This is a genomic window from Candidatus Krumholzibacteriota bacterium (genome assembly GCA_016931295.1).
Taxonomy (GTDB): Bacteria; Krumholzibacteriota; Krumholzibacteriia; order Krumholzibacteriales; family Krumholzibacteriaceae; genus JAFGEZ01.
The window spans coordinates 1-57,547 of sequence record JAFGEZ010000004.1 but is presented as its reverse complement, the minus strand read 5'-3'; the positions used below and the strand labels follow the sequence as shown (position 1 = coordinate 57,547).

The window sequence follows — 57,547 nt, the reverse complement described above, 5'->3', positions numbered from 1 at the left end:
TTCGCGACGGAGATCCGGCCGATCTCGTATGCCGGCAACTCCGTATCCACGTACCAATCGGCCAGAAAATCCTGGGCGTCGATGCGTGCGAGCCTGCCGATCTCATCGAGAAGAGCATCGCCGTCGAGACGCTCGAACGCAGTCGCGGTCAGTGCCGAGTCGAGCAGTCCGGCGAAGACTTCCTCGCCAACACTCGCCTCCAGGCAACGGAACAGCCATGCTCCTTTCACCACAACTCCGGCTCGACTCTGACGATCGACAGCCGCATCGGCGGCCAACGATCGGATGCTTTGCTTCGTCAGCGACATGTTCACCGTCTCGAGGGCGCTGAGATTCCCGGGGGCGGGGGCCCTTCCCTCGCCCCGCATCGCGTCTCCGGCAACGCGGACGAGGCCGCCGAGGGGCCGGGAGGCGATGTAGGCGTCGAAAGCCGCTTCCAGGATCGGCACGTCCGGGTGGACGATATGCCGTACGCCCGAGAGAAAGAGCCGATGGGACAGATGCGGATTCGCGACTTCGCGCAAGGCCTCGGCCTGTGTCCGCTCGGGCGTGGGATCCTCGTCATTCATGCCACGCAATCCAGTCGAGATCGCGCGCAAACCGAAGAACTGGCGCCCGCCGAACCGGCCGACCTTCCTCTCGGGCACGAAAACCATCTCCGGTTGCGTTCCGGCGTCTCCGGTCACGAGGAACGGATCGTCGATCCACGAGAAGGTTGCGGGAACCTCGACGAGAGCGAACCGCCGGAACGGGTAGACGAGACCGTACTTCCGTTCCACATCCTCCCTGATTCCACGGACGACCGGCCCGATCGTATCCCCGAGCGCCGGGAAGATACGATCTCCGATATCGTGACCGCGGCAGGTATGGCAACGGTACGTGACCGAATCGACATTGACGGATCGCGTCCGGAACGGCGCGGCAACGAGCGATATGCCGGCAAGCGGCGTTTCCGGGGCGAATAGCCACCTTCCTCCGCCAGCATCGCGGTTCCCGCCCTGCGACAACGGCACGAGACTCTCCGCGACGGTCACGTCGAGCGAGTACCGCGTAAAGTCGACGTGCCGACGAGAAGGATCCCCCGGATCGAATCCTGCGCCCGCCCGCGGGTACCACCCTGCCGCCGGTACGAGAAGGACCATACCAGGCTCCACGAAGGCGTACCGTCTCGCATGCCGCAGGAACGTATACGCATTTTCGCGCTTCGTGTCCTCTCTGTCTTTTTCCGCGGCGTACTGATACATCGCCTCCTCGTCGATGCGGCCGCGATAAGCGAACTCCAGGGTATCGACGGACCCCGGCAACAGGGGGCGAGGTGGCGTGACGACGAGAACATGCGCTTCCCGTTTTCGCCGACAGCCCCCCCTCGTACTCGAGACGCTTGTTATCTCGAGGCCGGGATTCAGATTGAAAACATAGCTGTCTGCTTCCCTGCTTTCCCCGTTCGCGATGCGCATCCTCGCCGTGCAGTCGATGCTTTGCCCTTCATGTCGAACGATAAGATCGCAGTCGGTCACGGCGATTGCCGAACCGACTCCGTACGTCGTCCCGGTCTTCCTCATCCGTTCTCGGATCCGTATACCCCGTCCTTCCGACGAGACGATCGCGAAACTCAGTACGACCGCCGCTGCCGCACCGAGTGCAGCGATGCCACGGACTGCGACGTATACCGCTCTGGCCTGCCGGGGACGACGCGACAGGTGTGTCGCCGCGCCGCAGAGAGCGATGCCGGCCGAGAAAACGACCGCCCGCCGGGCGATGATTCGGCCGATTCCGCCCGCACCCGCGAGCGGCGACAGAACGAGCGGTGAGGAAACGGCGAAAATATCGAAGATGCCGGCCAGTGAAATCAATGCGAGGAGCCCCAGCGCGGCGACGGGAGCGACGAGAGCCGGGGGCAACACCTGTCGGTGGCGATTCGCCGCATGGAGGAAGTGAACGATTCCCGCAGCGAAAACGAAGGCCGGCAGGAAAACGAGCAGTGGCAGATACAGGTACGCGGCGGCATCCACGGCGATGTCGGGATCGGCAAGATTGTAGATCATCGCGGGCAGTTCGGCGACCGCAACGATCGATGCACAGGCCAGCAGAACGGCGATGGTCTTTCCCGCGACCAGTTCGGGATTCGTCACGCTTCGCGCCGATGCGGCCGCTTCCGTATCGAACAGCCCATCACGCCCAATCGCCGCGTCGACAAGAAAGACGGAGACGATCGACATCGTAATTGTCGAAATGATGACCGTTTCCAACGGAATTCCCGTCGGCAGAAGGGATGCCGCGAGCCAGAGAAAACGGCCGGCCTTCCACGAATAATCGAAATCCTCTCTGACGACCGCCGCAATCCGAATCGACTGCACGACCGCGACGACCGACAGGAGAGTCCCCGCAACGCCGACAAACAGGCGACTCCGAAGAACGAGTTTCGATTCGTAGCGTATCAGAATTTTCAGCACAGAAACCCCGAGGATCCAACGGGCTGCTTCGGATGGTCCCGAAGGGCATGGATGAAACGGCCAGCGCTTGTCATCAGCACATATAACACCTCTTCATCTATAGGAACCTAGCAAAGACGCCACACACCCATCAAGACAAATAAGGTATAATATATATGTGACATAGTATAGGGATATTTACGTCGCTTGCGCCCCGTTAATGCAATAAATATAATAAATTGTGCTTGACGTCATAAAATATATATAATACTCTAACGTGCCAACATACACTTCGCCAAAGGAGCCGCCGATGCGAAAGCGAACGGCAATTGTTTTTCTGGTGTCGATTGCCATAGTCCTGGTCGTCTCCGTCGTTGCGCAAGAGGAGACAAAGACTTACAGGCTTGAAAACAGGGATGCTTGTACCGGATGTGGCCGATGCGTTGACGAGGCGCCCGGCCTCATCTGTATCGAGGAGGGGATGCCGTTGTTCGAGAAAACGTGGAGTGTCTATTACAGCACCTCGAATACGGAAGAGATTGAAAAACTCGATAACGCAGCGAATGAATGTCCCTTTGACATTATTCAAAGCGATTGATCATCTTCCTTTCATGGAATAGCAGGGTGTCGTCGAGGCGGGCTTTATCGGTGCGATGAGGATGCGCGCGAGGCTCGTATTCCTTCGAATCCACGCCCGCAACGCGTTTACACCGGATCGCGGAGACCCGTTCCATCCCTGGACGGAACCGGGCGGTTGTCGCCAATATCTTACAAGTGTAACCGTTTGTTTGCACCCCGCGCCGCCGTTGCCGATATTTTGTATTATCAACATGTTCGGGCCGGGAAATTGCGTGCGTTCGACGTCTAACTGATAGTGCAATTGCCTTTTCTCCGACGCAACGAAAGGAGACCGGATGAGAGCTGCCATCCAGCGAGCGACCGTCGTCTTCATCGCTGTCGTCGCCCTCGCCGCACTCTACGCGGCGTTGCCGGCACCGGCGAGATCCTCCGGCGGCGCGTACCTGATCATCCTCCAGGAGGAGTGCATCGATTGCGGCGTCTGCTACTACGCGTGGCCGGACATCTACATGCAGGACGAGTACACCTGCACGGCCCGCTTCAATTCGTCCACGACCTGCGGGTACGTCTCCAATTCGTGCGTTCTCGTCAATCCGTGCGAGGATGCCTACGAGGCCGTGGAGTGCTGCCCGGTCAACGCGATCGTGCCGTGGATCGAATACCCGTGCGAATGAACGACCGGTCCGCGTGACCGGTTTCCGCTGAACCCGCGGAACGGAGTGTGAACAAGACCATGTCGGAGAAAAGGCTCTTTGTCATCGCGGCGCTCGCAGCAGCCGCCGCCGTCGCCGCGCCCGCCGCCGCGCCGGCGACGCGTTCGGAAACGGCGCCGGACCGCGCCGCCTTCGCGGCATGCCACGCGCGGCTCGATCGCTGCGCCCCGGCCGACAGCGCCGCCGCCATCGCCGAGCTGCTCGAGTTGCACCAGCGTGCCCTCTCGGGCGACCTCGCCCTTCTCGAGGGCGCCGCCGCCTCGATGCCCCCGCGCGCCCGCTTCGGTTACGCCAACATCCTCCTGCGCCTCGGGCGCGCGCGAGAGGCGCTCGTCCTCTACGACGGACTCGTCGCCGAGCGACCGGCGTGGGCCTGCCCGTGGCACAAAAAGGGGCTCGCCCACAGGCGCCTCGGACAGCACGATGCGTGCGTCGCCGCATACCGGCGGGCGATCGAGCTGAAGCCGTCGGACGCCGGCACGCGCGTCGCACTCGCGCGCGTCGAGTGCGAGACGGGCGACTTCGCCGGCGCCCTCGAGACGCTGCGCGGCGGGCTCTCGTGCGCCGGCGTCGATCTCGACGATCCCGGTCGCCGGTCCGTGCAGCCCGACATCGAATTCCTCTGCCTGAGGATCCTGCGCGGGTGCGGCCGCCGCGAGGCGGCGGCGGCCCAGCTCGAACGATGCCGCCGGCTCGCCCCCGACGACCCGCGCCTCGCCGGGGCGGAAACCGCCACGCCGGCCAGATGAGACGGCGCGGGCGGCCGACCGGCCGCCCGCGCATCGAATCCGCCGCCGGCGTCTCCGGGGCCGCCGCGGACGACACGCCCGCCCGCGTCCCGCGGAACGTCCGTCAGTTGCAGCAGTCGTCGGTGCTCTCCTTCTCCCTGATGAAGCAGAAAGGACAGGTGGCGACGAGTTCCCTGCGGATCGCGCTATTGTAGACGATGCCGCAATGGTCGGAGTCTGGACACGGCTCGCCGTCCGCTCCCTCGACGAAGTACGCGTGATCCTCCACGGCGATGCAGTCGGCGATCCCCTCGCACGCCCCGCACCCGATGCACTCGTCGATCTCGATCACGAGGACGTCGCCGTCGTCGTAGAAGCCGGCGTTCGCTCCCCGCGAAGCGAGAGCGAAGACGACGAACACCGCCGCCGCGCACACGAGCACGCCCGCGGCAAGGATCATCCGGTTCCGTCTCATCCGCGCCTCCTTTCCGTTGCGATGCGCCCCGCGCCCGGACTCCCTGGCCGTTCGGGGTGTGGCCGGCTCCGGCGTCAGCCAGAAACCGGACGCCGCCAAGACGTAAACAATATTTTACACTATCACATATTGTTTACGCGTTCTTGCGATAATATGACGCCGCCCCTTGCGCGAGAACACAACGATTTACAAGCAGAGATGATATACGACTTCTGCGCTGGCCGCAAGCGATGAAATCGGTCGCGAGAAATATTTGAGCGACATAATACAATAAACAGATTGACTCGCGTGACGAAGCACGTATAGTGGAAGACGGGTTCAGGGGCAACGTCCAGTATCGCACTCCGTTTCAATCCGATCGCGGTGCGGCCGCCGGCCATGCCGACGAGCGCGCGGGAACGTGTCCAGCGCGCACGAGGCGGCCCGATGGGGGTTCGTCGGCCGCACGCGTACGCGCCCGAAAGCGTATTCCGGGCGAAGGGTATCGGCGCGAGTGCGCCGCAACCGTGGAGGTCTGTTCATGAGATCCTTTTCCGCATCCTGTCTTCTCCTCTTTTTGGGCGTCTCGATCCTCGCCGCGGCCGCGGCCGTGGCGAGCGAGATCGAGTGGTCGGTGAACGGCGTCGCCGTCTGCACGTCGACCGGCCGCCAGCTGTGCCGGCACGTCCTGCGCGACGGTCGCGGGGGCGCGTTCATCGGGTGGATGGACGAGCGCGCCGGGTACGACTACCCCGAGTACTACGTCCAGAAGATCGATTCGTCGGGCGCGGTCCAGTGGACCTCGAACGGCGTCGCCGTCAAGAGCGGCAACGCGCCGACGCTCGCCTGGGGCCACCTGCGCCTCGCCGCCGACGGCGAGGGCGGCGTGATCGTCGTCTGGACGATGAACGCGGACACCCAGTCGCCATGCGACGTCTATGCCCAGCGGATCGATGCTGACGGCAACGAGGTATGGACGAGCGGGGGCGAGCTCGTGTACGAGAGCTACGGGAGCCCTCTCTTTCCGCGCATCGTCTCCGACTGGAACGGCGGCGCGATCGTCCTCTTCCAGGACGCGAACCTCCTGGCGCAGCGGATCGGCCCCGACGGCGAACCTCTCTGGGAAAACGCCGTGGTGGTCAGCAACGCGTACGAGGGCGATTACAACTACGAGATGGTCGCCGATGGCGAGGGCGGCGCGTTCATCGCGTACGCCAATCAGAACGGCGACATCATGCTCTACGCGCTCGACCGCGACGGCGGCAGCTCGTGGTTCGGCGGCGCCCGGACGGTCTGCGACGCGGACAGCCTCCAGTTCCAGCCCCGGATCATCGCCGACGGCGCCGGCGGTTGCATCGTCACCTGGTACGATGCGAGAAACCACGACTACGACCCCAATCCCGACGAGGCGGAGATCTACGCCCAGCGCTACGACGCTGACGGCACGCGGCTGTGGGCGAGCAACGGCGTCGAGGCGACGCCGACCCTCGCCATCACCGACCTCGATTACTACAGCGAGTACTCGGTGTCGACCGACGACTCCTGCGGCGTCATCATCGCCGTCCCGGACGGCGGCGAGGTCCTCGCGAGCCGCGTGCGCTGCGACGGCACGCGCGCGTGGGGCGCGAACGGCGTCGTCGTCTGCGCGTACGAATCCGATTGCCCGCATCCCTGCGTCGCGCCCGATGGCCGCGGCGGCGTCGTCGTCGCGTGGTGCGACGGGCGGAGCACCGACGCCATCTATGCACAGCGGCTCGATCGCTGCGGCCAGGCCGCATGGACGGCGAACGGCGTTGCGATCTGCTCCTCGAACGGCGAGCAGCATCATCCGATCCTCACCGATGGGGGCATCGTCGCCTGGTACGACTTCCGGAACGGCAACTATGACGTCTACGCACAGCGCCTCGCCCACCCCTCGCTGCAGTACGTGCCCGCCTGCGACCTGTGGGCGGAATACGAACGCGACGCCGGCACCGTCGCCGCAGACGGCGACACCTTCATGTGCGGGTGCCCCGGCGGCGACTGGGACCGCTTCGTCGTGGGCGTCGATCTCCTCGACGGCGACATGGAGGGCCCCCTGGTCGCCGGTGACCTGACGATGGCGACATGCTCGGCCGGGGGCCGCTACGTCTTCTGGCTCGATCCGGTCCACGCCGATTCGACGGCCACGTCCGGCAACGGCTGGGAGACGACCCTCTCCGATTCCTGCTCCAGCGTCGACACCCCCGGGCCGGGCGACGACTGCGCGGCCGATTCGCTCCTCGTCCGCTTCCGGGAATTCGTGCTCGGGCACGCCGGCGGCATCGTCGTCAAGAGCCCCGACTACAACGCGGACGGCACGGTCAACCTGAGCGACATCTCCTTCTTCGGCGAAACCTACAACAAGCAGCGGGGCGACGCCGGCTACAACGACTACTTCGACTTCAACGGCGACGACAGGACGAACCTGTCCGACTACTCCTTCATGGGAGAGCACTACTACCACGGCCTGCCGATTTACGCTCCCGCGCCGCTCTATCTCGCGACGAACGGCCGCGCCGCCGCCGGGGCCCGTCTCGCGACGCGGCGCATCGGCGACCGGCTCTGCGTCACCGTGCGTCTCGCGCCGCGTACGGCGATCCCGGTAGCGACCCTTGGGTTCGACGGATCAACCGGCGCCGTCCGCTTCGCCGCCTGGGAGCCGAATCCGTCCTGCGCCGTGGCCTCAGTGGCCACGCCGGTCCGTAACCACGGACGGGACCTGATCCTCCTCTCCGCCTTCTCGCTCGACAACGCGGAGGGCGGCGAGATCGAGCTCGGCACGATGGTCTTCGACGTCGTCGGCGCGGCCGATCCCGACGGGGTCGCGTGCCTCTTCGGCGAGGCGCTCGCCGCCGACGGCTCGATCCTGTCCGTCGAGGTCGCCGGCGTCGTCGACGACGTTCCGCCCGCAAGGAACGCGCTCGGCGCCGCCTACCCCAATCCCTTCAACCCGACGACCTGCATCGCCTTCTCGATCGACCGGGACGCGCGCGTCGTCCTCGCCGTCTACGACGTGACCGGCGCACTCGTGCGCACCCTCGTAAACGAGCATCGCCCCGCCGCGCGGTACTCGGTCGTCTGGGACGGCACGGACGATCGCGGCTCGCGCGTCGCGAGCGGTGTCTACTTCTACCGCGTCAAGACGGCATTTTTCGAGCAGTCACGGAAGATGGTTCTCTTGCGCTAGGAGGTTTCTGCGGAAATTCGGGGGCGCCTCAGGGCGCCCCCGCCGCCCGCTCGATCGCGTCGGCGAGGGCTTCGACGCCGGCGCGGACCTCGTCGGAGAGGCCGGCGTCCAGCTCGATCGACTTCGGCTGCACGCCCACGAGGAAGGCGTCGCCGTCCCAGTCGTTCTCGAGAAAGCGGATCGTGAAGTGGAGCGAGAGGCGGTGGGTGCTGCTCGCCGAGACCATCAGCTTCCCGAGGGGGATGATTTGGAAGACGCCCGGCTCGGCTCCCATCTCGACGGCGTCGACGAAGAGGACGCTCTCGAGCCCCTCCTTCGCCGGCCAGCCGCCGTAGTTCTCCGGGACCTCCGTCGCGTCGACGACCGGCGCGGCGATCTTCCGCCCGGCCAGCACGGCGGCGAGGGCCGGACCGGCCCCGTCGTCACCCCGGAAATCGTTTCCCACGCAGACGACGCCGAAGCGCCTGCCGCGGAGCCGTTCGACGATCTTTCCGGCCTCGTCCGTCATCGATCCTCGCCCTTTCGTCCGGCCGGCGTCCCGCGGTCGGGGTTGGCCGGCGTCCCGAAAAAAAAGGCCCCCCGGCGGGGGCCCCGTCGCATGTCCGTCTCTTCCCCTCGTCAGCTCTGTCCCCACTCGTCGGTGAGGATGTAGGAGGCGCGGCAGTTCGGGCAGAGGATACGGATGAAGTCCTGCCGTTCGAGACCGCGTTCGGCCTCGCGGGGCGCCGTCTCCTCGACCAGCTTCAGCTCGCCCATCTTCGCCACCATGAAGGTCTGGTTGGCGAAGGCGAGCTCGCCGAGCCTGCGCGCCATCCACGTCACGTGGTCGACAGCGGTGATCACGCCCCCGCACTTCTCGCAGAAGAGAAGCTCCTTCTCGTGCTCGTTGATGTTGGTCGCCGGGTCGAGCGTCGACTTCTCGAAGTCGGGATCGAGCTCGATCCCCTTCTTCGTGATGCAGTAGACGAAGCACTGGGAGCAGAAGATGCACTTGCCCCAGTCGCGCGTGATCCGGCGGACGAGCCGGCCCTTCTCCTCGCTGAACTCGTCGGCGATCTCGATCGCGCCGGCGGGGCAGACCTGGCCGCACGCGCCGCAGCCGACGCACTCGTCGGGGACGTACGTGGGCGTGCCCCGGAAATGAGCGGGGACCGTCGGCGCCACCTTGGGGAACTTGCTCGTGTACGGGCCCGTGAACAGTGCGTTCAGGGCCTCCTTCAGCTCTCTGAGTTTCGGTTTCCGCATGGCCGGTCTGAACCCCCGGTGTCGTTACGTGATCGTCAATTGTCCTCGGCGCCCTCGCGGTCCTCCGCGTACTTGTCCATGACGCTGCCCTCCCAGAGGCGGATCCCCGAGCGGTGGGCGGCGCGCGCGATGGCGTGCGCCCCCGTCGGCGATGTCAGCAGCACGAACCAGATGCACAGCAGCGCCTTCATGCCCATCGAGTTGAATCCCGTGTAGAAGGGGACGCTCAACAGGATCATGCAGGTGCCGAGCGTGACGCATTTCGTCGCCGCCTGGAGGCGGTTGTAGATGTCGGGGAGCCGCACCAGCCCGATGCACCCGACGACGTCGAAGGAGATGCCCACGATGAGCAGTATCAGTCCGATCGTCTCACTCATCGAAACCCCTCCCTTCGAGATACTTGGCCAGGGCGAGGGTGCCGATGAAGCTGAGCAGCGCCCACGAGATGCCGATGTTCATGTAGAGGTCCTTCCCCGTGATGATGGTGTAGAGGGCGCAGAACCCCACCACCAGCGTGCCGAGAATGTCGATCGCGACCGTCCGGTCCGGCGCGGTCGGGCCCTTCCCGACCCGGTACATGCACAGGAAGATGCACAGAATCAATAGCGCGATAATTGCGTTCACTACTCGAACACCCTTTCTAGCAGCTTCTCGAACCGCCGCACGATGATCTCCGTCTCCTTCTCGGGATCCTCGGATGTGATGTTGATCCAGTGCACGTAGAGATGGTCGTCGATCATGTCGACGCTGAGCGTTCCCGGCGTGAGCGTGATCGAGTTGGCGAGGAAGGTCCTCGCCATGTCGGTCTTGAGCGCCGTCCGCACCTTCACGATGCCCGGCCGGATCGGCATGTAGATGTTCAGCACGCGGTAGGCCACGTCGAAATTCGCCCTGACGACGAAGGCGATGAAGACGACGGTGTAGACGATCATCCAGAAGAGCCGCACGGGGCTGAAGATGTAGACCGCGCCGTGGGGGAAGATGTCACCGAGCAGCAGCTCGGCGAGCAGGCAGACGACAACGCCGACGAGCACTTCCTGCCACTGGAGCGACCAGGTCAGCAGCAGCCAGACGATCATCAGGATGATAAAGTGAATGATGCGTTTCATCTTCTCCCTTTTCCCTTTTCCGGCCCCTTACAAGAGGTTGATGTACGCCACCTGGTCCAGGAGGGCGTCCTTGGCCGCCTGGAGCATATGCGAGTCGACGAACGTGTATCCCACTCCCATCGCGAGGCAGAGAAGCGCGAGGATGACGAGCGGCAGCGTCATGGCGAAGGGCGCTTCCCGCACCGAGGCGAGGGCGGCCGGCAACGAGCCGAAGAGCACGTCGCGCTGCAGCTTGAGGAAGTAGAACAGGGTCACGAACCCCACGGCCACGGCGACGATGCCGTAGATCATGTATCCGCCCTTGAAAAGGGCGATGAAGATCAGGAGTTTCGAGACGAACCCGTTGAAGGGCGGCAGCCCGGCGATCGACATCGAGCCGATGGCCGTCGCGACGCCGGTGACCGGCATCTTCCTGATGAGCCCGCCGAGCTTGTGCAGGTCTCTCGTGCCGGTGCAGTATTCGACGGCGCCGGAAGCGAGGAAGAGGAGCGACTTGAAGACGGCGTGGTTGACGAGGTGGAAGAGCCCGCCGACGAGCCCGAAGGCGGCGACGACCGGCGTCGCCGCGGGGTTGAGCGCCACGCCGACGCCGATCAGCACGTATCCCATCTGGCTGATCGACGAATAGGCGAGCATCCGCTTGAAATCGCTCTGGCCGATCGCGATGAGCCCGGCGACGACCATCGAGAGGGCCCCGAGGAACATCAGTATCGAGGCCACGAGGGCGTTCCGCCCGATGACGTGGAACATGACGCGCATGATCGTGTAGATCCCGAGCGCCTTGATCAGCACCCCGGAGAGCATCGCGGAGATCGGCGCCGGCGCGCTCGGGTGGGCGTCGGGCAGCCAGGCGTGGAAGGGCACCGTGGAGGCCTTCAAACCGAAGCCCATGATGAAGAGGGCGATGACGAAGGCCACGGCCCGGTTCATCCCCACGAGGGCGAGCTGCTGCGCCATGTCCGGCATGTTCAGCGTGCCGGTCATCGAGTACATGAAGGCGATCCCGAAGAGGACGGCCGTCGAGGCGACGCTCCCGAGGATCAGGTACTTGAAGGAGGCCTCGAGCTCCCGCCGCCCCGTGCCGAACCCGACGAGGGCGTAGGAGGCGATCGACGCGATCTCGAGGAAGACGTAGAGGTTGAACAGGTCGCCCGTGATGACGACGCCGTTCATCCCCGCGATCATCAGCATGTAGAGCGTGAAATACTTCGGCTTGGCCGTGTAGGTGGTCATGTACCGGAGCGAGAAGATCATGGCGAGGAAGCCGATGACGTTGATCACCACCAGCATGAGCGTGCTCAGGCCGTCGTTGACGAGGAGGATGCCCCAGGGGGCGTCGTGCCCACCGACGTGGTAGACGAAGGACGGCTCGAAGAGCATGAGGACCGCCATGACGGCCAGCGCCCCGGTCACGACGAAGGCGATGACGTCGGCGAACTTCTGGTTGATCTTCGTCACGAGGAGGTTGAAGAACGCCGCCGCGAGCGGTAACGCCGTGAATAACGGATAATATCCCTGCATGTGCACCCCGGCTTGTCTAGCCCCTGAGCCTGTTGATCTCTGACATGTCGAACGTCTTGTACTTCTCGTAGATGCGCAGGCACATCGACACCATCAGGGCGAGCACGCCGAGCCCGATCACGATGGAGGTCAACACGAGCGCCTGCGGCAACGGGTCGACCGCGTGCTCGACGATCTCGCCGCTCTTCATCCCCTTGAGCAGGATCGGCGCGACGCCCCCCTGCCTGTACCCGAGCAGGACGAGGAAGAGGTTGATGGAGTACTCCGTGATGGTGATCCCGATGATCTTCTTCACGATATTCTTCTTCGCGATGAGGCAGTAGAGCCCCATCACCAGCAACACCAGGGAAAGGAAGTACAGGATCATCCGTCGTCACTCCTCGTTCTGGTCTTCCCCGATTTGTTCGTAGATGAACCGGCCGAAGATCGACAGCGCGATGAACACGGCGAAGACCGACGCGGTCACCTTCAGGCCGATGGCGATATTGCACAGGGGGATCGTCCCCGCGCTGACCAGGTCGAACATCCTGCCCTTCGGGAGGAAGTTCAGGAAGAACACGCCCCCGAGATAGCCGAGAAGCCCGATCGAGACGAAGAGAAGGGCCCCGGAGTTGTCGAGGATCGACGCCCCCGTGTTGCTCAGCTTCCCCAAGGCGAGCTCCTTGCCGAATGCGAGGGTCAGGATGATGTAGCCGCAGGCGAGTATCACCCCGCCGGCGAACCCGCCCCCCGGGGTCAGGTGCCCGTAGAGGACGATGTATGCGCCGAAGATCACGATGATGCCCATGGCGAAACGGACGATCGTCTTCACGATGGGGGTCATGCCCTTGGTCTGGTCGTTGATCAGCTCGTTCTTGTCCATCGCCGGCTCCCCCCTAGAAGCCCTCGAACGTCTTCTTTATGTCGTCGTCCTCGAGGATCCCGAACTTCTCGTGATCCTCCTCGCCGGCCTTCTTGCGCCCGCGCCGCCGCAGGATCACGAAGGCGCCGACGATCGAGGTGAAGAGCACCGTCGCCTCGCCGACCGTGTCGTATCCCCGGAAATCGAGGAGGACGCTCGTCACGATGTTCGTCGCGCCCGTCTTCTCGGCCCCCGTGCGGAGGTAGTGGTCGGAGACCCGCATGAGGGGCTCGCCGAACCGGGGCAGCTCCTGGATGGCGAACCACGCGAAGATCAGAAACAGCCCGAAGAAGATGAGGCTCGAGACGAAGGGGAAGGTGTCCCTGCCGCCCTCGATCGCCGTGTTGTCGGTCGTGATGGTCGCGCGGATCAGGATCACGAGGATCAGGATCTCGACGACCACTTGCGTGATCGCGATGTCGGGGGCCCCGAGCATCAGGAACGCGATGCTGAGACTGAATCCGACGACGCCCACCGAGATGACCGAGGAAAGGAGGTTCTTCGTCTCGATCGCCACGAGCGACCCGATGATCATGAACGCCAGCAATAACAGGAGAAAGATCTCCATCCTTCCGCCTTTCCCTGCCCTAGAAGTGGAACATCAGTATGAACGCAATCACTCCCAGCCCGATGATCGCCCAGGACAGGTACGTGCTGAGAATCCCGTTGTGAAGCCCCCGCAGCACCTGGACGAAGGCGCCCCCGAGCCTGCCGATGACATTGTACGGATCGAGCGCCCCCTTCTCGCCGTCGCGGAATCCCGCGCTGAAGAGGGGGTTGAGCTCGGTTACGGTCTTGTAGAAATGCGTTCCCGGTATCCGCGTCTCCTCCCGGTCCATGATGTTGCCGCCGACCCAGGGATTCTCGTCGACGCGGACGTGGCGCATGTTGCTCAACGCGTAGAGGAGGAGGCCGACGACGACCCCGATCACGATCATCACCGTGGCCGGGCCGGGGCTCCAGAGGCCGCCGGCGACGTCGATCTCCCCGCCGGTGAAGACGATCCCCGTGCTTCCCACGGCCGGCGCGATGAAGCGCTCGATCGGGTACCGGGCGAACACGCCGAAGGCGACGCAGAGGATCGCGAGGAAGATCATCGGCAGCTGCATCGAGAAATCCACCTCGCGCACACCCTCGAGCCGCTCCGGTCGCCGTCCGAGGAAGAGGGAGTGGATGACCTTGACGAAGGAGGCGAGCGTCAGGGCCGAACCGAATATGGCGACGACGAGGAAGACGATCTGCCGTCCCTCGAGCATCCCCTGGTAGACGAGCCATTTCGAGGCGAAGCCGTTGAAGGGCGGCACGCCGGAGATCGACAGGGCCGCGACGAGCGTGGTGACGAAGGTCACCGGCATCAGCCGGGCGAGGCCGCCGAGCTTGTCCAGCTCGGTCGTTCCGGCGCGCTTCTCCACCGCGCCCGCCGAGAGGAAGAGCCCGCTCTTGTAGACGGCGTTGTTCAGCATGTGGAAGAGCCCGCCGACGATCGCGACGGGGATCCCGCTCCCCACGCCGAGCACCATGTAGCCCACCTGGCTCACCGCGTGGAAGGAGAGGAGCTTCTTGAGATCGTGCTGGACGAGGGCCATCAGGACCGCGAAGAGGATCGTGACCGCGCCGACGATCATCATCACCAGCGAGAGCGCCGATCCGCCCTGGATGCGGCAGATGTCGAGCGAGATCCTCGCCAGCAGGTAGATGCCGAGGAGTTTGTCGAGGGCCGCCGGGAGGAAGGCCATCACCGAGGCGTGCGTCGATTTCGCGATCGCGGGCACCCACGAGTGCAGCGGCATCGCCCCGGCCTTGGCGATCGCGCCGGCGAAGAGGAGCAGGAAGATCGCGACGCCGGTCGGGGTGGCCGTGGAGACGACGAGCCGGGACATGTCGAGCGTCCCGTAGTTGAACCAGGCGAGCAGCACGCCGAGCATGAGCGCGGCGTCGCTGATGCCGAGGACGGCGAAGCACTTCAGCCCGGCTTCCTCGTGCCCGGGGCCGCCCATGTTGACGAGCAGGTAGAGGAGCAGCGTGAGCATCTCCCAGAAGATCAGCAGCATCAGCAGGTTCGCCGAGAGGACGGCTCCCGCCGCGGCGGCGAGCGTCCAGAGGATGAAGGAGTAGTAGGCGCTCGACGTGTCGCGCTTCCACAGGTAGCCGATCGAGTAGAGGACGATCAGCACGGCGAAGAGCGAGACGAAGAGCAGGATGACGGCGCTGAAGCTGTAGAGCCGGAGACCGAAATCGAGCGCGAGCCCACCGCCGAAGTCGAAGAGGGTGAAGCCGAACTCGCCCGTCCCGACGCCGAAGAGCCGGATCGAGAGGAGGAACGTCCAGACCGCGGCGGCGAGAGCGACCAGGCCGGCCACCACCTTGCCTTTCCGCGGCACGAAGAGGGGGACGATCCCCGCGAGGGCCGGGATAACCAGGGGATAGAGAAGTGCGTTCATGTATCCTGCTCCATCAGTCGGCCGAGGGTCGACCTGTTCTGTTCCTGGACAGCCGTTTCCTGATCTGTTCGGTCTTCTCCTGCGACAGCCGGATGAGATCGGCCTCGGTCAGGACGCTCCTGTCGCCCGAGGAGGCGTCGACGACGCCGACCCGCTCGGTGCAGGAGTAGCACGGATCGACCGCGGCGGTGATCAGCCCGGCGTCCGCGACGGTGTTCCCCACGACGCTGTACTCGTTCGTGAGGATGTTGTTGAAGCTCGGGGCCCGGATCTTGTGCCGCATCGGCATGTTCCCGCCGTTCGAGCGGACGTAGTGGAGCACCTCGCCCCGCGGGGCCTCGTAGACGCCGATCCCCTCGCCGGGCGGGATCTCGTGCACCTCTGTGCAGATCGGCCCCTCCCCCAGCGCCTTGAGCTTCTCCAGGCTCTGGCGGATGATCTTGATCGCCTCGAAATTCTCGCGCTGCCGGACGACGGCCTTGTCGAAGACGTCCCCGTTCTCGCAGACGATGACGTCGAAATCCAGCTCGCCGTAGACGTCGATCGGGTGGTCGCGCCGGGCATCGATGTCGTAGCCGCCGGCGCGGGCCGTCGGACCGAGCGCACCGTACTCGCGGCACTTGTCGAGCGGAAGGATGCCGACGTTCTTCGTGCGCGCGTGGATGACCGGGTCGTCGACGATCGCGTTGGTGAGAAGCGCGTTCTTCTTCTCGAGCTCGTTCAGCATCGTGAGGATGTTCGGGATCTCCTCCGCCGGCACGTCGCGGCGCACTCCGCCGGGCCGCAGCATCGCGTAGTGGTTGCGGTTGCCCGTGACCGCCTCGAGGATGTCGAGGAGGGGCTCGCGGTATTTCCACGTCCACATGAAGACCGTGTTGTAGCCGAGGAAATGCCCCGCCAACCCGGTCCAGAGCAGGTGGCTGTGGAGCCGCTCCAGCTCGGCGATGATCGCGCGGATGTACTGCGCGCGGATCGGCACCTCGATCCCGGCGCAGTCCTCCACCGCCTTGACGTAGGCGTAGGGATGGGAGCAGGAGCAGATCCCGCAGACGCGCTCGACGAGGAAGGGCACCTGGTCCCACGTCTTGTGCTCGGAGAGGAGCTCGATCCCGCGGTGGCTCCATCCGATCGTTATGTCTATGTCGACGACCCGCTCCCCGTCCACGTGCAGCTCGAAGAACTCCGGTTCCTCGAGGATCGGATGGAACGGGCCGATCGGGATCTTTTTCACCATGTCCAGCTCACCTCTCTGCTGCGTGTCAGGGGTTCTTGCCCTTCAGCGGCCGCCCTGCGATCTCGTCGGCGCGCTCCTTCCCGTCGTCCCGAACGCGGGTGCATTCGAGCGATTCCTTGGTCTCGCGCCGCGCGGGATAGAAATCGTCGGGCCGGGTGTCGGCGCGCAGGAGCGGCCGGAGATCGGGGTGATGCCGGAAGAAGACCTCGTACATCTCCCACATCTCCCGCTCGATCCACTTCGCGCCCGGTATCAGGTTCGATATCGATTCGAGCTCGGGCTTCGGCTTGCGCGCGAACGTCTTGACCGTGAGATAGTAGTGCTCGGCGTCGACCGGGAAGAAGAACATGACCTCGACGCCGTCCCGGTCGTCGACGGCCACGCCCGTGTCGAACCGGCAGTCCAGGTCGTTGAAGACGAAGCCGGCGAGATCGGTCCAGATGTCGTTCTCCGCCCAGACGTAGACGCGGTCCGGCGAACGCTCCTCGATCCGGACGCTGTCGCCGAACCGGTCGCCTATCCGCTTCTTCAGTGCCTCTTTTTCCATTGCTTCTCTTTCCGTCCTTTGCCGATCCGCGTTCAGAGCGTGTTCAGTACCTTCACGACGCCGGCGATGATCGTCTCCGGTTTCGGCGGGCAGCCCGGGATGTACGCGTCGACGGGAATATGCTTGTCGACGGGCCCGACGATGTTGTACCCGTCGCGGAAGATCCCGCAGCGGCAGCCGCACGCGCCGATGACGATCACCTTGATCGGCCTCGGCGCCTGGTCGTAGAGGCGCTTCAGCCGCGGAAGCACGTTCCGGGTGACGGGGCCGCTGATCAGCAGCACGTCCGCGTGCCGGATGCTCCCGACGAGCACGATGCCGAACCGCTCCACGTCGAAACGCGGCGTGAGGGCGTCGAGCACCTCGATGTCGCAGTTGTTGCACGCCCCCGTGTTCACGTGGAAGACCCAGGGCGATTTCTTGAGAGCTTTCAGCGCCAAGGACATATCAGCATTTCCTCCGCGGCCTAGTATCCCAGCACGGCCAGGATCATGGCGACGACCGACAAAACGAACATCGGACCCCAGAAGAACCGGACCGCCTGGTCGATCCTCACGCGGGGGTTCGTGTTCTTGATGAGCACCATGATGACGATGATCGCGACGTACTTGAGGATCGACGTCAGGATGCGCCATCCGGCGAAGGCGATCCCGCCCCAGAACAGGGTGATGATGAATATCGGCAGCACGAAGAGCATCATGGCCATCGTCAGGCGAACGAGCGCGAGCGGGGCTCCCGAATACTCGATGTGGGAGCCGCCGGCGAGTTCGGTCTCCGCCTCCGGGATGTCGAAGGGGAGCATCGTCGCCTTCGCCTGCGCGCAGAAGATCATCACGATGAAGGCGAGGACGCCCGAGACGGATCCGAGCATGATCCCGTTCGCGTCCTGGTAGGCGACGATATCCTGGAAGGAGAAGCTTCCCGCCTTGTACACCGTGGTCAGCACGGCGAGGACGAGGGGCAGCTCGTAGGCGAAGAGCAGTTTCATCTCGCGGCTCGCCCCGAGGACGCCGAGGGGGTTGCCCGAGGCGCTGCCGCCGAGGATCATCGAGATCGCCGGGATCGTCATGACGTAGATCACGACGATCGTGTCGCCGACGAAGGAGGCCCCGGGATAGAGATTGACCATCCACAGGATCGTCGATGCGAGCGTGGCGCCGGCGAGCCCGACGACGGGCATGAGGAGGAATCCCGTGCGCCGCGCGTCGGCGGGCACGACGACCTCCTTGCCCATCAGTTTCACCGTGTCGGCGAAGGGCTGGTACCACGGGGGGCCTACCCGCCACTGCACGCGGGCCGTGACCTTCCGGTCCACCCAGGTGGTCAGCAGCCCGACGATCGCCGAGAAGAGGAATCCCGGGAACACGAGGTAGTTGAGCACGTACTTGGCAGCGTCCATGTGACCTCTCCGCTATCGCTTGAGCATGAAGCGGGTGAAATACCGTCCGCCCTCGACCGCGCGTTTCTGCATCTTCTCGAGGGTCGCGAGTTCCTCGAAGACCAGCGCGCCGGACGTGCAGGTCGCGACGCAGCGGGGCGTTTTCCCGTCGGCGACGCGGTCGTGGCAGAGATCGCACTTCGGCGAGACGTGCCACGTGGAATGCATGAACATCACGCCGAAGGGGCAGGACATGATGCACGACTTGCAGCCGATGCAGAGATGGCTCATGCGGATGATCGTGCCGTCCTCCTTCTTCTTGATCGCCTCCTGCGGGCAGACCTCGAGACACAGCGGCGTGTCGCAGTGACGGCAGTGCATCGGCAGGAGGGCCTCTTCCTCGACGTGGCCGTGCTTGAGCAGCCCCTGGTCGTGATGCCCCTGCGCGCAGGCGGCGGCGCAGGCGCGGCAGCCGATGCACAGGTTCATATTGATGTAGACTCTCTTCTCCATACTCAGCTCTTCTCACCCTGGCGTCCGACGGTCACCGGCACCGGCGCGAGGAGGATCTCCCCGTTCCCCTCGTCGAGCCGCCACGGGAACAGCCGGCGGACGGAGGGAAAGTGGATCGTCGCGCCGACGACCTTGCCGCAGAGCTTGGTCGTCGTTTCGACCGGCAGTACCGCGTCTCCGCCTTCCGAGGAAACCGTGACGCTGTCGCCAGACGACAGCTTCATCTCGTCGGCGAACTCGTTGGATATCATCAGCACGGGCCCGGGGCAGGTGACCGTGGACCAGTGGAACCGGCGGCTCAGCGACCCGTCGGCCGCGTGCGCCGGCTCGCTCCACGGTATGAGCACCACCTCGGCCGTATCGATCTCCCGCATCAGGTTCGTGTACGCGCTCCAGTCCGTGGCGACGACGGCGAAGGAGGCGGCTCTCGCCGCCGGGGCCTCGGCCGCCTCGTTCAGGTCGACGTCCATCTCCCCCGCGAGAAGGCGGATGAACTCGGCGTCGGTGACGGCGCCGCCCGGCGGGGGCAGCACGTCGCCGCGGACGAAGTCGTCGTTCGGATCGAAGGTCGGCCGCACCGTCCCCGTCTTCTCCATGAGACCGGCGGCGGGCAGAACCACCGTCGCGCGCGCCGCGGTCTGGTTCCAGAAGAGCTGCGTCGTGACGGTGAATTTCTTGTCGCGGAGCGCCTTCTCCACCGGCGCGGCCGGGTAGACCGAGAAGAGGTCCAGCCCCAGCAGCACGAGCGCCTTCAGCTCCGCCCCGCCGAGCTTCTTCATGACGTCCGGCGCGGCGGCGCCCGCGATCGCCCGGTGGATCCCCCACGTGTTCTGCTGGACGAACTGCGGCTCGAATACGGCCGTTCCCGGGCAGAGCCTCGTGGCCGCCTCGGTGAAGAGGGAGACGAGCCCGGGGGCTCCCATCCTGCCGAAGATATTCGAGACGAAGGAACGCACCCTCACCGCGCCGAGCATCGCCGCGGCGGCTCCCTCGATGTCGTCCTTCTTGACGCCGCCGAGGCGCTCGATCTCGTTCCAGTCGACGCCGGCGACGAAGGAGGCCAGCCCGTCGGGGAGCGCGGCGCCGCTCGCCGCGGCCGCCGCCTTGACGAGGCCGAGCGTGACCGCGGCCTCGCCTCCGGGCGCGCAGCGGAGATGCCTGTTGGCGAACCACGCGGCGTGGTTGACCTCGGGGCTCACGACGATGACCTCGCTTCCCCGCGCGCCGTACTTGCCCGGCAGCACCCGCTTGGCCGTGCAGGGGTGCTCGGAGAAGGAATCGCCGACGATCAGCGCGACCTGGCGCTCGCCGGGAGGCTTCGTCCCCGCCGGCTTGACGCCGGAGAGATCGCACGCGAGCCAGGCGCGGAAGAGCGGCGCGTCGTCCGGTGCGAAGAGCGCGATGTTCTTCGTGCCGATCCCCCGGGCGAGGGCCGCGGCGAGGGAGGCCTCCTCCACGGTGAGATTCTCGCCCAGCAGGATACCGATGTCGTCGGGGCCGCCCTCCTCGATCACCGCGGCGAGATTTTTCGCCGTCTCGGTGACGGCCGCGTCCCGGGTGGACCGTTCGCCGAGAACGAAGGAATCGCCCAGCCGTTCCGGGTGCGACAGGAACTCCACCGCCGCATTGCCGCGGGCGCAGAGGCTGCCGCCGTACTTCGAGTCCTCCCGCTCGTCCCAGTCGAGCGAGAGGAGCGACTCGGCGGTGAAGAGGGGGCCGCGCCCGCCGCCGCGCAGCACGAGGGGGCAGGCCAGCGAACAGAAGGAGCAGTTGTTTCGTAGGTCGCTCATGGGTACTGTCCCCGGGCTCGTTCGCCCTGGTTTAGCCGAATACGTTCGGAACGTGTTTGATCTTGTCGTAGCACATGTCGGGTCCGTCGACGCAGAGATAGTAATGGCCGACGTTGCACCGTCCGCACTTGCCCATGCCGCATGACATCTTCCGGTTCATCGAGAGATAGATCTGCGGCGGCTTGTATCCGACCTCGAGCAGTTTGAGGGTGACGAACTTGAGCATGATCTCCGGTCCGCAGGACAGCGCGTAGCTCTCGTCGAGGTTGATATCGAGGTCGTCGAGCAGGGTCGTCACCAGGCCGACGCGCCCGTCCCAGGCGGGCGCGGGGACGTCGATCGTGACGGTGAGATCGACGTTCGGCGCGATCCGGGACCACTCGTCGTACTGGCGTCGGAAGCAGAGCTCCTCGGGGCAGCGGGCCCCGTACTTGATCGAGATGCGCTCGTACCTCGACGGGTCGTCGAAGAGGGCGTAGATCAGCGCGCGCAACGGCGCGAGCCCGACGCCGCCGCCGACGACGAGCACTTCCTTGCCGACGAGCCGGTCGAGGGGATACCCCTTTCCGAAGGGCCCCCTGAGCCCGACCGCGGCGCCGGGCTTGAGGTCGTGGAGCGCGTCGGTGATCTTGCCGGTCTTCAGGATCGTGATCTCCATCCGCTCGGAGACGTTCGGATCCGAGGAGGGAGTGAACGGCGCCTCGCCGACCCCGGGGACCGTGAGCTGCATGAACTGGCCGGCGCGGAACTCGATCGGGCGGACCGGTTTCAGGCAGAATGTCTTGATGGTCGGGGTCTCGGTGATGATGTCCTCGACGACGGTGTCGATGGGATAGTACGGGTTCTTCATCCCACGCTCCCTCTACTCGGCGACCGTTGCGACGACCCGGCGGAAGGCATCGCGCATGTCGATGCCGGCCGAGCAGGTATCGATGCACCGGCCGCATCCGGTGCAGTAGATCGCCCCGTGACTCAACACGAGATAGTCGTACTTGTGATAGAAGCGATGCTTGACGCGATCGGTCAGCCGCGGCCGCGGCGTTCCCATCCCCGCCATGCGCGCGTACCCGGAGACCTGGCAGGAATCCCAGGTCATCACCCGCTGGCCGGTCTCCTCGCCGGATTTCTGGTCGTAGAGGAGGAAACAATAGCACGTGGGGCAGATGTTCGTGCATGCGCCGCACTCGACGCACCGCGCGGAGATCTCGTTCCAGACCTCGCTTGCCAGCGATGCGCGCAATTTCTCGGGAAGCCCCTCCGCGGCGGGATAGCCGCCGTTCTGCTCCTCGAGGAGGCGGACGACCTCGTTCCGTTTCTCGTCCCGCGCCTCCTTCTGCCCGTCGCGCGGCTCGGTGAAGAGCTCGCCGTGCTCCTCGACGATCGTCTTTCCGCGATCGGACCCGCTCTCGACGAGATACCCGCCGCCGACCTTCGACACGGCGAGGTCGAACCCGCTTTTCGGCCAGGGCCCGGCGCCGAGGAGGTTGCAGAAGCAGGAATCCCCGCACCCGGTGCAGTCGGCGCCGATGACGATCATTTTCTCGCGCCGCGCGCGATAGAACGGATCCTCGAACTCGCCCTCGAGGAGGACCTTGTCGACGAGCTCGAGCGCGGCGATGTCGCAGGCGCGCGCGCCGACGACGATCGTCACGGGCCCGTTCGCCGCCTCGATCTCGTCGACGTCCGGGGACGGGTACTCCGCCACGGGGCGCCGCAGCAGCTGCGCGATCCCCTTGAGCGGCTCGACCGTCCGGATGCCTTCGAGCGTCATCTCCCCGGGCAGGGGAAATGCCTCGACGTGCTCGAGGTGGAGCTTGCCGGTCTCCTCGTTCCGCACAGGAACATAAAGCTCTCCGTCGCCGGAGAGCTTCTTCAGCAGTCTCTCGAAATTCGTCGCATCGATAAAGCGCATATTGCCGTTCCGCGTTAGCCGGCGTCGGGGCTCGCCGACGGCTTTCGAACGTTCAATTGACTTCCGTTCCCCCCCGGAGGGCAAAATCAGGCCGTATTGTATTCACAGGCATCGGCGGGGTGTCAAGCGGTATTTTTCAGGGAAACCGAATCTTCGCCACGATATGCAGAACGTCATTCGGCCTTTGCGGACGGCATTTCTTCGCGACATGTCCGCGTCCATGATACGGACGCGGAATGACGACATCCCCCCGTGCCGGACAGCCGCGGGGCGTGCCGGCATCGGGATCGGCCGCGCCTCGCCGGCTATTCGGCGAGGAGTTTCGCGACGGCGCTGCGGAGCTCCTCGCCGCGAACCGACTTGTACCGGATCGTGCCGGCGCGGTCGATGAGGAAGGTCGCCGGGATGGCGCTCACCGCGTAGGTGCGGCCGATCTCGGCCTGCCACCCCTTGCCGTCGAAGACCATCGGCCAGGGCAGTTGCTGCTCGTCGACGTAGCTCTTGAATTTCCCCTCGGTCTGGTCGAGGGAGATGCCGAGGATCTCGAATCCCCCGTCGTGGAAATCCTCGTAGATCTTCTTGACGTTCGGCATCTCGGCGCGGCAGGGAGCGCACCAGGACGCCCAGAAATCGAGAAGGACGACCGAGCCGCGGAGACCGGCCAGCGAGACGTTCCCGCCGTTGTAGGCCGTGGCGGTGAAATCGATCGCCGGCATCCCGATCTTCAGTTTCTTGAGCGTATCGATCCGCCCGAGCTCGGCCGCGGCCGCCTGGGCGATCTTCGGGTTGGCGACGGTCCCCTCGCGCACGATCATGCGGAGCGCCGGCTCGGCCTTCTCGTACTCCTCGACGGCGATGTAGGAGGAGGCGAGAACGTACCGGGCCATGATCTCCTCGCTCGGATCGCGCCTGGCATCGATCGAGAAGTAGGCCTCCAGCGCGGTCACGGCCTCCCCGGACCGCCCCATCCTGGAGTAGAGGTGTCCCAGGTTGAGCAGCGCGCCGGCCCGTTCGGGCGCATCGGGCCACTGCTCGATGAAGGCGGTGAGCCGTTTCTCGGCCTCGTCGACGAATGCCTGGCCCGGCGAGTTCTTGCTGAGCGTCCGCAGATCGTCGAGCAGAACGCGGTAGGCGTCGGCCGCGTTCTCCTGCGCGGCGGCCGGCCCGGCGAGGGCGGCGAAACCGAGGGCGAGCGCGGTCAGAATCATGACCGTTTTTCTCATGCTATTTCTCCTTCAATGAACGGGGGCGCCCGACGGCGCCCCCGTTTGAATCCGTCGGCCGGCCGTGCGGCATCAATCGCCGGAGGAGGTGATCCGCACCGATCCCATGATCTTGACGGGGATCTCCTCGTACCCCGGGTAGTTCGTCAGGATGCGCAGGTTGCCCACGTACTTGCCGGGCTCGCTCGGGGGCCGCACGCGCACGGTGCAGCGGAAGGACTTGCCCGGCTGCACCTCCTTGATGCTCACGCTGATGTCGTCCCGGTCGGCGATGATGTCCCTGATCTTCAGGGAGTCGGCGCGCGCGGCGATGACCGTGATCACCCGGTCGAAGCTCTTCGACGTCCCCTCGCGCACCTGCATCTCGCGCATGATGACGTTCTTGGGATGGACCTCGACATCGGGGGTGATCGTCATCCGGACGCTCAGCTTCTTCTCCTTGAGCTTCGGGAAATCCGTCTCGAGATAGAGATCGCCCACGTAGTGGTGCCCCGCCTCGAGATCGACCTTCGTCGCGAGGCGGACGCGGTACTGCCGTCCCGCCTCGATCTCCTCGATCGTCACGGAGAGCTTGTCCGCGAGGGTCTCCGAGTCGCGGTTGCCCTCCGCCCAATGGTAGCCGGTGATCCTGATCGGCGTGTCGAGGTGGCTGATCACGTCCGTCTCCAGCCTGAGCGTCTCGTCGGCGAAGCCGGAGAGGTAGAGATCCCTCGTGACGTCGAAGACCTTCGTGACGTCGCCGTCGACGTGCACGATCATCTTCCGGTTGGTCGGGTCGTTCGTCGTGATCGTGAAGCTTTTCCGGAAATGTCCCGGATGGATCTTGTGCCCGTAGATCTTTATGCCTATCGTTCCTTCCTGCCCGGGAAGGATGACCTTTTCATAGTCGGCCACGGAGCAGCCTCAACCAGGGCGCACATTCAGGATGTGCAGCTCGCCCTCCCCCCTGTTGCTGACCGTGAAGGTATACTCGATGTCCTCGCCTTCCATGAATTCGCCGAGGTCGACGCTCGGCTTCTCGATGTAGAGCTCGGGCGGCTTCTCGTCCTTCTTCGCCAGGCATGCAACCGAGAGGAAGACGAGAAGAAGCAGGCCCGTGACGAGCGTCGTCGCGATGTGTCGTCTCCTGTTCACTCCTGTCCCTTCCCGCCGGCTCGCCAGGCCGGCGTCTTCGCTATTCGTCCGAGAAAAAGAAACCCGATCTCACGGACCCGTCCGCATCGGGCGGGCGATCGGGTGCGGCCTTCCGGCCGCGTACTGTATTATAGGTGAGCGCGCGCGGAGAGTTCCACGAAAAAACGCGCCCCGGCGATCCCGGCCCGGCGAACGTCAGGAGTCGCCGGCGGGACGGGGCCGGATCATCTCGACCCACCAGAGCCCGGCGATCCCCGGCAGGAGATCGAGCGGCGCCTCGATCTCGTACACGCCCCCGTCGTAGGCGTCCACCGACGCGCCGAGGACGCGGAGATCCTCGCGGAACCCCCCGTCGTCGCCGTTCAGCGACCAGACCCTCATGCCGCGGACACCGCCGATCGGAACGACAGGCGGATACTTGTACCCGGGGAGGTGCAACCCGATCCACCGGAACAGGGCCCGTGGAACGAGCTCCTCGAGGACGATCTCCGGGGTGATGTCGACGATGAAGGCGCGATCGTTCAGCTTGCGGTAGAAGACGACGCCGCGCGCGAAGAGGTCGTCCCGTTCGTCCCAGTCGAGCGGCCACGCCGTCTGGAGCAGGCAGACGATCGGCTCGTCTCCGCGCCCCTCGTCGACCAGCCGTTGCAGCTCCTCGACGAGCGCCCGGTCGGTTGGATCGGGGAGGATCGTGCCGCCGGGGAGGGTGATCGCCCAGGGGTCGTCCATCTCCTCCGCCCAGACGATCATGCCGCCGGGGAGGAAGGGGGGGGCCGGACCGGTGATCGCGTCGATGTACGTTCCGCCGCCGTCCGGGATCGCTCCGCCGCCCAACTCGCCCGGTATCCGCCCGCTTCGCGGCGAAACCACGACGGGGCGCGACCCGTCAGGGTCCACGATCCGCCGCCGGTCGTCGGGGTTCTCCTTCGTCTTCGTTCCGGCCTCGCCGGACGGGACGACGGGATCCTTCCGCCGCCATCGCCGGAGATCCCGCGCCGGCGGCAGGGGATCGTTCGCGGCGGGCCCGGCCGGGCGAGCGGACGGATCAACCGGGGAGGCCGGGGGATCGCCGGCGCCGCCCGCCGGGCGGGCCGGCGTTTCCTTCCGCCTGCGGCGCTCGGTGTCGCGGTCGGGGCGGCCGACGGGCGTCCGCCTGACATCCCGGTCGCCGTCCGTGCGGTTCGGCCGTGTCGCCTCCCCGCCTGCGCGGTCGTCTTCCCCGTTCGTTTGGCGCTTTGTTCGCCGTTCCGCCTCGCGGTCGCGTTTGCCGTCGTCCTTCTTCTTCTCCTGGGCGTTCACCCCGGTCGCGGCGAGCAGGAACGCCGCCGCGAGCAGGATCAGCGCCCATCCGTTCCGTCGTCCGATCCACCGTCTCATCGCCTCGCCCCTTTCGTTCGATCCGATCGGTTCGTTTACCGGCATGATAGCACAATTCGCCGCGTCCCGCCGCGTTGTCCGGCACCGGCTCCCCCCCGGCACGGGGACGTTTTTGGTTGCATTCGGCCGGACATCGTCTAGATTAGTGCTGTAACGACCGATACGACAACCCCTGCCCGGCGAGCGGCCGCCGGGGAAACGCGGCCGCCCGCGCATCGGACGATGAACGCCGAAAACGAGATATATCTCGACCATATCGCCGCATCGCCGGTTCGCCCCGCCGCCGTCGAGACGATGACCCGGCTGCTTTGCGACGGATTCGGCAATCCGCAGAGCGTCCACGAACGCGGCCAGCTGGCGGCGGACGTCCTCCTCGAGGCGCGCTCGCGCGTGGCCGCCCTCGTCGGCGCCGATCCGCAGGGCGTGATCTTCACCGCGACGGGATCGGAGGCGAACAACCTCGCCGTCCGGGGGATCGCGCGCGGCCGGCTGAAGCGCTCCAACCGCATCATCGTCTCCGCCGTCGAGCACGTCTCCGTCTCCGAGCCCGCGCGCATTCTCGGGAAGGAGGGCTTCGAGCTCGTCGTCCTCCCCGTCGACGGACACGGCCTGGTCTCCCCCGACGATCTCGCCAGGGAGCTCGGGAAGGGCGCCGCCCTCGTCTCGATTCTCCACGCGAGCACGGAGATCGGGACGATCGAGCCGATCGCCGACCTGGCGGCCCTCTGCCGCGACGCGGGCGTGCCGATGCACACCGACGCGTGGGGGACGGCGGGAGCGATCGAGACGGACATCGCGGCCCTCGGCGTCGACGCCATGACGGTGGCCGCCCAGAACTTCGGCGGTCCCCCCGGGGCCGCCGCCCTCGTCGTCGGGAAGGGAACGCCGCTCGTGCCCCTCGTCGCCGGGGGGATCCAGGAGCGCGGCAAGCGCGCCGGCCAGGAGAACATCCCCGCGATCGCCGGGATGGGCGTGGCTGCCGCCCTCGCCGCGGAGGAGCTGCCGCGCCATGCCGGACGGGTGAACCCCGTGCGCGACCGGCTGCTCGCCGGGATCCCGGCGGCGATCGACGACGTCGTCGTCACCGGCCATCCCGAGCGCCGGCTCCCCGGCCACGCGAGCGTCTGCGTCCGCTACGTCGAGGGCGAGGCGCTGCTGCTCTTCCTCGACCGGGCGGGAATCCGGGCGGCGAGCGGCTCCGCCTGCACGTCGAAGAGCCTCAAGGGAAGCAGCGTGCTCGAGGCGATCGGCCTCGATGCCGCCACGGCGCAGGGGTCGCTGGTCTTCTCGGCCGGCCCGGAGAACACGGTGTCGGAGGCCGACCGCGTCATCGAGGCGCTCGCGCCGATCGCGGCGCGGCTCCGCGAGATGTCACCACTCTACAGGAAAGAGAACGACGATGCCGATGTACAGTGACAAGGTGATGGACCACTTCATGAATCCGCGCAACGTCGGCGACATCGCCGATCCGGACGGCGTCGGCGAGGTCGGCAATCCGGTGTGCGGGGACATGATGACCTTCGCGATCAAGGTCGAGGACGGTCGGATCGCCGACGTGCGGTTCAAGACCTTCGGCTGCGGCGCGGCGATCGCCGTCTCGAGCATGGTGAGCGAGATGGCGATCGGAAAGACCATCGCCGAGGCGATGGAGATCACCAACGAGATGGTCGCCGAGGAGCTGGGCGGCCTGCCCACGCAGAAGCTGCACTGCTCGAACCTCGGCGCCGACGCCCTGCACGCGGCCATCGAGGATTACCTGGCCCGCCAGTCGGGCGAGCCGGCTCCGCCGTCGCCCGCGCGCGAGCTGGAGCGGTGCCCCGTCTGCGAGGAGTCCGTGGAGGACGAACAGCCCTACTGCCGGAAGTGCAAGTGCATCCTCAGGCCGTGCTCCTCCTGCGGCAAGATCGTCTCGGCGGATCTGTCGGTCTGCCCGCACTGCGGCGCCGGGCTCGACGCGGCGGGGAACGCGAAGGACCGGCCCGGCGATGCGTGAGAATCCCGCCGGCCCGATCGCCCGTCTGAAAAAAGAGCGGGGCGCCGTCATCCTCGCCCACAACTACCAGCCCCCGGCGATCCAGGACATCGCCGACCATCTCGGCGACTCCCTCGACCTCAGCCGCACCGCCGCCAGCCTTCCCGACCCGGTCATCGTCTTCTGCGGCGTGCACTTCATGGCCGAGACGGCCTCGATCCTCGCCCCCGGCAAGACCGTGCTCCTCCCGGAACCCTCGGCCGGCTGCCCGATGGCCGACATGATCGACGCCGACGATCTCGCCGGCCTCAAGAGGAAGCATCCCGACGCGGCCGTCGTGATGTACGTGAATTCCACCGCCGAGGTCAAGGCGCTCACCGACTGCTGCTGCACCTCGGCCAACGCGGAGGCGGTCGTCGCCTCGATCGAGCCCGGCCGGCCGATCATCTTCGGCCCCGACTGCCATCTCGGCCGCTGGGTCGCCGCCCGAACGGGGCGCGAGATGATCCTCTGGGACGGCTACTGCCCCACGCACCAGCGCTTCTCCGTCGAGCGGGTCCGCGAGCTGCGACGGGCGCACCCCGGCGCCCGCCTCCTCGTCCATCCCGAGGCAGACGATGCGATCGTCGCCGAGGCGGACGCGGTGCTCGGAACGGGGGGCATGATCCGGTACGCCGCCGAGAGCGACGCGGGCACCTTCGTCATCGGCACCGAGGCCGGCATGTGCTACCGGCTCGAGACGCTCTTTCCCGGCAAGACCTTCATCCCCCTCTCCCCGTCGGCCCTCTGCGCGAACATGAAGAAGATCACGCCCGAAAAGATCCTGGCCTCGCTCGAGTCCCTCTCCCCGCGGATCGTCGTGCCGCCGGCGATCGCGGCGAAGGCGGAGCGGGCCATCCGCCGCATGATCGCGATCGGCTGACCGTTCCGCGTCCCCCGGGAAGCATGCCCGGTCCCCGCCGACCGTCCTCCGCCCTCCCCGCGCCGACCCCGCCGGCCCTTTGCCGTTGACAGCGGCCCCTCCCCTCCCGTACACCTGTGGGAACGCGCGGCTCCGCGGTGGGGCCGCGCGAGAAATTTCGACAAGGAGACATCGATGAAACGGACAACGACGATCGCGCTCGCCCTTCTTTTCCTCCTCGCCCCGGCGGCGGGTTCCGCCGGCGAGACGGGCGGCGGCGGCGAAGACCACGACTGCGGCTGGCTTCCCCACGGCTATTCCTTCGGCTTCGGGGGCTACCTCAAGACGGACATCGCCTGGGAGAAGGCGGCCACCTATCCCGGGAACTACGTCGTCTACGTCCCGTACGCCGCCGTGGACGACGACCGGATGTACATCACGAGCCGCGAGAGCCGGCTCGGCTTCGACTTCCGCTGGAAGGCCGAGGAGGTCAAAACGACGGCGAAGATCGAGTACGATTTCTTCGGGGCCGGAGCCGGGGAGAACAAGGCCGGGCTCCTTCTCCGCCACGCCTACGTGCGCCTCGCCTGGGAGCGGATCGCCCTCACCGCCGGGCAGACCTGGGACGTCATCTCCCCGCTGAACCCGAAGACGGTCAACTACAGCGTCGCGTGGGGGCAGGGGAACATCGGCTACCGCCGCCCGCAGCTGCGGCTCTCCACCTGGGGATCGCTCGGCGAGGCGGCCGACGTCACCCTCGACGTGGCGGCGACGCGGACGATCGGCAACGACGTCGACGGCGACGGCGTGGACGACGGCGCCGACGCCGCGCTGCCGACGATGCAGGGGCGCCTCGGCCTCGCGTTCAACCTCGGCGACGAGGGAAAGATCGCCCTCGGCGTCTCGGGGCATTACGGGCAGGAGGCCTGGGGCGAGGATGACGGGGAAACCACCGATTCGTGGTCGGCGAACGCCGATCTCGCCGTCACCCTGACGCCGCGGATCTCGCTCCTGGGCGAGTTCTTCGTCGGCGAGAACCTCCAGACCTATTTCGGCGGCGTCCTGCAGGGCGTCTCCCCGGCGGGCGACGCCCTCGGCTCGACGGGGGGCTGGGGAATGCTCGCCGTGACGCCGGTCGACCGGGTCGCCCTGCACGCCGGCTATGCCTTCGAGGATCCCGACGACGGCGACTTCACCGTGCCCGACGGCGACGAGGAGTCGCTGCGCGACCGGAACATGGTGGCCTGGGGGAACGTCTTCTACGCGATCACCGGAACCGTCACCGGCATCCTCGAGGTGCAGTACATGCAGACCGACTGGATGACGAAGGAGGGCGCGGAAATCGTCTCCGAGGAGACGATGGACAACGTCCGCGTCCAGTTCGCCATCAAGGCCGCGATCAAATAGCGCGGGGTCGGCGGATCCGATACGACGACGCCCCCCGGCGCGGGCCGGGGGGCGTTTCTTCGTGGCGGGCGGCAACAAATCAGTACCAGTCCGGTATCCGATCCATCCCCGCCGCGCGGAGGTCCGCCGCCGCCGCCTCCCGGAGATGCCTCACGACGGCCGGATCGATCGCCGGCGGCGGCGCTTCGGCGAGGATCCGTTCTGCCTCGCTCGCGGCGCGCGCGGCGGCGTCCTGCCCCCCCTCCTTTTTCCAGCGCTCCCAGGGAAGGCGATCGACGAGGCGGCCGGGGAAGAAGGTCTCCGCGCGGAACCACCGTGCCGTGTGCGAAAGGGAGAGGAAATCGCCGCGCAGGGTCCCCTCCGCGACGACCGTCCGGGCGAGCGGCTCCTCCCGCAGGGCGATCCCCGCCCGCAACCGCCGGGCCATCCCGCAGATCTCGTTGTCGAGCAGGAGCTTCTCGGGACTCTGGCAGGATTCGAAATCGAGCATCCCCGGTCCGGCGGCGAGATCGACGCTCGAGAGGGCCGCGATCGCCGCCCCCATCCCCGTCTCGAACCCCCCCTGGTAATCGACGAGCTTCGCGTCGCTGAGCGCGATGTAGGCGTGGACGGGAAGACCGAGTCGGCGGCCGATCTCCGCGTTCGCCCCGTCGAGCATCATCGTCTCGACGGCCCCCATCGGCGTCGTCCCGTGCCGCATGTCGAAGGCCGCGGGGGACCCGCCGTAGACGACGGGCCCGCCGGGGGCGGCGAGCTGGTGGATGACGACGCCGCTCAAAACCTCGGCGCAGTGCTGGGCGACGGCGGCGGCGAGGGTCGCCGGCGCGGTGGCCCCCGTCATCGGCATCGCGACGATCTCGGCCGGGACGCCGGCGCGGGCGCAGTCGAGGAGCGCCCCCGCGGTGAGGCCGCTCCAGTGCAGCGGCGAGGTGGGACAGCAGTCGAAGACGGCGATCGGCCGCTTGCGCAACCGCTCCTCGCCGCCGGCCGCGGCGACGAGCATGTCGAGCATGAGGGGAAAGGAGTCCTCCCGGAAGGTGCCGGTCACGACCGGCTTGGCGCCGCAGGCGAGGGCGATCGCCAGGCGGTACCGGTCCGCCGTCTCCGCGGGGACGTCGGCCGGCACGAGGCAGGTGCTCTGCACGGCCACGTTCGCGAGGGCGTCGGTGAGTCGGGCGAACCGCGCGAGGTCGGCCGTCGCGGGCGGCCGCGCCCCGCCCCGGCCGTGGTCGAGCACGCGCAAGGCCGCCGAGCCCGGCGTGAAGAAGAGTTCGCCGCCGCCGAGCTCCGCGGCGGGCGACGACGCCCCCGCCGGGCCCCGGCTCCAGAGCAGGACGCTGCCGGGGGCCGTTTCGAGCGAGCGCTCGACGAGCGCGGCCGGCACCCGGACGCGCCCGCCTTCGATCCGCGCGCCGGCGCCGTCGAGGAGCGCGAGGGCTTCGTCGTGCTCGACGGCGACGCCCGTCTCCTCGAGGATCGCGATCGCCTCCACGACGATCCGTTCGCGATCCGCGTCGTCGAACCAGCGGACGAGGGGCGTGCGGGTCATCGGGCCTTGCCCCCGTTTTCCGAGCGGCCCGGGCAATCGTCGCGGTCGCAGTTCTCGCAGGAGTTCTCGCTCCGGAGTCGCGCCGGATCGCGGGCGACGTGCATCGCGAAGGAGACCGATTTGCGGGGGATCATCATGCCGCCGGAGGAGAGGCGCACGCCGATCCGTCCGGCGGGAAGGACGCGGAAGAGGGCCGCCTGCCCCTCGACCGGCCAGTCGCCGTAGCCGGGGCTCGCCCGGCAGGAGGTGCCGAGTCCCGTCTCGGCCGCGACGGCCGCGATCGTCCGGTCCATGTGCCCGGCCGCCGCCTCGGCGGCCGTCGAGCCCGCCGCGTCGAGGACGACGGCGCGGAGCAGCTCGTCGCCGGCCGTCAGCTCGGCCACGCGATCCTCGAGCCGCGGGCCGATCGAGCAGACGCAGACGGCCATGCGTTCGAGGCCGGCGAAGGGAGGGTGTTCGAGCGCCGATCCGGGGAGGATCGTCCAGATCCCGGCCGTCTCGACGAGTCTGCCGGCCTCCTCGATCGCCTCGTCGAGGGCGGCTTCGAGACGCCGTCCCGGGGCCCCGGCCGTCTCCGGCCGCCTGCCGAGCAGGCGCAGGAGCTCTTCCCGCGGCATGTCGACGGTGAAGGACCGCTCGATGACAGGCTCCATCAAACTCCCTTCCCCGGCGCGGCGGCTTGTTCAGCTGCCGTGCGTCAGCCGGTCGTGGATCTCCCGGATGAACCGCGGATCGGTCCCGCAGCAGCCGCCGACGGCGCCGGCGCCGCGCCGGATGATCTCGACGATGTCGTCCGCGAAGGCGGCGGGCGTCTGCCGGTAGACCGGCCGTCCGCGCTCCATCTCGGGATTGCCCGCGTTCGGCTGGAAGAGGAGCGGCAGATCGGTGAGCTCCCGCATCCGGGAGACGAGGTCGGGCATCTCCGGGGAGGACAGGGTGCAGTTCGCGCCGAGCATGTCCGCGTCGCCGAGGACCTCGACGGCCCGTTCCGGCGTGTCGCCGACGAGGGTGAAGAAGCCGCGCGGCTTCCGCTCGAACGTGGCCTCGACGACGACGGGACGGCCGGAGACGGCCCGCGCGGCCCGCAGCGCCGCCCGGGCCTCCCGCACGTCGTACATCGTCTCGACGAGGAAGAGGTCGACGCCGCCGCGTTCGAGGGCGGCCGCCTGTTCCCGGAATGCCGCGTACGCGGCCTCCTCGGTCAGTTCCCCGACGGGGGGGAAGAAGAGACCGGTGGGACCGATGTCCCCGGCGACGAACCGGCCGCCGCCCCGCGCGCCGACCGCCTCGCGCGCGAGCGCCGCCGCCCGCTCGTTGACCTCGTCGACGTCGAGGAGGCGCCCCGCGTCCGACCGGCCGAGCTTGAGCCGCGTCGCGCCGAACGTGTTCGTCTGGACGACCTCCGCGCCCGCGTCGAGGTAGGCGGCGTGGACGGCCGCGACCTCGTCCGGCCGCTCGAGCGTCCACGCCTCGGGCACGTCCCCGTCGCGGAGCCCGGCGGCGATGAGCATCGATCCCATCCCGCCGTCGAAGAGGACGACCTTGCGGCAAACCGTCTCGAGGAAGCCGTGCGCGCGCTTCGTCATGACCGCCTTTCCCCTTCGCCGAGACGGTCGAGCAGGTCGACGGCGGCGACGGCGTCCGGCGCGTAGCCGTCCGCCCCGATCTCCCGCGCCCAGTCCGCGCTCACCGGCGCCCCGCCCACGACGACGCGCACCGTCTCGCGCAGTCCCCGCCGGACGAGCTCCTCGACGACCGCCCGCTGCCCGGCCATCGTCGTCGTCAGGAGCGCCGACACGCAGACGACCCGCGCGCCCGTCGCCGCGGCCTCGTCGGCGAAGCGCGCGGCGGGAACGTCGGCGCCGAGATCGACGACCGCGTACCCGTTCGCCGAGAGCATCGTGGCGACGAGCGTCTTGCCGATGTCGTGGATGTCCCCCTCGATCGTCCCGATGACGACCGCCTTTCCCGGATCGGCCGCCGCCTTTCCGCCGAGGGCGGGAACCAGGACGGCCATCGCCCTCTTCATCGCCTCGGCGCCCATGACCAGCTCGGGGAGAAAGAGCTCGCCCTCCTCCCAGAGCCTGCCGACGTCGCGGATCCCGCGGATGAACCCGTCGTCGATCGTCTCCATGAGCGGCCGCCCCTCCTCGAGGGCGCGCCGCGCGAGGGAGGCGGCCGCGTCGCCGTCGCCGGCGAGAACGGCCGCCGCGCATTCGTCGAGAAACACCGGCATCCGCCTTCCTTTCGTTCGCCGCGTCCGTGCGCGGCCTCTCCAGTATACGACGAACGGGTGGCGCCCGGAAAGCCGAAACCGGGCCGGCTCTTTTCAACCGCGCCTCCGGTGTGGTATGACATGAGGCGGTCCCGAAATCCGTTTCGGGGAGAGAGGAGGCTCGAAAAAATGAAGGCGATGGTGCTCGAACGGCGGGGACCGATCGAGACGGAACCCCTCGTGCTGCGCGATCTCCCCGTGCCGGAGCCCGGCCCGGGGGAGGTGCTCGTCCGCGTCTCGATGTGCGGGATCTGCCGCACCGATCTGCACGAGATCGAGGGGGACCTGCCCCCGGCCCGCAGCACGGTCGTGCCGGGGCACCAGATCGTCGGGCAGGTCGAGCGCGCCGGCCCCGGGGTCGAGCGCCCCGCGGCGGGGGAACGGGTGGGCGCGGCCTGGCTGAATCAAAGCTGCGGCTCCTGCGCCTTCTGCCGGAGCGGCCGGGAGAACCTCTGCCGCGACGCCCGCTTCACCGGGCGGGACGTCGACGGCGGCTACGCGGAGTACGTGTGCCTCCCCGCCGGCTTCGTCTATCCCCTCCCGGCGGATTTCCCGGACCGCGACCTCGCCCCGCTCCTCTGCGCGGGGATCATCGGGTTCCGGGCGCTGCGTCTTTCCGGGATCCGGCCGGGAGAAACCCTCGGTCTGTACGGCTTCGGCGCGAGCGCGCACGTCTCGATACAGATCGCGCGCCACTGGAACTGCCGCGTCTTCGTATTCACCCGCGCCGAGGCCCACCGGAAGCACGCCGGGTCCCTCGGCGCCGAGTGGACGGGTACGGCGGCCGACGAGCCGCCCGAACCGCCGGCGGCCTCGATCGTCTTCGCCCCTGCCGGGGAGCTCGTGCCGGCGGCCCTCGAGCGGGTCGCCCACGGCGGCACGGTGACGCTGGCGGGAATCACGATGACGGCGATCCCCGCGATGGAATACGAGCGGCACCTCTACCACGAGAAGATCCTCCGGAGCGTGGCGAACGCCACGCGCCGCGACGGGCGGGAACTGATCGCCCTCGCCGAGGCGATACCAATCCGCACCAACACGACGCTCTTTCCGCTCGAGGCGGCGAACGAGGCCCTGCTGCTCGTGAAGGAAAGCCGGATCTCGGGGGCGGCCGTCCTCGATCTGCGGTGAGAGCGGCGCTTCGGTCAGCGGAACGCGGCGGAGGCGAGGAAAGCGGAAAACGGCCGGGTGCCCCGGTATCCCAACCTTAAGATCACCTTACCCCCTTGAAGGCCGACCATTTGATTTAGGAGGCGGCACCCGGCCAATGTCGTTCCCGTCTATGTCGGACCGCCTCCGGCCCCGGCCGGATCGGCGGCCTCTACCGAATAATTAATCCTTTCCGAACTCCTTTTCAATAGCAAAACGCGGATCGATGTCGACGGGGACGTCGTCGAGCCTGGCGAGCGAGGCGCGGACCTCGTCGCCCATCACGCCGTACGTCTCGAGAAACCGCTTCGCGGCGGCGTAATCCCCGTGCGCCTGGATCATCAGGATCTCCCGCGAGAAATCCTCGACGGCGCCCCTGATCTTCGCGGTGTCGACAGACCAGCGCCCGGAAACCTCGTCGTACAGGTACGCGCCCTTTTCCCGGAAGAAGTTGAAGGCCATCATGTTGGCCGCCCCGTGCGCCGCCTCGATCCCGAAGCGCACCGAGCGGAAGAAGCCGGCGAGATAGGTCACCGCCGTCTCCTCGCCCAGCGATGCGGGGAAGAACCCGTCGTCGACGAGGTAGTAGACGTTGTACTGCCCGACGATGTCGGCCTTGGCCTCCTCGATCGCCGAGTAGGTCTCGCGCAGCTCGCGGTTCACGGTGGTCTCGACGCCGTCGGCGAGGGTGATGCGGCCGGGGCCGAGGCCGTGCGAGAACTCGTGGAGGAGGATGTGGTTGAAGTAGGCGTCGAAGGTCACCAGATCGAGCTGGGCCGAATCGACGAGCCGCTCGGCGATCGGCCGGAGGATCCGGTCGAACTTCGCGTGGCAGATGTTCCTCAGCATCACCTTCTTGCATCCCTTGGCCTCGCGCACGCGCTCGTCGTTGGGCAGGTTGAAGGCGAGGGTCTGCACGCCCGCCTTGGTGTCGCCCGCCGAGAAGACGACGTCGGCCACCGAGATCGGCGATTCGGTCCCCCGCGCGAGGTTCTTGTACTCGTCGGGGATCGGGAGGTTCTTCTCCATCCGGACGAGGTAGGCCTTGAGCCCGTCGAGCTTGCGGCTCTCCTCCGGGTCGCGGATGCAGACGAACGCCTCGAAGGCGGCCTTGTAGTTGAAGAGGTTGTCCTCGTAGACCTCGTACGGCCCGATCGTCACGTCGAGAAGGTTGTCCCGGACGTCCATCCAGGCCATGTCGCTTTCGAAGTAGTCGTTGGAGAGGAAGGCGGCGCCGCGCAGGCGGAGGAAGGCGGCGAGCGACGCGTTGCCGGTGGCGTCGGCCGCCGCGTCGAGGGAGGCCTTCGCCGTCTCGAGCAGGTCGCGCCAGGCCTCGGCGTAGGGGACGGCGACGAGACCGCCGGCCGCGTCGCGCCGGATGACGGTGAAGGTGCCCTCGAATGCCTCCCGCTCCCCCGGGTGCGCGGCGATGTGCGCCTCGAACTCCTCCTTCGTCATGTCGGCCGGGTAGAAGGCCGCGCCGGGCGGCTTCGGCCGCGAGCCGATCACCGGCTCGTCGCCGGCCAGGCGGTCCCACGGCCCCACGTTGATCCGGAAGAACCGCTGGAGCGTCTCGTCGCCGCTTCGCCGGACCCGCTCGCGCAACTCGACGTTCCCCTCGTCGACCTGCCGGAGGAAGAGTTCGTCCATGACGACCGCCGCGTCGTAGAGATGCCGCAGGGCCGTTTGCTCGTTCTCGTCGAGAAGATCCCAGGGGACCGTCATCTCGTAGGGCGCGTACGCCTCGTTGCGCCGCGCGATCTCGTCGGTCGGCAAGGCCTCGATCGCCTCCTCCCGGCTCGTGCAGCCGGCGCCGAGCGCCGCCAGCAACGCGCAGGCCGTCAAAATGATGCGTCCTGTCATGTCTTGTTCCTTTCCCGGCGCGATCCGCGCCGTCTCCTTCCCGGTCCGTGGCGACGACGTGTCCAGTCGCCCGACATTACACCACGCGCCGGCCGTCAGGTCAACGGGCTTCGCCTGGCGGGGCGAATGGCCTTGACCGGCCCCATGGGCGGTGATACCGTCGTGAGTCCGGCCGGCCGGCAGCGCGCCGCGGCCGCCCGGCGGCACACGGCAGAGGAGGAGAAATGGACGCCGATACCCTGAAGAAGATGCTCGAGAAGATCGACGGTTACCGCCAGCTCGCGATCGACCTGCAGACGAGCCTCGTCGCGATCCCCGCGCTCGGCCCCGAGAACGACGGCGGGGGCGAAGCGGAAAAGGCCGCCTTCATCGAGTCGTGGATGGCCGAGCACATCGGCTTCGATTCTGTCGAGCACGTCGACGCCCCGGACGACCGGGTGCCCTCCGGCGTGCGGCCCAACATCGTCGCCCTCATGAAGGGGGCGTCCGCCGACCGCCGCATCTGGGTGATGGGACACCTCGACGTCGTCCCCCCCGGGGAGATCTCGCTCTGGGAGACCGACCCCTACGTCGTCGTCGAGAAGGACGGCCGGCTCTACGGCCGCGGCGTCGAGGACAACCACCACGGCTTCGTCACGCCGCTTCTCGCCCTCAAGGCGGCCAGGGAGCTCGGCGTCGAGCTGCCCTGCGACACCGGGGTCATCCTCGTCTCCGACGAGGAGACGGGAAGCCGGTTCGGGATCGGCCATCTCATCGGCGAGCGTCCCGATCTCTTCTCGGAGAACGACTACATCCTCGTCCCCGACTCGGGCGTGCCCGACGGATCGCAGATCGAGGTGGCCGAGAAATCGATCTACTGGCTCAAGGTCGTCGTCAGGGGCCGGCAGTGCCACGCCTCCGAGCCGGGCAAGGGGATCAACGCCCACCGCGCGGGGGCCCACCTCATCACGCGCCTCGACCGGCTGTACGAGATCTACGACCGCCGCGACGAGGTCTTCGAACCGCCGATCAGCACCTTCGAGCCCACGAAGAAGGAGGCGAACGTCCCCAACGTCAACTCGATCCCCGGCGAGGACGTCTTCTACATGGACATGCGCGTTTTGCCCGGCATCCCGCTCGACGACGTCCACGCGACGATAGAGACGATGGTCCGCGAGGTGGAGAAACAGTTCGGCGTCACGATCGAGCTCTCCTCCCCCCAGCGGGAGGACGCCGCCCCGGCGACGCCGGTCGACGCGCCCGTCGTCACGGCGCTCTCATCGGCGATACGCGAAATCTACGGCGTCGAGGCGAAGCCGCAGGGGATCGGCGGCGGGACCGTGGCCGCCTTTTTCCGCCGGGCCGGGCTTCCCGCCGTCGTCTGGTCGCGGATCGACGACACGGCGCACATGCCCAACGAGCACACCACGATCGATTTCATGCTCGGAGACGCGAAGGTCTTCGCCACCCTCTTCGCGAGGGGATAGGTTGGAGGATCCCGGCGCAGAGCGACGCGCGGGCCGGCTTCGGCCGGCCCGCGTCTTCTTTTCACCTCAGGGGGCGATGACGAGCAGTCGCGGCTCGCACATCCCGCGGATCGCCCATCGGAGCCCCTCGCGTCCCCGTCCGGAATCCCTGACCCCGCCGTACGGCATCCGGTCCACGCGAAAGGTCGGCACGTCGCCGGCGATGACGCCGCCCACCTCGAGCTCCTCCCAGGCCCGCATGACGACGCCGATGTCACGGGCGAAGACGCCCGCCTGGAGGCCGAACCGCGACCGTCCGGCGGCGGCGAGGGCCTCGTCGATCCCGTCGTAGTCGGCGAGGCAGAGGACGGGGCCGAAGACCTCCTCGTCGACGATTTTCATGCCCGGCCGAACTTCCTCCACGACGGTCGGCTCGTGGAAGGCCCCCCGCCTGCCGCCCCCCGCGGCCACCACCGCGCCGCCCGCCACCGCTTCCTCCAGCCAGCCGGCCACCCTCGCCGCCTCCGCATCGTCGATCATCGGGCCGATGTCGGTCTCCTCGTCGAGCGGATCCCCCGCGCGCAGCGCGGCGACGCAAGCGAAGAGCTTTTCGCGGAACCGGTCGGCGACGCGCCGGTGGACGTAGACGCGCTGCACGGAGATGCAGACCTGCCCCGAGAAGGCGAAAGCCCCCATGACGATCCGCGAGACCGCCCGTTCGATGTCTTCCCAGTCCCCGTGCACGATCGCCGCGGCGTTGCCCCCCAGCTCGAGGGTGACCTTCTTCCTGGAGGCCCGGCGGCCGAGCTCCCATCCGACCGCCGCCGACCCGGTGAAGCTGACCGTGCGTATCTCGCCGCGTTCGGCGAGGACGCCGGCCTCCTTTCCGCCGATCGGCAGCACGGCGAGGGCGCCGGGGGGCGCCCCCGCTTCCGTCACGATCCGTGCCAGCCGCAGCGCGGTGAGCGGCGTCGCGCTCGCCGGCTTCAAAACGACCGGGCACCCGGCGGCGAGGGCGGGCGCGACCTTGTGGGCGACGAGGTTCAAGGGGAAATTGAAGGGCGTGATGGCGAGGACGGGCCCCGCGGGAACGTGCCGGACGAAACCGAGCCGCCCCTCCGCGGCGGGCGAGACGTCGAGGGGGATCACCTCGCCGTAGAGCCGGCTGCATTCCGCCGCCGCCTCGTCGAAGGTCTGCGCGGCGCGCGCGACTTCGCCGCGGGCGTAGCGCATCGGCTTGCCCGCCTCGAGCGCGATCCCCGCGGCGAGCTCGTTTGCCGTTTCGCGTATCGCGGCGGCGATCCGGGCGAGCAGGGCCGTCCGCTCGTGCGTTGGCATCCGGCGCGTCTTCGCGAACGCGGCCGCCGCGGCCCGGACCGCTTCCTCCACCCGCGCCGGCGGCGGACGGTGCGTCAGGCCGACCGTCTCCCCGGTGAAGGGGGAACGCACCTCGAGCGCCTCGCCGTCGTCGAGCCATTCCCCGTCGATCAGGTACGGATATTCCATGCTGCCGCCTTTCATTTTGCCTGTTTTCCCCCGCGCGCCGACCTGCTATACTCGGGCGACGCAGGTCCGGACCATGGAGGGTACGCTTGAAGGCGAAGACAATCCTTGCCCCGTTCGCGTTCCTCGCGCTCGCGTTCCTCTTTTTCGGCCTGGCCCTCGACAACGGCTTCTGGCAGAGCGCCGACTTCCTGCTCCTCGACCAGAGCCTCCGCATCGACGCCGACCACTCGGCCGTCTACGAGTCGTCGCCGCCCAGGACCTTCCAACCGATCGTGTACGGTATCCACGCGCTTCTCTTCAAACGCTTTTTCTTCGCCCCGCGCGGCTACCTCATCTTCAACATCATCCTGCACGCCCTCAATTCCTATCTCGTCTTCCTGATGGTCCGCAAGCTCCTCCGCGACGACGGCGTCGCCTTCCTCTCGGCCCTCCTCTTCGTCTTCACGGTGGGCTCCTACGGCAAGACGGTGATGATCGCCTCCGGATTCGAGGATCTTCTCGTCACCGCCTTCACCCTCTCGACGATGTATTTCTTCTTCAAGAACGAGATCGACGCCGGCGGGCGCATGTTTACGCCGTGGTTCGCCCTCGCGTTCGTCTTCTTCGTCGCGTCGATGCTCTCGAAGAGCACGAGCTTCTCGATCCTCGGCGCCTTCCTCGCGTTCAACTTCTTCTTCCGGAAGGACGCCGGCACGCGGACCGTCAACGGGCCCTTCGTCGTCCTCCTCCTCGTCGCGGCGGCCGCCCTCGTCGTGAAGCTCTCCGTCTTCGGCTACCGGCCGTCCTTCTACACGCGGAACCCGGGACCGTGGCTGTACATCTACTACGCGGCGAAGAACGTGATCAACTATCTCGTGAGGATGATCTTCCCGATCCACACGTCGAACCTCGTCGAGCAGGCCGCGCTCCCCGTGAGGTTCATCTACCGCTTCGCCACCGAGATCCGCATCCTCATCTCGCTGACGGTCGTCTCCTACTCGGTCTTCGGCTTCATCTTCGGCAACCGGACGATCCGCTTCTTCATCGCCTGGACCTACATGATGGTCCTTCCCTTCGCCTTCTTCCAGTTCCCCAACGACTGGCTGAACATCCGGCACCTCTATCTCGTCTCGGTCGGCTTCAACGTGGTCATCGCCGCGGGGGCCGTCTACTGCTCACGGCTCATCGCGATCCACCGCTGGCGGCGGTACGTGCCCCTCGCCGTGCCGGTCGCCTTCATTTTGCTGTCGCGGTTCATCATCACGCAGCTCGACCGCAGCTACGAGCTGAAGGCGGCGAGTCGCGAGACGACGGAGATGAAGGAGATGCTCGCGAACGGACACGGATCGGTCTCGATCGAGGATGGAACGCTCGTCTACACCGGCGGCGCGTCAGCCCCCGAGCGGCAATAGCCGCACCTCTCCCGCTTTTTCGAGGATGGCGAGGTCGCGCCGCCTCACGCGCACGACGTACCGGAGCCGGTCGCCGTCGAGGCGCCGTTCGATCGTCTCGACGGCCGTTCGTTCGACGAGAGCGATCCGGCGGCCGTCGTCGTGCGGAACGACGACCTCGGCGTCGACGCGGTCGCGCTCCGCGATCCGTCCGATCGCGTCGAGCAGCTGGTCGACACCCTCCCCCGTCCCGGCGCTGGCGAGGATCGCGTCGGGGCGCCGCCTGGCCAGCGCGTCGCGCGCCTCCCCGTCGAGAAGGTCGGTCTTGTTGAAGACGAGCAGGGTCGGCGCGTCGGCCTGGCCGCGTCCGAGCCGGCCGAGGACGCCGTCGACCGTCTCGATGCGCTCCTCGTAGCGGGGGGCGGACGCGTCGACGATGTGTAGGAGCAGGTCCGCCTCCCGGACATCGAGCAGGGTGGCGCGGAAGGACTCCACGAGGTGGGCGGGAAGCTTGCGGATGAACCCGATCGTGTCGGTCACGAGGATCGGGCCGCCCCCCGGGAGGTCGACGCGCCTCGTCGTCGAATCGAGCGTGGAGAAGAGCCGGCCGCTCTCCTCGACGTCGCTTCCGGCGAGGCGGTTGAGCATCGTCGATTTCCCCGCGTTCGTGTAACCGACGATCGCGGCGCCGAACCGGTCGCCGCGCCGCTTGCGCCGCTCCTCCACGCCGCGCCGGATGCGGGCGAGCTTCCGCTCGAGCCCGTCGATGCGCTCGCGGACCCGCCGGCGGTCCACCTCGAGCTGCGTCTCGCCGGGGCCGCGGGTGCCGATCCCCCCCGCCTGGCGGGAGAGGTGGGCCCACAGTCGGCGGAGGCGGGGCAGGGCGTAGGTGAGCTGGGCGATCTCGACCTGTATCCTCGCCTGCCTCGTCCGGGCGCGGCGGGCGAAGATGTCGAGGATGACCTCGGTGCGGTCGACGACGTTGACCTGGAGCCGCTCCTCGATGTTCCGCGCCTGGGCGGGCGAGAGGTCGTCGTCGAAGACCACGATGTTCGCCTCGAGTTGCGCGATCTCCCCGGCGATCTCCTCGACCTTCCCCTCCCCGATGTAGGTCGACCCGTCGATCCGCGTGCGTCCCTGGATCGTCTGGCCGACGACCGTCGCCCCGGCGGTGGCGGCGAGGGCGGCCAGCTCGCGGAGATTCTCCTTCTCGTCCTCGAGTTGCGCGCCGGGCAGGCGCACGCCGACGAGAAAAGCGCGTTCCTCGGGCGTTTCGGGAGGGGGCGTGTAGAGATGCCTGGTCACCGCAGCAGGATCACCCGTTTCGTCAGGGACCGTTCGCCGAGGCGGAAGGTGCAGTAGTAGACGCCGGGCGCGACCTCGGCCCCCGTCTCGTCGAGGCCGTCCCACATCCGGCTGTAGGCCCCGGGGTGGAGGAATTCCTCGTCGAGGATCGCGCGGACGAGCCGCCCCTGCACATCGTAGATCCGGACCGTGCTGAGACCCGCGCCCCGCCCGGCGCCCCTGGACACGCCCGTGGCGACCGGCGGGTCCTCCACCTGGAGATCGATGTTCAGAGAGGAGCGGAAGGGGTTGGGCCAGAGCCGCAGCGCGTCGTCCGGCAGCCGGTCCGGGGACGCGTCCTTGTTTCCGAGGTCGTCGAGGAGATCCCGGCCGACGCGGGCGACGAAGATGGTGCCGTCGCTGAGCTGCCCGTCGACGGTGAAGGGGCTGCCCGCCTCCACGCGAGCGTCGTCGATCGGAACGAGGATCTTGCCGCCGATCCGCTCCCAGGAGACCGTCCGGTCGCCGTCGACGCCGAGCCATTCGACGTCCTCCGTCTCGACCGCGGCGGGAAGGGTCAGCGCGGCGGCGCGGATCGTCTGTCCGCGCGTCCAGACCGTGGCGAGGCCCGGCTCGATCTCGATGCGTCCGGCGCGGCGCGCCGGCACGATCCAGCGGTGCACCGTCCCCTCCCGGTCGGCCGTTCCCCGGTAGGTCTCGACGGCGCGGGCGACGTTGGAGAGCAGCGCCTCGCGCGTCCGCCCGAAGACGAGCGCCCACTCGAGAGTCACCGACGTTCCGGGGGGAAACGACTCGACGACGTCGAGGGAGAGGAGGACGGTGGTTTCGCCTTCGGCGAGATCGCGCGTTTCGGTCTCCCCGCCGACGGCGAGCCGTCCGGTCGGCGACCGGTCGCCGTCCGCGCGGAGGAGGCGGACCGTCTCCCGCTCCCGCTCCCGCGCGAGCCTCGATCCCGGCTCGGCGCGGAGCAGCTCGCGCGCCCGGCGCCGCGGTGCCGCGACGGCCGCCGCCCCGATCCGGAGGCCACCGGGCCCCACGGCGTCGAGGGGGCAGATCGCGGCGAATCCGCCGTCGTCCGACACGGCGACGATCCGGATCCCGGTTTCCGCCGGTTCCCCCTCGGCGTCAAGGCCGACGTATCGCACGCGGTCGTCCATGCCGCGTCCCGGATCGTCTCCGTCGCCCAGGCGAAGGTCGATCTCGAGCGCGAGCTCGACAACCGCCGGCGCGGCGCGTCCGGCGCCGGCGCGATTCTCGATCGTCGTGGTGAACCCGATGAAGTCCCTGACGTGGCCGAACGACCAGGAGTAGGCGCGCTGCGATAAAACGAGCCCGCTCGCCTCGTCGCGGGCGCGCACGACGACCATGTCATGCCCGATCGCCGCGAAATCCTCGTCGATTCGGCCGTCCCCGTCGTTGTCTTGCCCGTCGAGGGGGTCCTCGTCGATCCGGCCGTCCCCGTCGTCGTCGCACCTGCGATCCGGGTACCGCTTGCCCCGGTCGCATCCCTCGCAGAGCGTTCCGTCAGCCGCGATGCCGGGCACGGGCACGAGATCGTCGCATCTCAGCTCGACGCGCCGGCCGCCGCCGTCCACCCAGCGGACGAGCACCGTGCCGCCGCCGAAGAACTCCGTCCCGCCGGCGCCGGGCCAGCGAAGGCCCCCGTCGCCGTCGCCGAGGCACCCGTCGGGGCCGATCGCCACCAGGGCGCGGCCCGCGCCCCGAAGCGCCGGTTCGCCGGCCCCGGACATCGCCGCCGCGGCCAGAAGCAGGAAGGCCGTCGCTATGCAGACACGTCTCATCCCGTCTCTCCCCCGGCAACTCAGGACGCGTCGAACCCCGGTTCGTCGTCGCCGCCGTCTTCCTCCGCGTTCATTCCGTCGAACCCGCCGGTTTCCGACCCGTCGTCGCCGTTCTCCCCGTCCGCCATGACGAGCGCTGCGCCGTCGTTTCCGTCGACCCCCGCGTCCTCCTCCTCGCCGGCGATCATCGCGACGTCGACGACGACGTCCCCCTCGTTCAGGTTGATGAGCTTGACGCCCTTCGCCGGCCTGCCGAGAAGCGAGATCCCCTTCACGGGGCAGCGGATGATCATGCCGTTGTGCGTGATCATCATCACCTCGTCCGTCGTGACGACTTCCTTCACGGCGACGAGGTGCCCGTTGCGCCCCTCGGTGGGAATGCAGACGACGCCCTTGCCGCCCCGCTTTATGTTGCGGAAATCGCCGATCCGCGTCCGCTTGCCGTACCCGTTCTCGGTGACGACGATGATCTCCGTCGACCGCCGCACGACGACCATCGCGACGACCTCGTCGTCGCCGTCGAGGGTGACGCCCTTGACGCCCCTCGTCGCCCGCCCCATCTGGCGGACGTCGGTCTCCCTGAACCGTATGGCCTTGCCGCGCCGCTTCGCGAGGATGATGTCGTCGTTGCCCGAGGTGAGCTTCGCCGTGATCAGGCGGTCGTCGTCGCCGAGCACGATGGCGATGATCCCGCCGCGCCGCGGGTTGGCGTAGGAGGACAGGTGCGTCTTCTTCACGAGCCCGTTCCTCGTGGCGAGCATGAGGTTGGCGTCGGCGCCGAAGTCGGGGATCGGTATGAAGGCGGAGATGTTCTCCTCGCGGCTCATCTCGAGCAGGTTGACGATCGCCTTGCCGCGGGCGAGCCTCCCGCCCTGCGGGATCTCGTGGACCTTGAGCCAGTAGCATTTGCCCTGGTCGGTGAAGAAGAGGATGTAGGAATGCGTCGAGGCGATGAAGATGTGCTCGACGAAATCCTCGTCCTTCATGCCCAGCCCGGTGATCCCCTTGCCGCCGCGCTTCTGCCGGCGGTAGGTCCCGGTCGGTATCCGCTTGATGTACCCGGTGTGGGTGATCGTGATGATCATGTCCTCTTCGGCGATGAGATCCTCGAGGTTGAGCTCGCCCTCGGCGTCGACGATCTCGGTCCGCCGCTCGTCGCCGTACTTCGCGCCGATCTCCTCGAGCTCGTCGCCGACGACGCCGAGCAGTCGCGTCCGGCTGTCGAGGATCGACCGGTAGTACTCGATCTTCTGGATGAGCGAGAGGTACTCGTCCTCGATCTTCTTCCGCTCGAGGCCGGTGAGCCGCTGGAGCCGGAGGTCGAGGATCGCCTGCGCCTGGACCTCGGTGAGCTTGAATTTCCTCATGAGGCCGTTCCTGGCCTCTTCCGGCGACGCGCTCTTCTTGATCAGGTCGACGATGGCGTCGATGTTGTCGAGGGCGATCTTGTACCCCTCGAGGATGTGCGCCCGTTCCTCCGCCCGCGCGAGATCGTACTCGGTGCGCTTCCTGACGACCTCCTCGCGGTGCTCTAGGAAGGCCGCCATCATCGTCTTGATGTTCATCACCTCGGGCTTCATCCGGCGGTCGAGGGCGAGCATGTTCACGCCGAAGGTCGTCTGGAGCTGCGTGTGCGCGAAGAGCTGGTTCATGACGACCTTGGGATAGGAGTCGCGCTTCAGCTCGATGACGATGCGCATCCCTTCCTTGTCGGATTCGTCGCGGATGTCCGAGATCCCCGACATCTTCCCGGAACGCACGAGGGCGGCGATCTTCTCGATGATCGACGCCTTGTTCGTCTGGTAGGGGATCTCCGTGATGATGATGCTCGTTTTGCCGCTCTTCTGCGTCTCGATGTTCGCGCGGGCGCGGACGGTGATCTTCCCCCGCCCCGTGCGGTAGGCCTCGCGGATGCCCTCGCGCCCGTAGATGATCCCCCCGGTCGGGAAGTCGGGGCCCGAGACGAACCGGGCCAGCTCGTCGACGGAGATCTCCGGGTTTTCGAGAAGGGCCTTCAGCCCGTCGATGATCTCGGTGAGGTTGTGCGGCGGTATGTTGGTCGCCATCCCGACGGCGATCCCCGACGCCCCGTTCACGAGCAGGTTCGGCACCTTCGCGGGAAGGACGACCGCCTGCATGCGCGTCTCGTCGTAGTTCGGCACGAACTCGACCGTCTCCTTGTCGATGTCCTGGAGGAGCTCCTCGGCGAGCGAGGTCATCCGCACCTCGGTGTATCGCTCCGCGGCGGCGGGGTCGCCGTCGATCGACCCGAAGTTGCCCTGTCCGTCGACGAGCGGGTACCGGAGCGAGAAGTCCTGCGCGAGACGCACCGTGGCGTCGTAGACGGCCATCGTCCCGTGGGGGTGGTAGTTGCCCGTCACGTCGCCGGTGAGCTTCGCCGATTTCCGGTAGGGCCGGTTGTGGGCGAGGTTGAGATCGTTCATCGCGAGGAGGATGCGCCGGTGCACCGGTTTCAGCCCGTCGCGGACGTCGGGCAATGCGCGCGAGACGATGACGCTCATCGAGTAGTTCAGGTAGCTGTTCTTCATCTCGTCTTCGATATAGACCGGTACCACCCGCTGCCTGTTGATCTCCATCGGGTGTCTCCTCCTCCGTCCCGTCCCGCCCCGGCGCCGGCCGCACCCGCGGCCCGCCGCCCGGCGTGTTCGTCTCTGCTAGATGTCCAGGTTCTTGACCTCGAGGGCGTTGTCCTGGATGAATTTCCTGCGCGGCTCGACCTTGTCTCCCATCAGAATGGTGAACATGTGGTCGGCCTCGACCGCGTCCTCGAGCGTGATCTTCAGTATCGTCCGGCGCTCCGGGTCCATCGTGGTCATCCAGAGCTGGTCGGGGTTCATTTCGCCGAGGCCCTTGTACCGCTGGAGGTACACGCCCTTCGAGCCCCCGAACTCCTTGACGAAGCGGTCCTTCTCTTCCTCGTTGTACGCGTAGTTCGCCGCCTTCCCCTTCCTGACGAGGTAGAGTGGCGGCTGGGCGATGTAGACGCAGCCCTCCTTGACCAGCTCGGGCATGTACCGGAAGAAGAGGGTCAGGATCAGCGTGCGGATATGGGCGCCGTCCACGTCGGCGTCGGTCATGATGACGATCTTGCGGTAGCGCGCCTTCGTGATGTCGAAGTCGTCGCCGATGCCCGTGCCGAGCGCGGTGATGATCGTCTTGATCTCCTCGTTCGCGAGTATCTTGTCGAGCCGCGCCTTCTCGACGTTGAGCACCTTTCCCCTGAGGGGCAGTATCGCCTGGAAACGCCGGTCGCGCCCCTGCTTCGCCGAACCGCCGGCCGAGTCGCCCTCGACGAGGTAGAGCTCGCAGTGCTCGGGATCGGTGAGGGAGCAGTCGGCCAGCTTCCCCGGCAGGGAGCTCGACTCGAGGGCCGACTTGCGCCTGACGAGTTCGCGCGCCTTGCGCGCCGCGTCGCGGGCGCGCGCCGACTGCGACGCCTTCTCGATGATCTTGCGCCCCACGGGGGGATGCTCCTCGAGGAATTCGGCGAGCTTCTGCCCCACGACGCTCTCGACCACGCCCTTGATGTCGGAGTTGCCGAGCTTGGCCTTCGTCTGGCCCTCGAACTGCGGGTCGGGAAGCTTGACGCTCAATACGGCGGTGAGCCCCTCGCGGACGTCGTCGCCGGACAGGGTGATCTTCTGGCCCTTCCTGAAGAGGTTGTTCTTCGTCGCGTAGGTGTTCAGCGTCCTGGTCAGCGCCGCCTTGAAGCCGACGAGGTGCGTGCCGCCGTCGACGGTGTTGATGTTGTTCGCGAAGCAGAAGATCTTCTCCGAGTAGGAGTCGTTGTACTGCATCGCGATCTCGATCTCGTAGTCGTCGCGGTTGTCCTGGATGTAGATCGGCTTCTTGTGGAGCGTGTCCCGGTTCTCGTTGAGGAAGGTGACGAACGAGACGATGCCGCCCGAGTAGTTGAACTCGTGGCGTTTCCCCGTGCGCTCGTCGGTGAAGTTGATCGCCGCGCCCTTGTTGAGGAAGGCGAGCTCGCGGAAGCGCTGCGACAGGGTGTCGAAGCTGTATTCCATGGTCGTGAATATGTCCGGGTTCGGCAGGAAGGTGACCGTCGTGCCGGTCTGCTTCTTCTCCTTGCCCTTGAGCGGCGACTTCGTGAGCGGCGTCGTCGGAACGCCCTTCTCGTAGCGCTGCGTGTGCGAATACCCGTCGCGGCGGATGTCCACCTCGAGCCAGGCGGCCAGCGCGTTGACCACGGAGACGCCGACGCCGTGGAGGCCGCCGGAGACCTTGTAGCTGTCGTGGTCGAACTTCCCCCCGGCGTGCAGCGTCGTCATGACGACCTCGACGGCGGGCTTCTTCTGCGTCGGGTGCATGTCGACGGGGATACCGCGCCCGTCGTCGGTCACCGAGACGGAGCCGTCCCGGTTGATCGTGATGTCGATCGTGCTGCAGACGCCCGCCATCACCTCGTCGATGCTGTTGTCGACGACCTCGTATATCATGTGATGGAGCCCGTGGATATCGGTGCTTCCGATGTACATCGCGGGCCGCTTGCGCACGGCCTCGAGCCCCTTGAGCACCTGGATACCCTTGGCGGTATACTCCTGTGTCATCACTCGTCCTCTTCTTTCTCGAGCGTCAGCCGGATGCCGCGGACGTCGAGGTCGGGGAACAGGCGGCCGACCCGTTCGACGATCTCCCGCTGATGGAATCTGATCTCCTGCATCCAGACGTTGTTGTCGACCGCGATGAAGAGCTGGCCCCCCTTGACGAAGCGGGGTCTGCTCCTCCCGGCCAGCGCGTCGCCGACCACGCCGGGCCACTCCCGCCGGAGCCGGCCCTCCTCCATCTTCCGGTCGAGACCGAGCCTGCGCAGCACGGCCGGGAGGATATCCCCCACCCGGCCCGCCGGCCGCCCCTCCTTCCCGCCGGACCGTCTCCCGCGGCGCGCGGATACCCGGATGTTACGTTTTCGCCCCTTGAAATCCAAGCAAATTCACCCTCCCCGGACCGTCCGGGCACCGTCCGCCGGGAAAGCGCCGGCGATGCAGCCCGCCTCGACGACGAATCGCGAGCCCCCGCCCGTTTCCCGCGGGAAATCCTCTTCCCGCGGAGTCGTGATGAAACTCTGCCACCGGTCGGTCAAAAGCGCCCTCGCCCGCCCGATCGTCCCGCGGTCGAGCTCCGAGAAGATGTCGTCCAGCAAAACGACCGGCCGCTCGCCGCGGCGCGACATGATCAGCGACGCCTGCGCGAGCTTGAGGACGATCGCCGCGAGCCGGCGGCGTCCCTGCGATCCGTACCTCCGGAGATCCCTGCCGTCGACGGTGACGGAGAGATCGTCGTACTGCGGGCCTGCGAGCGAGACCCCCCGGCGGCGTTCGGTTTCCGAGCACCTGGCGAGCGCGTCCGCGAGGGCCGCCGCGCCGCCGTCTCCGCCGGGATCCCAGGGACAGCGGTACTCGACGCCGAGCTCGCCGCCAGGCAGGAACTCCGCGAACAGTTCCCGCGCGATTTCCTCGATCCCCCGGGCGACCTCCCTCCTGCCCCTGGCGACCGCCGCACCCGTCGCCGCGAAGGTCTCGTTCCACGTCTCGATCGCGTCCGCCCGCCCCGTCCCCGCCGCGACGTCCCTCAAAAGGGCGTTGCGATGGCGAAGGGTCCGCCGGAAATCGGAGAGGTCGCCCAGGAAGGGCGGCGATACCTGGACGCCGGTGAAATCGAGGTAGAGGCGCCGGTCGGCGGGCGGCCCGGCGGCGAGCGACACATCGTCCGGCGTGAACACCACGGACGGAACGAGTCCGATCATCCCCGAGAGCTGCCCGAGTTGTTTCCCGTTCACCGTGGCGCGGAGCGCGCCCCCCCGCTCGAGCCCGAGTCCCAGCCGGAAGGAAACACCGCCGTCGCTCCGCCCCGTCATCTCGAGGCGGAAGAATTCCTCGCCGAAGCGGATCATCTCCGAGGGGCGGCGGGTCCGGAAGGAACGGCCGAGGGAGAAGAGATGGATCGCCTCGACGAGATTGGTCTTCCCCTGGGCGTTGTCGCCGGTGAAGAGATTGAACGTGTCGGAGAATTCGAGCTCGGCCCGCTCGACGTTCCTGAAGTTCTCCAGCGCCAGCCCGCCGATCCTCACTCCCGCTCACCGGCCCGTCAACTGATACGCAGCGGCATGACGATGCAAAGCTGTTCGACGTTCTCTTCCGGCGACGCGGGCTCGATGATGCCCGCGTTGTCCGGACGGTCGAGTTTGAAGATCACGTCATCGGAGTTTATCGTCTTCAGGATGTCCTGGATATACGAGGCGTTGTACCCGATCTCCATCGCCTCGCCGCCGTAGTTCGCGTCGATCTCCTCGGTCGCCTCGCCGAGTTCCTGCGTCGTGACGTGGAGCTTCACCCGGTCCTTGTCGATGGCGAAGACGACCTGGTGCGTGAGCGCGTCGGAGAGGATCGACACGCGCCTCGTCGCCGCCCCGAGCTTCTCGCGGTCGACGACGAGCTCCTTGTCGTTCTTCGTCGGGATGACCTTCTCGTAGCTCGGAAACGGTCCCTCGAGGAGACGGGAGTAGATCGAGCTCTCCTCCATCTCGAAGGAGATGCTGTTCTCGCCGATCCTCACGGTGATCTGCTCCTCTCCCTCGGAGTAGGACCGAAGGGTCGTCAGGGCCTTCGGCGGCACGATGACGTTCTGCTTCTCGATCTTCCCGAGGTCGAGCTTCAGTGTCACGCGGGAAAGCCGGTGGCCGTCGGTCGACACCATCGTGATGCCCTGCCGGTCGACGTCCCACAGCACGCCGCAGAGCGCCGGTCTCGTCAGGTCGCTGGAGACGGCATGGATCGTCTTCAGGACGAGCCGGTTGAGAAGCGAGGGATCGATCGAGAAATACGCCGCGCTCTCCTGCTGGGGCAACTTGGGAAAGTCGTCCGCGTTCCGCCCGTTGACGACGAAGCGGCTGCGTCCGCATGTGACCGTGAGTTTGCCCCCGGACACGCTGAGGGTCACGACGTCTCCCGTGAGGGACTTGACGATCTCGGCGAGCTTCTTCGCCGGCGCGGCGATTCTCCCCGCCTCCTCGACCGTGCCGGATACCCTCGAGGTGACCGATATGTCGAGGTCCGTCGCAGAGAACCGGATCCCGTCATCGCCCGCGTCGACCAACACCGTCGACAGGACCGGCATCGTCGTCTTCGCCGGTACGACCGACGATATCGCGTTCAGCTTCCTGGTCAACTCTCCCAAGGGGACAACAATCTTCACGCCGCCACCTCCTGCCGGGTACTCCGCCGAGTGCGTGTCCGTCATGTATCGTTCGCATTCGAGAGAGTGAATCATACGGGAAACACCACGGGGGTGCAAGGGGAAACGCGCACCCCGGAACGGGCCCGTGCGCGCACGTTTCTTATTGCTTCTTCCTTGTATGGAAAGAGAGAAAAGAGAAGCAGTAGCGGGGGGTGTTGACATGTGGAGAAAGGGCGCCCCGGGGTGTCGGGACGGGACGGGTTCGCCCCCGGGGGATGTTGGGGATCGTGTCGAATACCGACGGATTGTCCACGAGAAGACCGAGGCCGTCGCTTTTCGACGGCGTGTCGACATCGGCGATGTGGAGAATGTGGACGGAGGGATGGAACGGCGCGCCTGCGGGGAAGATGGTCACGTGATGTCGTCGTGGATACGTTTGATCGAGGCGCGCATCTCGCTGTCGCCCTCGAGAAGCGCGTCGATCTTCTTGATCGCGTGGAGGACGGTGCTGTGGTCGCGGCCGCCGAACTTGCCGCCGATCTGCACGAGCGAGAGGTCGGTGAGCTCGCGGCAGAGATGCATCGCCGTCTGGCGGGCGAGAACGACGCGGGCGATCCTCGTCCGCGCCTTCAGCGATTCGATCGGCACGTCGAAGTGCTGGGAGACGGCCTTCTGGATCATCGAGGGGGTGATGCGCCGGCGGGCCGGCCGTGAACCGATCGAATGAAGGAGCTCGGTCGCCATGTCGACCGAGATCTCGCGGCACGTCAGGGATGCGCAGGCGAGAACGCGGATCAGCGAACCCTCGAGCTCGCGGATATTGTTCTTCACGTTCTCGGCGATCGTCTGAAGCACGTCGTCGGGAACCTCGATGCGCTCCTTCGCGACCTTCTTCCTGAGGATCGCGATGCGCATCTCGAGGTCGGGAGGCTGGATGTCGGTGATGAGGCCCCACTCGAAACGGGAGATGAGACGCTCCTGGAGCGAGGGGATCTCCTTCGGCGGGCGGTCGCTCGTGACGACGATCTGCTTGTTCGCCTCGTGGAGCGCGTTGAAGGTGAAGAAGAACTCCTCCTGCGTGCTCTCCTTGCCGGCGAGGAACTGGATGTCGTCGACGAGAAGGACGTCGACGTTCCGGTACCGCTGCTTGAACTCGAGCGTCGAGCCCTTGCGGATCGCGTGGATGAGCTCGTTCATGAAGCTCTCGGTCGAGACGTACGCGATGCTCGTCTCGGGCCGGTTCTCGAGGATGTGGTGGGCGATCGCCTGGATGAGATGCGTCTTGCCGAGACCGACGCCGCCGTAGATGAAGAACGGGTTGTAGACCCGGGCGGGGCGGTCGGCGACCGCCATGGCGGCGGCGTGCGTGAGGCGGTTGCCCCCGCCGACGACGAACTCGCCGAAGGTATACCTGCCGTTCAGCTGGACGCGGTTCGGCAGGTCGCGCCGCTCGATCATCGCGCGGCGCGGATTCTCCGCGGGGCGTGTCACGCGGGGCGGGGTCGGCGAGGCGACGAACTCGACCGACATCTCCTCGCCGAGGGTCTCGGAGGCGGCCAGGGCGATTTTCTCGCGGTGGTGCTCGGCGAGCCAGTCGATGAAGAAGGGGTTCGGCCCCTCGATGACGAGGCGGGCGTTCTCGACGCTGACGAGACGGGTCGGCACGAACCAGGTCTGGAAGCTCTGCGGATTGACGAGCCCCTTGAGGCGGTCGAGGATCGTTTCCCAGAGATGGCCGAGTCCCTGCATCGATGCCGGCTCCCCGCTCACGCGATGACGTTCGTCTGTCATGGCACCCGGAACCGGGGAGAGATATCCCCCGGGAAATAATCATTCCTGAAAAAACCGGAGATTCTCCACAATTGTGGATAACCCCGAAACTTTTATGGTTACAACCGTTTGGGCGGGCTATTCAACAGACGCGAAGAGCGTTTTCCACAATATGCGAATCTCGATTGCAGAGAAGGTGTCCTGTCGCGTGGTCATGCTCTTGTCGGGGAATCATCCCCCTCATCCCGCGGCCGGAAATGTATCACAGCGCCCCGGGCGCATCAAGGGCATTTTTTCGGGGCCGTGCAGAATGTCGAAAACCCGTTGCCGCGTCGAGCATTCGGAGGGCCGGGGATCCGGGTCCGGTCGGGGCGTGTCACGGGGGCGCACCCGCGCCTCCGCCGGAGAGGGCGCAAACGATCGGCCGGGCAAGCCGTTCGGCCGACGAGGGAGAAAATTCTTGACATCCGGGGGGGGTGTGCCTATCGTGGTATGTTTACATGGGGGACGAGTGTACTAACTCTATGTCATTCTGGATTCTGGACCACGGGGAGATTCGAAGATGAAGCGCACATATCAGCCCCACAACACGCGACGGAAACGGACGCATGGATTCCGTTTGCGCATGCGGACCAAGAACGGACGCCTCGTGCTGAAAAGGAGGAGAGCGAAGGGCAGAAAACGTCTGTCCGTCTGAAGTCCGATATCGAAACGGCATGGATATGACCCTGGACACCCTCAAACATACGCACCAGTTCCGCACCGTGTACCGCGACGGCGGCAGGGCGCGCGGACGGCGGATCACCGTCCGTTTCCTGCCGAGGGAAGAGGGGGGTATCGTTCCGGGGTTCGTTGCGAGCAAGAAGAACGTCGGCAAGGCGTGCCGGCGCAACCGGGCGAAGCGGTGGATGCGCGAGATATACCGGCGGCTCCGGCCCCGCGTGGGCCTCGAGCATGCGTGGATCGTCTTCATCGCCGAATTCCGCCCGGCCGAGACGACATTTCAGGAACTGATAGCAGATGTGGAGAGCTCTCTCGGGAGAGCCGGGATCTTGACGGGATGCGGATGATATCACGGATGCTGACGGCAGCCGGCCTCGCGGCCGTGAGGATATACAGAACAGCTATCTCACCCTATCATCCACCTGCGTGCAGGTTCACCCCGACCTGTTCGGCCTACGCCGAGGCCGCCATCGCGCGGCACGGCCTTCCAAGGGGTTCCTGGCTTGCGCTCCGCCGCGTACTGAGATGTCACCCGTTCTCCCGGGGCGGATACGACCCGGTGCGCTGACCCGAGCCGACTCGCCCCAATCGATTTGAAGGGAAGTGACATGGACAAGCGTTCGCTGATCGCGATCGTCATGACCATCATCGTTCTGCTCGGTTGGCAGATGCTCATCGTCAAGCCGCAGCAGGAGGAGGCGCTTCGGCAGCGGCGGGCAATCGAGCTCGAGCGGCTGGCCGCCGATTCGCTTTCCGCCGGAGAAGCGCGCGAGACCGGGGACGCCGCGGCGACGACGGCGGAGGAGGCGGACGGCGGGGCGCGGACCGCGGCAAACGGAAAGACGACGCCGGGCGCGGCCGCGATCGGTGCGGCCGTCTTCGAGGCGGGCGGCGAGACGCCGATCACCTTCACGATCGTCACCGAAACGATGCGGGTCAGGCTCACGAGCCGCGGCGGGGAGATCGCATCGGTCGAGCTGCTCGGATTCGAGGGGGTCGGCGGCGGTCCCGTCGAGCTGGTCCGCGAGGGACGGCAGGGTGGCCTCGCCGTCTCGCTCGTCGAAGACGACCGGAACGAGATCCTGTCCGGCCTCGTGTTCATGGCGGAGGTCGACGGCCGGCCGGCCGAGGACGGGCGGGAATACGTCGCGAGCGGCGACGGGGTGCGCGTCGGGTTCCTCCTCGAGGCGGCCGACGGCGACTTCGTCCGGAAGACGCTCCGCTTCGGCGGCGGCGGATACGAGGTGGGCCTCGAGGTGGCCGTCCGGCGCGAGGGCGCGCTCTCCGGCACGGACGCGTACGTTTTGTCGTGGGGCTGCGGGCTCGCGTTCACCGAGAAGGACATCAAGTGGGACCGGCGGCAGTCCGCGTCCCTCGGGCGCGTCGGCGACGAGAACTACAAGGAATCCCTCGGCGGGTTCGGAAAGACCGGGCGGCGCGAGCACGAGGGGATGGTCGTCTGGGGCGGCGCGCGGAACAAGTACTTCCTGTCCGCGGCCATCCCCGGGCAGAAGCGCTCCGGCAGCCTCGCCCTCGTCGGCGACAAGGAGACCGACTTCATCGGATGGGAGATCTCCTATTCCTTCCGCGGCGATCCGCGGCTCGTCGAGGACGATTACACTATCTATCTCGGGCCCCTCGACATGGATCTGCTCGGCGCGTACGGCATCGGGCTCGAGCGGACGATCGACCTCGGCTGGATGCGGTTCCTCTCCGTCTGGGTGCTGCGGCTGATGACCTTCATGAGCCGCTTCATCCCCAACTACGGACTGATCATCATCATCCTCTCGGTGCTCACGAAGGTCATCTTCTACCGGCTCACCCACAAGAGCACCAAGTCGATGAAGGACATGCAGCGGCTGCAGCCGAAAATCAAGGAGCTGCAGGAGAAGTACAAGGGCGACAAGGAGAAGATGAACCAGGAGATGATGAAGCTCTACAAGGAGGCGGGCGTGAATCCGCTCGGCGGCTGCCTGCCGCTCCTCCTGCAGATGCCGGTCTTCATCGCCCTGTACAACGTGCTGCGGAACACGATCGAGCTCCGCGGCGCCCCCTTCGTCTCCTGGATCAACGATCTCGCGTCGCCGGACGTCCTCTTCGAGTTCGGCGCGAAGCTGCCCTTCATCGGCAGCGAATTCCATCTGCTGCCGCTGCTGATGGGCGGCGCGATGTACGTACAGTCGAAGCTCGGCGGGTCGTCGACGGGCGACGGCGTGCCCCAGGCCCAGACGAAGATGATGACGACGATGATGCCGATCGTCTTCACCTTCGTCTTCTACAGCATGCCCTCCGGGCTCGTGCTGTACTGGCTCGTCAACAATATCCTCACGATCGCGCAGACCTGGTACGTGCACCGGCAGATCGAGGCAGAGGACATGGCGGCCGCCGGCGGGACGGCGGCGGCCGGCAAACCGTCAAAATAACCGGAACGGGAGTGGAGATATGGATTCCACGCGGAAGGACATCGGAGGTCAGGGTCGCGTCGAGGCGGCCGGCAAGACCGTGGAGAAGGCCCTCGAGAAGGCGCTGGCCGAGATGGGCGCGCGCATCGACGAGGTGGAGATAGAGATCCTCGACGCCGGCCAGAAGGGCGTGCTCAATATATTCGGCTCGCGCGACGCGAGGATCAGGGTGACGAGGAAGAAGAGCGCGAAGGGCGTCGAGGAGGTCGTCGACGAGATCGTCAGGGCGATCATGGACTGTCTCGACGTGCACTTCCGTCTCTTCGCCGAGACCAGGGACGACGCGACGTACGTCAACGTCGAGACTGCCGGCGTCGACGGGTTGCTGATCGGCCGGAAGGGCGACACCCTCAATTCCCTCCAGCATCTCGTCGGCCGGATCGTTTCCCGCCGG

54 protein-coding genes (1 of these 54 cut by a window edge) are annotated in these 57,547 nt (G+C 67.0%); 16 read left to right on the top strand and 38 right to left on the bottom strand.

Annotated elements, in window-relative coordinates:
- On the bottom strand, window positions 1–2,453 hold the 5' portion of the coding sequence (locus tag JW876_01850) for a hypothetical protein (protein ID MBN1884252.1). 865 nt of this gene lie to the left of the window's left edge; the window shows 2,453 of its 3,318 coding nt (coding positions 1–2,453); the start codon lies at window positions 2,451–2,453; its stop codon lies off the left edge, out of view.
- A gap of 289 nt (window positions 2,454–2,742) precedes the next feature.
- On the opposite strand from JW876_01850, the gene JW876_01845 reads away from it, so the two are divergent.
- The 3 genes from JW876_01845 (at window position 2,743) to JW876_01835 (ending at window position 4,473) form a co-directional block, all read left to right on the top strand.
- Complete coding sequence (locus JW876_01845) at window positions 2,743–3,030, top strand: ferredoxin (GenBank protein ID MBN1884251.1); 288 nt, start codon at window positions 2,743–2,745, stop codon at window positions 3,028–3,030.
- Window positions 3,031–3,346: 316 nt separating this feature from the next.
- A complete protein-coding gene (locus JW876_01840) occupies window positions 3,347–3,685 on the top strand; it encodes a ferredoxin (protein MBN1884250.1) in 339 nt (112 codons plus the stop codon).
- Window positions 3,686–3,732: 47 nt separating this feature from the next.
- Window positions 3,733–4,473, top strand: coding sequence for a tetratricopeptide repeat protein (locus JW876_01835; protein ID MBN1884249.1), 741 nt, complete (start codon window positions 3,733–3,735; stop codon window positions 4,471–4,473).
- Between the two features lie 103 nt (window positions 4,474–4,576).
- Here the strand turns inward: JW876_01835 and JW876_01830 are convergent, their stop codons facing one another.
- A complete protein-coding gene (locus JW876_01830) occupies window positions 4,577–4,927 on the bottom strand; it encodes a hypothetical protein (GenBank protein ID MBN1884248.1) in 351 nt (116 codons plus the stop codon).
- A gap of 520 nt (window positions 4,928–5,447) precedes the next feature.
- On the opposite strand from JW876_01830, the gene JW876_01825 reads away from it, so the two are divergent.
- Window positions 5,448–8,114 carry a T9SS type A sorting domain-containing protein gene (locus JW876_01825; protein ID MBN1884247.1) on the top strand — a complete coding sequence of 889 codons (2,667 nt, stop codon included), beginning with the start codon at window positions 5,448–5,450 and terminating at the stop codon, window positions 8,112–8,114.
- A gap of 28 nt (window positions 8,115–8,142) precedes the next feature.
- Here the strand turns inward: JW876_01825 and JW876_01820 are convergent, their stop codons facing one another.
- The 22 genes from JW876_01820 to JW876_01715 all read right to left on the bottom strand — a co-directional run bounded on the left by JW876_01820 (window position 8,143) and on the right by JW876_01715 (window position 26,439).
- Complete coding sequence (locus JW876_01820) at window positions 8,143–8,622, bottom strand: hydrogenase maturation protease (protein ID MBN1884246.1); 480 nt, start codon at window positions 8,620–8,622, stop codon at window positions 8,143–8,145.
- 110 nt (window positions 8,623–8,732) lie between these two features.
- Entirely contained in the window at window positions 8,733–9,359 is a 627-nt protein-coding gene (locus JW876_01815) for a 4Fe-4S dicluster domain-containing protein (GenBank protein MBN1884245.1), read from the bottom strand.
- Between the two features lie 35 nt (window positions 9,360–9,394).
- Window positions 9,395–9,736: a Na+/H+ antiporter subunit G gene (locus JW876_01810; protein MBN1884244.1), complete on the bottom strand. Its 342-nt coding sequence runs from the start codon at window positions 9,734–9,736 to the stop codon at window positions 9,395–9,397.
- A complete protein-coding gene (locus tag JW876_01805; protein MBN1884243.1) occupies window positions 9,729–9,983 on the bottom strand; it encodes a cation:proton antiporter in 255 nt (84 codons plus the stop codon). The genes JW876_01810 and JW876_01805 overlap by 8 nt, the downstream gene beginning before the upstream one ends.
- A complete protein-coding gene (locus JW876_01800) occupies window positions 9,983–10,468 on the bottom strand; it encodes a Na+/H+ antiporter subunit E (protein MBN1884242.1) in 486 nt (161 codons plus the stop codon). The genes JW876_01805 and JW876_01800 overlap by 1 nt, the downstream gene beginning before the upstream one ends.
- Before the next feature lie 27 nt (window positions 10,469–10,495).
- Window positions 10,496–11,989, bottom strand: coding sequence for an NADH/ubiquinone/plastoquinone (complex I) (locus JW876_01795; protein MBN1884241.1), 1,494 nt, complete (start codon window positions 11,987–11,989; stop codon window positions 10,496–10,498).
- Between the two features lie 16 nt (window positions 11,990–12,005).
- On the bottom strand, window positions 12,006–12,356 hold the full coding sequence (locus JW876_01790) for an NADH-quinone oxidoreductase subunit K (GenBank protein MBN1884240.1): 351 nt from the start codon (window positions 12,354–12,356) through the stop codon (window positions 12,006–12,008).
- 6 nt (window positions 12,357–12,362) lie between these two features.
- Window positions 12,363–12,851 carry a hypothetical protein gene (locus JW876_01785; protein MBN1884239.1) on the bottom strand — a complete coding sequence of 163 codons (489 nt, stop codon included), beginning with the start codon at window positions 12,849–12,851 and terminating at the stop codon, window positions 12,363–12,365.
- 13 nt (window positions 12,852–12,864) lie between these two features.
- Window positions 12,865–13,458 carry a DUF4040 domain-containing protein gene (locus JW876_01780; protein ID MBN1884238.1) on the bottom strand — a complete coding sequence of 198 codons (594 nt, stop codon included), beginning with the start codon at window positions 13,456–13,458 and terminating at the stop codon, window positions 12,865–12,867.
- A 19-nt stretch (window positions 13,459–13,477) separates the two neighbouring features.
- On the bottom strand, window positions 13,478–15,331 hold the full coding sequence (locus tag JW876_01775) for a hypothetical protein (protein ID MBN1884237.1): 1,854 nt from the start codon (window positions 15,329–15,331) through the stop codon (window positions 13,478–13,480).
- 13 nt (window positions 15,332–15,344) lie between these two features.
- Window positions 15,345–16,565: a nickel-dependent hydrogenase large subunit gene (locus tag JW876_01770; GenBank protein MBN1884236.1), complete on the bottom strand. Its 1,221-nt coding sequence runs from the start codon at window positions 16,563–16,565 to the stop codon at window positions 15,345–15,347.
- A gap of 25 nt (window positions 16,566–16,590) precedes the next feature.
- Entirely contained in the window at window positions 16,591–17,112 is a 522-nt protein-coding gene (locus tag JW876_01765) for an NADH-quinone oxidoreductase subunit C (GenBank protein MBN1884235.1), read from the bottom strand.
- A gap of 32 nt (window positions 17,113–17,144) precedes the next feature.
- Window positions 17,145–17,558, bottom strand: a complete 414-nt coding sequence (locus JW876_01760; protein ID MBN1884234.1) for an NADH-quinone oxidoreductase subunit B family protein — start codon at window positions 17,556–17,558, stop codon at window positions 17,145–17,147.
- Between the two features lie 20 nt (window positions 17,559–17,578).
- Window positions 17,579–18,511 (bottom strand): NADH-quinone oxidoreductase subunit H, encoded by a 933-nt coding sequence (locus JW876_01755; protein MBN1884233.1) that lies wholly within the window; start codon window positions 18,509–18,511, stop codon window positions 17,579–17,581.
- A 12-nt stretch (window positions 18,512–18,523) separates the two neighbouring features.
- Window positions 18,524–19,003 (bottom strand): 4Fe-4S dicluster domain-containing protein, encoded by a 480-nt coding sequence (locus JW876_01750; protein ID MBN1884232.1) that lies wholly within the window; start codon window positions 19,001–19,003, stop codon window positions 18,524–18,526.
- Between the two features lie 2 nt (window positions 19,004–19,005).
- Complete coding sequence (locus tag JW876_01745) at window positions 19,006–20,793, bottom strand: molybdopterin-dependent oxidoreductase (GenBank protein ID MBN1884231.1); 1,788 nt, start codon at window positions 20,791–20,793, stop codon at window positions 19,006–19,008.
- A 31-nt stretch (window positions 20,794–20,824) separates the two neighbouring features.
- Entirely contained in the window at window positions 20,825–21,643 is an 819-nt protein-coding gene (locus JW876_01740) for an FAD/NAD(P)-binding protein (protein MBN1884230.1), read from the bottom strand.
- A 12-nt stretch (window positions 21,644–21,655) separates the two neighbouring features.
- Window positions 21,656–22,705: a 4Fe-4S dicluster domain-containing protein gene (locus JW876_01735; protein MBN1884229.1), complete on the bottom strand. Its 1,050-nt coding sequence runs from the start codon at window positions 22,703–22,705 to the stop codon at window positions 21,656–21,658.
- A 305-nt stretch (window positions 22,706–23,010) separates the two neighbouring features.
- Entirely contained in the window at window positions 23,011–23,928 is a 918-nt protein-coding gene (locus JW876_01730; GenBank protein MBN1884228.1) for a redoxin domain-containing protein, read from the bottom strand.
- Between the two features lie 72 nt (window positions 23,929–24,000).
- On the bottom strand, window positions 24,001–24,822 hold the full coding sequence (locus JW876_01725) for a hypothetical protein (protein ID MBN1884227.1): 822 nt from the start codon (window positions 24,820–24,822) through the stop codon (window positions 24,001–24,003).
- Between the two features lie 9 nt (window positions 24,823–24,831).
- Window positions 24,832–25,062, bottom strand: coding sequence for a hypothetical protein (locus JW876_01720; protein ID MBN1884226.1), 231 nt, complete (start codon window positions 25,060–25,062; stop codon window positions 24,832–24,834).
- Window positions 25,063–25,257: 195 nt separating this feature from the next.
- Complete coding sequence (locus tag JW876_01715) at window positions 25,258–26,439, bottom strand: hypothetical protein (protein ID MBN1884225.1); 1,182 nt, start codon at window positions 26,437–26,439, stop codon at window positions 25,258–25,260.
- Between the two features lie 222 nt (window positions 26,440–26,661).
- Here JW876_01715 and JW876_01710 point away from each other — a divergent pair, with 222 nt between their 5' ends.
- From JW876_01710 to JW876_01695, 4 genes are all read left to right on the top strand, one after another.
- A complete protein-coding gene (locus JW876_01710) occupies window positions 26,662–27,855 on the top strand; it encodes a cysteine desulfurase (protein MBN1884224.1) in 1,194 nt (397 codons plus the stop codon).
- A complete protein-coding gene (gene nifU / locus JW876_01705) occupies window positions 27,845–28,432 on the top strand; it encodes a Fe-S cluster assembly scaffold protein NifU (GenBank protein MBN1884223.1) in 588 nt (195 codons plus the stop codon). The genes JW876_01710 and nifU overlap by 11 nt, the downstream gene beginning before the upstream one ends.
- The gene (nadA, locus tag JW876_01700; GenBank protein MBN1884222.1) at window positions 28,425–29,333 is read left to right on the top strand and encodes a quinolinate synthase NadA; all 909 of its coding nucleotides are present in this window, start codon (window positions 28,425–28,427) and stop codon (window positions 29,331–29,333) included. The genes nifU and nadA overlap by 8 nt, the downstream gene beginning before the upstream one ends.
- 174 nt (window positions 29,334–29,507) lie before the next feature.
- A complete protein-coding gene (locus JW876_01695) occupies window positions 29,508–30,719 on the top strand; it encodes a hypothetical protein (GenBank protein ID MBN1884221.1) in 1,212 nt (403 codons plus the stop codon).
- Between the two features lie 79 nt (window positions 30,720–30,798).
- Here the strand turns inward: JW876_01695 and JW876_01690 are convergent, their stop codons facing one another.
- From JW876_01690 to JW876_01675, 4 genes are read right to left on the bottom strand one after another with little or no spacing between them, the layout of a single operon-like run.
- Window positions 30,799–32,268, bottom strand: a complete 1,470-nt coding sequence (locus tag JW876_01690) for a trimethylamine methyltransferase family protein (GenBank protein ID MBN1884220.1) — start codon at window positions 32,266–32,268, stop codon at window positions 30,799–30,801.
- Window positions 32,265–32,921, bottom strand: a complete 657-nt coding sequence (locus JW876_01685) for a hypothetical protein (protein ID MBN1884219.1) — start codon at window positions 32,919–32,921, stop codon at window positions 32,265–32,267. The genes JW876_01690 and JW876_01685 overlap by 4 nt, the downstream gene beginning before the upstream one ends.
- Window positions 32,922–32,951: 30 nt before the next feature.
- On the bottom strand, window positions 32,952–33,854 hold the full coding sequence (locus JW876_01680; protein ID MBN1884218.1) for a homocysteine S-methyltransferase family protein: 903 nt from the start codon (window positions 33,852–33,854) through the stop codon (window positions 32,952–32,954).
- Window positions 33,851–34,504, bottom strand: a complete 654-nt coding sequence (locus tag JW876_01675) for a cobalamin-dependent protein (protein ID MBN1884217.1) — start codon at window positions 34,502–34,504, stop codon at window positions 33,851–33,853. The genes JW876_01680 and JW876_01675 overlap by 4 nt, the downstream gene beginning before the upstream one ends.
- 168 nt (window positions 34,505–34,672) lie before the next feature.
- Between JW876_01675 and JW876_01670 the strand changes: the two genes are divergently transcribed.
- Window positions 34,673–35,674 (top strand): zinc-dependent alcohol dehydrogenase family protein, encoded by a 1,002-nt coding sequence (locus JW876_01670; GenBank protein MBN1884216.1) that lies wholly within the window; start codon window positions 34,673–34,675, stop codon window positions 35,672–35,674.
- A gap of 201 nt (window positions 35,675–35,875) precedes the next feature.
- Here the strand turns inward: JW876_01670 and JW876_01665 are convergent, their stop codons facing one another.
- Entirely contained in the window at window positions 35,876–37,555 is a 1,680-nt protein-coding gene (locus JW876_01665; protein MBN1884215.1) for a peptidase, read from the bottom strand.
- Window positions 37,556–37,779: 224 nt separating this feature from the next.
- On the opposite strand from JW876_01665, the gene JW876_01660 reads away from it, so the two are divergent.
- Window positions 37,780–39,021 (top strand): M20 family metallo-hydrolase, encoded by a 1,242-nt coding sequence (locus JW876_01660; protein MBN1884214.1) that lies wholly within the window; start codon window positions 37,780–37,782, stop codon window positions 39,019–39,021.
- 66 nt (window positions 39,022–39,087) lie between these two features.
- Here the strand turns inward: JW876_01660 and JW876_01655 are convergent, their stop codons facing one another.
- Complete coding sequence (locus JW876_01655; protein MBN1884213.1) at window positions 39,088–40,521, bottom strand: aldehyde dehydrogenase family protein; 1,434 nt, start codon at window positions 40,519–40,521, stop codon at window positions 39,088–39,090.
- Between the two features lie 71 nt (window positions 40,522–40,592).
- Here JW876_01655 and JW876_01650 point away from each other — a divergent pair, with 71 nt between their 5' ends.
- The gene (locus JW876_01650; protein ID MBN1884212.1) at window positions 40,593–41,897 is read left to right on the top strand and encodes a hypothetical protein; all 1,305 of its coding nucleotides are present in this window, start codon (window positions 40,593–40,595) and stop codon (window positions 41,895–41,897) included.
- Here JW876_01650 and hflX read toward each other — a convergent pair.
- From hflX to dnaA, 8 genes are all read right to left on the bottom strand, one after another.
- On the bottom strand, window positions 41,877–43,181 hold the full coding sequence (gene hflX, locus JW876_01645; protein MBN1884211.1) for a GTPase HflX: 1,305 nt from the start codon (window positions 43,179–43,181) through the stop codon (window positions 41,877–41,879). The two genes, JW876_01650 and hflX, sit on opposite strands and share 21 nt — an antisense overlap.
- Entirely contained in the window at window positions 43,178–44,983 is a 1,806-nt protein-coding gene (locus JW876_01640) for a hypothetical protein (GenBank protein MBN1884210.1), read from the bottom strand. Before JW876_01640 ends, hflX begins: the two co-directional genes overlap by 4 nt.
- A 20-nt stretch (window positions 44,984–45,003) precedes the next feature.
- Window positions 45,004–47,580, bottom strand: a complete 2,577-nt coding sequence (gene gyrA / locus JW876_01635) for a DNA gyrase subunit A (GenBank protein MBN1884209.1) — start codon at window positions 47,578–47,580, stop codon at window positions 45,004–45,006.
- A 78-nt stretch (window positions 47,581–47,658) separates the two neighbouring features.
- A complete protein-coding gene (gene gyrB / locus JW876_01630) occupies window positions 47,659–49,572 on the bottom strand; it encodes a DNA topoisomerase (ATP-hydrolyzing) subunit B (protein ID MBN1884208.1) in 1,914 nt (637 codons plus the stop codon).
- Window positions 49,572–49,859, bottom strand: a complete 288-nt coding sequence (locus JW876_01625; GenBank protein ID MBN1884207.1) for a DUF721 domain-containing protein — start codon at window positions 49,857–49,859, stop codon at window positions 49,572–49,574. Before JW876_01625 ends, gyrB begins: the two co-directional genes overlap by 1 nt.
- Window positions 49,860–49,955: 96 nt before the next feature.
- Complete coding sequence (recF, locus tag JW876_01620; GenBank protein ID MBN1884206.1) at window positions 49,956–51,092, bottom strand: DNA replication and repair protein RecF; 1,137 nt, start codon at window positions 51,090–51,092, stop codon at window positions 49,956–49,958.
- Window positions 51,093–51,109: 17 nt separating this feature from the next.
- A complete protein-coding gene (gene dnaN, locus JW876_01615; protein MBN1884205.1) occupies window positions 51,110–52,189 on the bottom strand; it encodes a DNA polymerase III subunit beta in 1,080 nt (359 codons plus the stop codon).
- Window positions 52,190–52,609: 420 nt separating this feature from the next.
- Window positions 52,610–53,947, bottom strand: coding sequence for a chromosomal replication initiator protein DnaA (gene dnaA / locus JW876_01610; GenBank protein ID MBN1884204.1), 1,338 nt, complete (start codon window positions 53,945–53,947; stop codon window positions 52,610–52,612).
- Window positions 53,948–54,530: 583 nt separating this feature from the next.
- Here dnaA and rpmH point away from each other — a divergent pair.
- The 5 genes from rpmH to JW876_01585 form a co-directional block, all read left to right on the top strand.
- Window positions 54,531–54,665, top strand: coding sequence for a 50S ribosomal protein L34 (gene rpmH, locus JW876_01605; GenBank protein ID MBN1884203.1), 135 nt, complete (start codon window positions 54,531–54,533; stop codon window positions 54,663–54,665).
- A 19-nt stretch (window positions 54,666–54,684) separates the two neighbouring features.
- Window positions 54,685–55,038, top strand: a complete 354-nt coding sequence (gene rnpA / locus JW876_01600) for a ribonuclease P protein component (protein MBN1884202.1) — start codon at window positions 54,685–54,687, stop codon at window positions 55,036–55,038.
- Between the two features lie 8 nt (window positions 55,039–55,046).
- Window positions 55,047–55,259, top strand: a complete 213-nt coding sequence (gene yidD, locus JW876_01595) for a membrane protein insertion efficiency factor YidD (GenBank protein ID MBN1884201.1) — start codon at window positions 55,047–55,049, stop codon at window positions 55,257–55,259.
- A gap of 40 nt (window positions 55,260–55,299) precedes the next feature.
- The gene (yidC, locus tag JW876_01590; protein ID MBN1884200.1) at window positions 55,300–57,114 is read left to right on the top strand and encodes a membrane protein insertase YidC; all 1,815 of its coding nucleotides are present in this window, start codon (window positions 55,300–55,302) and stop codon (window positions 57,112–57,114) included.
- A gap of 19 nt (window positions 57,115–57,133) precedes the next feature.
- Window positions 57,134–57,547 (top strand): Jag N-terminal domain-containing protein (locus tag JW876_01585; protein ID MBN1884199.1); only part of this gene is annotated, 414 nt, incomplete at its 3' end.

Bases quoted from the DNA above. Each gene is read 5' to 3' on its own strand.
- JW876_01770 (MBN1884236.1), bottom strand. From the start codon at position 16,565: ATGGTGAAAAAGATCCCGATCGGCCCGTTCCATCCGATCCTCGAGGAA.
- JW876_01785 (MBN1884239.1), bottom strand. From the start codon at position 12,851: ATGGACAAGAACGAGCTGATCAACGACCAGACCAAGGGCATGACCCCC.
- dnaA (MBN1884204.1), bottom strand. From the start codon at position 53,947: ATGCAGGGACTCGGCCATCTCTGGGAAACGATCCTCGACCGCCTCAAG.
- yidC (MBN1884200.1), top strand. From the start codon at position 55,300: ATGGACAAGCGTTCGCTGATCGCGATCGTCATGACCATCATCGTTCTG.
- JW876_01815 (MBN1884245.1), bottom strand. From the start codon at position 9,359: ATGCGGAAACCGAAACTCAGAGAGCTGAAGGAGGCCCTGAACGCACTG.
- JW876_01675 (MBN1884217.1), bottom strand. From the start codon at position 34,504: ATGCCGGTGTTTCTCGACGAATGCGCGGCGGCCGTTCTCGCCGGCGAC.
- JW876_01685 (MBN1884219.1), bottom strand. From the start codon at position 32,921: ATGGAGCCTGTCATCGAGCGGTCCTTCACCGTCGACATGCCGCGGGAA.
- JW876_01765 (MBN1884235.1), bottom strand. From the start codon at position 17,112: ATGGAAAAAGAGGCACTGAAGAAGCGGATAGGCGACCGGTTCGGCGAC.
- JW876_01825 (MBN1884247.1), top strand. From the start codon at position 5,448: ATGAGATCCTTTTCCGCATCCTGTCTTCTCCTCTTTTTGGGCGTCTCG.
- nifU (MBN1884223.1), top strand. From the start codon at position 27,845: ATGTACAGTGACAAGGTGATGGACCACTTCATGAATCCGCGCAACGTC.
- yidD (MBN1884201.1), top strand. From the start codon at position 55,047: ATGCTGACGGCAGCCGGCCTCGCGGCCGTGAGGATATACAGAACAGCT.
- JW876_01670 (MBN1884216.1), top strand. From the start codon at position 34,673: ATGAAGGCGATGGTGCTCGAACGGCGGGGACCGATCGAGACGGAACCC.
- JW876_01775 (MBN1884237.1), bottom strand. From the start codon at position 15,331: ATGAACGCACTTCTCTATCCCCTGGTTATCCCGGCCCTCGCGGGGATC.
- JW876_01695 (MBN1884221.1), top strand. From the start codon at position 29,508: ATGAAACGGACAACGACGATCGCGCTCGCCCTTCTTTTCCTCCTCGCC.
- JW876_01740 (MBN1884230.1), bottom strand. From the start codon at position 21,643: ATGAAGAACCCGTACTATCCCATCGACACCGTCGTCGAGGACATCATC.
- JW876_01655 (MBN1884213.1), bottom strand. From the start codon at position 40,521: ATGAAAGGCGGCAGCATGGAATATCCGTACCTGATCGACGGGGAATGG.
- JW876_01750 (MBN1884232.1), bottom strand. From the start codon at position 19,003: ATGGAGAAGAGAGTCTACATCAATATGAACCTGTGCATCGGCTGCCGC.
- JW876_01795 (MBN1884241.1), bottom strand. From the start codon at position 11,989: ATGCAGGGATATTATCCGTTATTCACGGCGTTACCGCTCGCGGCGGCG.
- JW876_01830 (MBN1884248.1), bottom strand. From the start codon at position 4,927: ATGAGACGGAACCGGATGATCCTTGCCGCGGGCGTGCTCGTGTGCGCG.
- rnpA (MBN1884202.1), top strand. From the start codon at position 54,685: ATGGATATGACCCTGGACACCCTCAAACATACGCACCAGTTCCGCACC.
- JW876_01820 (MBN1884246.1), bottom strand. From the start codon at position 8,622: ATGACGGACGAGGCCGGAAAGATCGTCGAACGGCTCCGCGGCAGGCGC.
- JW876_01660 (MBN1884214.1), top strand. From the start codon at position 37,780: ATGGACGCCGATACCCTGAAGAAGATGCTCGAGAAGATCGACGGTTAC.
- JW876_01810 (MBN1884244.1), bottom strand. From the start codon at position 9,736: ATGAGTGAGACGATCGGACTGATACTGCTCATCGTGGGCATCTCCTTC.
- JW876_01665 (MBN1884215.1), bottom strand. From the start codon at position 37,555: ATGACAGGACGCATCATTTTGACGGCCTGCGCGTTGCTGGCGGCGCTC.
- JW876_01790 (MBN1884240.1), bottom strand. From the start codon at position 12,356: ATGATCCTGTACTTCCTTTCCCTGGTGTTGCTGGTGATGGGGCTCTAC.
- JW876_01780 (MBN1884238.1), bottom strand. From the start codon at position 13,458: ATGGAGATCTTTCTCCTGTTATTGCTGGCGTTCATGATCATCGGGTCG.
- JW876_01730 (MBN1884228.1), bottom strand. From the start codon at position 23,928: ATGAGAAAAACGGTCATGATTCTGACCGCGCTCGCCCTCGGTTTCGCC.
- gyrA (MBN1884209.1), bottom strand. From the start codon at position 47,580: ATGGAGATCAACAGGCAGCGGGTGGTACCGGTCTATATCGAAGACGAG.
- JW876_01690 (MBN1884220.1), bottom strand. From the start codon at position 32,268: ATGACCCGCACGCCCCTCGTCCGCTGGTTCGACGACGCGGATCGCGAA.
- JW876_01710 (MBN1884224.1), top strand. From the start codon at position 26,662: ATGAACGCCGAAAACGAGATATATCTCGACCATATCGCCGCATCGCCG.
- JW876_01735 (MBN1884229.1), bottom strand. From the start codon at position 22,705: ATGCGCTTTATCGATGCGACGAATTTCGAGAGACTGCTGAAGAAGCTC.
- JW876_01680 (MBN1884218.1), bottom strand. From the start codon at position 33,854: ATGACGAAGCGCGCGCACGGCTTCCTCGAGACGGTTTGCCGCAAGGTC.
- JW876_01800 (MBN1884242.1), bottom strand. From the start codon at position 10,468: ATGAAACGCATCATTCACTTTATCATCCTGATGATCGTCTGGCTGCTG.
- JW876_01760 (MBN1884234.1), bottom strand. From the start codon at position 17,558: ATGTCCTTGGCGCTGAAAGCTCTCAAGAAATCGCCCTGGGTCTTCCAC.
- nadA (MBN1884222.1), top strand. From the start codon at position 28,425: ATGCGTGAGAATCCCGCCGGCCCGATCGCCCGTCTGAAAAAAGAGCGG.
- gyrB (MBN1884208.1), bottom strand. From the start codon at position 49,572: ATGACACAGGAGTATACCGCCAAGGGTATCCAGGTGCTCAAGGGGCTC.
- JW876_01745 (MBN1884231.1), bottom strand. From the start codon at position 20,793: ATGAGCGACCTACGAAACAACTGCTCCTTCTGTTCGCTGGCCTGCCCC.
- JW876_01640 (MBN1884210.1), bottom strand. From the start codon at position 44,983: ATGAGACGTGTCTGCATAGCGACGGCCTTCCTGCTTCTGGCCGCGGCG.
- rpmH (MBN1884203.1), top strand. From the start codon at position 54,531: ATGAAGCGCACATATCAGCCCCACAACACGCGACGGAAACGGACGCAT.
- JW876_01755 (MBN1884233.1), bottom strand. From the start codon at position 18,511: ATGGACGCTGCCAAGTACGTGCTCAACTACCTCGTGTTCCCGGGATTC.
- JW876_01715 (MBN1884225.1), bottom strand. From the start codon at position 26,439: ATGAGACGGTGGATCGGACGACGGAACGGATGGGCGCTGATCCTGCTC.
- JW876_01840 (MBN1884250.1), top strand. From the start codon at position 3,347: ATGAGAGCTGCCATCCAGCGAGCGACCGTCGTCTTCATCGCTGTCGTC.
- JW876_01845 (MBN1884251.1), top strand. From the start codon at position 2,743: ATGCGAAAGCGAACGGCAATTGTTTTTCTGGTGTCGATTGCCATAGTC.